Origin of the sequence: Novilysobacter longmucuonensis, assembly GCF_046600735.1 — a bacterium.
In the GTDB taxonomy this organism is placed as follows: Bacteria; Pseudomonadota; Gammaproteobacteria; order Xanthomonadales; family Xanthomonadaceae; genus Novilysobacter_A; species Novilysobacter_A longmucuonensis.
Window position 1 is genome coordinate 1 of the sequence record NZ_JBJMAW010000012.1, and the last position, 57532, is coordinate 57532.

Annotated in this window: 48 protein-coding genes; 35 read left to right on the plus strand and 13 right to left on the minus strand. The window is 69.5% G+C overall.

Annotated elements, in window-relative coordinates; genetic code table 11:
• Positions 1-61 precede the first annotated feature (61 nt).
• A complete protein-coding gene (gene tatC / locus ACJQWM_RS11120; RefSeq protein ID WP_332707802.1) occupies positions 62-838 on the plus strand; it encodes a twin-arginine translocase subunit TatC in 777 nt (258 codons plus the stop codon).
• Positions 839-963: 125 nt separating this feature from the next.
• Here tatC and ACJQWM_RS11125 read toward each other — a convergent pair whose 3' ends face one another.
• Complete coding sequence (locus ACJQWM_RS11125) at positions 964-1800, minus strand: BPSS1780 family membrane protein (protein WP_332707799.1); 837 nt, start codon at positions 1798-1800, stop codon at positions 964-966.
• 100 nt (positions 1801-1900) lie between these two features.
• The gene (locus tag ACJQWM_RS11130) at positions 1901-2638 is read right to left on the minus strand and encodes a glutamine amidotransferase (RefSeq protein ID WP_332707796.1); all 738 of its coding nucleotides are present in this window, start codon (positions 2636-2638) and stop codon (positions 1901-1903) included.
• Between the two features lie 169 nt (positions 2639-2807).
• Here ACJQWM_RS11130 and glyQ point away from each other — a divergent pair, with 169 nt between their 5' ends.
• The 7 genes from glyQ to ACJQWM_RS11165 all read left to right on the plus strand — a co-directional run bounded on the left by glyQ (position 2808) and on the right by ACJQWM_RS11165 (position 13537).
• Entirely contained in the window at positions 2808-3746 is a 939-nt protein-coding gene (glyQ, locus tag ACJQWM_RS11135; protein WP_332707793.1) for a glycine--tRNA ligase subunit alpha, read from the plus strand.
• A 200-nt stretch (positions 3747-3946) separates the two neighbouring features.
• Positions 3947-6112, plus strand: coding sequence for a glycine--tRNA ligase subunit beta (glyS, locus tag ACJQWM_RS11140; RefSeq protein WP_411306825.1), 2166 nt, complete (start codon positions 3947-3949; stop codon positions 6110-6112).
• A 213-nt stretch (positions 6113-6325) separates the two neighbouring features.
• The gene (locus ACJQWM_RS11145; protein WP_332707786.1) at positions 6326-8116 is read left to right on the plus strand and encodes an autotransporter assembly complex protein TamA; all 1791 of its coding nucleotides are present in this window, start codon (positions 6326-6328) and stop codon (positions 8114-8116) included.
• A 37-nt stretch (positions 8117-8153) separates the two neighbouring features.
• Positions 8154-12080: a translocation/assembly module TamB domain-containing protein gene (locus ACJQWM_RS11150; RefSeq protein ID WP_411306826.1), complete on the plus strand. Its 3927-nt coding sequence runs from the start codon at positions 8154-8156 to the stop codon at positions 12078-12080.
• A gap of 76 nt (positions 12081-12156) precedes the next feature.
• Positions 12157-12474 (plus strand): I78 family peptidase inhibitor, encoded by a 318-nt coding sequence (locus ACJQWM_RS11155; RefSeq protein WP_332707019.1) that lies wholly within the window; start codon positions 12157-12159, stop codon positions 12472-12474.
• Positions 12475-12611: 137 nt separating this feature from the next.
• Positions 12612-13064 carry a guanyl-specific ribonuclease gene (locus ACJQWM_RS11160; RefSeq protein WP_332707022.1) on the plus strand — a complete coding sequence of 151 codons (453 nt, stop codon included), beginning with the start codon at positions 12612-12614 and terminating at the stop codon, positions 13062-13064.
• Positions 13061-13537, plus strand: coding sequence for a barstar family protein (locus ACJQWM_RS11165; protein WP_332707025.1), 477 nt, complete (start codon positions 13061-13063; stop codon positions 13535-13537). Before ACJQWM_RS11160 ends, ACJQWM_RS11165 begins: the two co-directional genes overlap by 4 nt.
• Positions 13538-13546: 9 nt before the next feature.
• Here ACJQWM_RS11165 and ACJQWM_RS11170 read toward each other — a convergent pair whose 3' ends face one another.
• From ACJQWM_RS11170 to ACJQWM_RS11190, 5 genes are all read right to left on the minus strand, one after another.
• A complete protein-coding gene (locus ACJQWM_RS11170; RefSeq protein ID WP_332707028.1) occupies positions 13547-13780 on the minus strand; it encodes a metallothionein in 234 nt (77 codons plus the stop codon).
• Positions 13781-14030: 250 nt separating this feature from the next.
• Positions 14031-15236 carry a DNA topoisomerase IB gene (locus ACJQWM_RS11175; protein WP_332707031.1) on the minus strand — a complete coding sequence of 402 codons (1206 nt, stop codon included), beginning with the start codon at positions 15234-15236 and terminating at the stop codon, positions 14031-14033.
• Positions 15237-15395: 159 nt separating this feature from the next.
• Positions 15396-15698, minus strand: a complete 303-nt coding sequence (locus ACJQWM_RS11180; protein ID WP_332707034.1) for an I78 family peptidase inhibitor — start codon at positions 15696-15698, stop codon at positions 15396-15398.
• A gap of 174 nt (positions 15699-15872) precedes the next feature.
• Positions 15873-16925, minus strand: coding sequence for a ribonuclease H-like domain-containing protein (locus tag ACJQWM_RS11185; RefSeq protein ID WP_441004840.1), 1053 nt, complete (start codon positions 16923-16925; stop codon positions 15873-15875).
• Between the two features lie 67 nt (positions 16926-16992).
• Positions 16993-19482, minus strand: a complete 2490-nt coding sequence (locus ACJQWM_RS11190; protein ID WP_332707040.1) for a DEAD/DEAH box helicase — start codon at positions 19480-19482, stop codon at positions 16993-16995.
• A gap of 177 nt (positions 19483-19659) precedes the next feature.
• On the opposite strand from ACJQWM_RS11190, the gene ACJQWM_RS11195 reads away from it, so the two are divergent.
• The 6 genes from ACJQWM_RS11195 (at position 19660) to ACJQWM_RS11220 (ending at position 26666) form a co-directional block, all read left to right on the plus strand.
• On the plus strand, positions 19660-20718 hold the full coding sequence (locus tag ACJQWM_RS11195) for an STAS-like domain-containing protein (RefSeq protein ID WP_332707043.1): 1059 nt from the start codon (positions 19660-19662) through the stop codon (positions 20716-20718).
• A 280-nt stretch (positions 20719-20998) separates the two neighbouring features.
• Positions 20999-21232, plus strand: a complete 234-nt coding sequence (locus ACJQWM_RS11200; protein ID WP_411306827.1) for a Fic/DOC family N-terminal domain-containing protein — start codon at positions 20999-21001, stop codon at positions 21230-21232.
• Positions 21204-22112, plus strand: coding sequence for a Fic family protein (locus ACJQWM_RS11205; RefSeq protein ID WP_411306828.1), 909 nt, complete (start codon positions 21204-21206; stop codon positions 22110-22112). The genes ACJQWM_RS11200 and ACJQWM_RS11205 overlap by 29 nt, the downstream gene beginning before the upstream one ends.
• Before the next feature lie 40 nt (positions 22113-22152).
• Complete coding sequence (locus tag ACJQWM_RS11210) at positions 22153-23793, plus strand: NAD(P)/FAD-dependent oxidoreductase (protein WP_332707052.1); 1641 nt, start codon at positions 22153-22155, stop codon at positions 23791-23793.
• A gap of 116 nt (positions 23794-23909) precedes the next feature.
• Positions 23910-24554 carry a DUF938 domain-containing protein gene (locus ACJQWM_RS11215; protein ID WP_332707055.1) on the plus strand — a complete coding sequence of 215 codons (645 nt, stop codon included), beginning with the start codon at positions 23910-23912 and terminating at the stop codon, positions 24552-24554.
• 198 nt (positions 24555-24752) lie between these two features.
• Complete coding sequence (locus ACJQWM_RS11220; RefSeq protein WP_332707058.1) at positions 24753-26666, plus strand: M61 family metallopeptidase; 1914 nt, start codon at positions 24753-24755, stop codon at positions 26664-26666.
• A 185-nt stretch (positions 26667-26851) separates the two neighbouring features.
• Here ACJQWM_RS11220 and ACJQWM_RS11225 read toward each other — a convergent pair whose 3' ends face one another.
• Positions 26852-27460, minus strand: coding sequence for a hypothetical protein (locus ACJQWM_RS11225; protein WP_411306829.1), 609 nt, complete (start codon positions 27458-27460; stop codon positions 26852-26854).
• Between the two features lie 337 nt (positions 27461-27797).
• Here ACJQWM_RS11225 and ACJQWM_RS11230 point away from each other — a divergent pair, with 337 nt between their 5' ends.
• Entirely contained in the window at positions 27798-28628 is an 831-nt protein-coding gene (locus ACJQWM_RS11230) for a hypothetical protein (RefSeq protein WP_332706458.1), read from the plus strand.
• A 213-nt stretch (positions 28629-28841) separates the two neighbouring features.
• On the opposite strand, the gene ACJQWM_RS11235 is transcribed toward ACJQWM_RS11230, so the two are convergent.
• On the minus strand, positions 28842-32612 hold the full coding sequence (locus ACJQWM_RS11235) for an indolepyruvate ferredoxin oxidoreductase family protein (protein WP_332706444.1): 3771 nt from the start codon (positions 32610-32612) through the stop codon (positions 28842-28844).
• A 192-nt stretch (positions 32613-32804) separates the two neighbouring features.
• On the opposite strand from ACJQWM_RS11235, the gene ACJQWM_RS11240 reads away from it, so the two are divergent.
• Positions 32805-33431 carry a tetratricopeptide repeat protein gene (locus tag ACJQWM_RS11240; RefSeq protein WP_332706440.1) on the plus strand — a complete coding sequence of 209 codons (627 nt, stop codon included), beginning with the start codon at positions 32805-32807 and terminating at the stop codon, positions 33429-33431.
• Positions 33432-33723: 292 nt separating this feature from the next.
• On the opposite strand, the gene ACJQWM_RS11245 is transcribed toward ACJQWM_RS11240, so the two are convergent.
• A complete protein-coding gene (locus ACJQWM_RS11245) occupies positions 33724-33966 on the minus strand; it encodes a hypothetical protein (protein ID WP_411306830.1) in 243 nt (80 codons plus the stop codon).
• A gap of 24 nt (positions 33967-33990) precedes the next feature.
• Here ACJQWM_RS11245 and ACJQWM_RS11250 point away from each other — a divergent pair, with 24 nt between their 5' ends.
• The 13 genes from ACJQWM_RS11250 (at position 33991) to ACJQWM_RS11310 (ending at position 47343) form a co-directional block, all read left to right on the plus strand.
• Positions 33991-34899 carry an AEC family transporter gene (locus ACJQWM_RS11250; protein WP_332706436.1) on the plus strand — a complete coding sequence of 303 codons (909 nt, stop codon included), beginning with the start codon at positions 33991-33993 and terminating at the stop codon, positions 34897-34899.
• Positions 34900-34957: 58 nt separating this feature from the next.
• Positions 34958-36190 carry a hypothetical protein gene (locus ACJQWM_RS11255; protein WP_332706433.1) on the plus strand — a complete coding sequence of 411 codons (1233 nt, stop codon included), beginning with the start codon at positions 34958-34960 and terminating at the stop codon, positions 36188-36190.
• An 80-nt stretch (positions 36191-36270) separates the two neighbouring features.
• A complete protein-coding gene (locus tag ACJQWM_RS11260; protein ID WP_332706430.1) occupies positions 36271-36900 on the plus strand; it encodes a ParA family protein in 630 nt (209 codons plus the stop codon).
• A gap of 218 nt (positions 36901-37118) precedes the next feature.
• Positions 37119-37595, plus strand: a complete 477-nt coding sequence (locus ACJQWM_RS11265; RefSeq protein ID WP_332706427.1) for a SixA phosphatase family protein — start codon at positions 37119-37121, stop codon at positions 37593-37595.
• 38 nt (positions 37596-37633) lie between these two features.
• A complete protein-coding gene (locus tag ACJQWM_RS11270; RefSeq protein ID WP_332706424.1) occupies positions 37634-38176 on the plus strand; it encodes a YceI family protein in 543 nt (180 codons plus the stop codon).
• An 88-nt stretch (positions 38177-38264) separates the two neighbouring features.
• Positions 38265-40223, plus strand: a complete 1959-nt coding sequence (locus ACJQWM_RS11275) for a phospholipase D family protein (RefSeq protein ID WP_332706421.1) — start codon at positions 38265-38267, stop codon at positions 40221-40223.
• Positions 40224-40680: 457 nt separating this feature from the next.
• Entirely contained in the window at positions 40681-40863 is a 183-nt protein-coding gene (locus ACJQWM_RS11280; protein WP_330970086.1) for a hypothetical protein, read from the plus strand.
• 53 nt (positions 40864-40916) lie between these two features.
• Entirely contained in the window at positions 40917-41090 is a 174-nt protein-coding gene (locus ACJQWM_RS11285; RefSeq protein WP_330970085.1) for a hypothetical protein, read from the plus strand.
• Between the two features lie 161 nt (positions 41091-41251).
• Entirely contained in the window at positions 41252-41701 is a 450-nt protein-coding gene (locus ACJQWM_RS11290) for a hotdog fold thioesterase (RefSeq protein WP_411306831.1), read from the plus strand.
• A gap of 714 nt (positions 41702-42415) precedes the next feature.
• Positions 42416-43222: a lysophospholipid acyltransferase family protein gene (locus tag ACJQWM_RS11295; RefSeq protein ID WP_411306832.1), complete on the plus strand. Its 807-nt coding sequence runs from the start codon at positions 42416-42418 to the stop codon at positions 43220-43222.
• A gap of 104 nt (positions 43223-43326) precedes the next feature.
• Positions 43327-44355 (plus strand): YheT family hydrolase, encoded by a 1029-nt coding sequence (locus tag ACJQWM_RS11300; protein WP_332706416.1) that lies wholly within the window; start codon positions 43327-43329, stop codon positions 44353-44355.
• 7 nt (positions 44356-44362) lie between these two features.
• Positions 44363-46456 carry a tetratricopeptide repeat protein gene (locus ACJQWM_RS11305; RefSeq protein ID WP_411306833.1) on the plus strand — a complete coding sequence of 698 codons (2094 nt, stop codon included), beginning with the start codon at positions 44363-44365 and terminating at the stop codon, positions 46454-46456.
• Positions 46457-46722: 266 nt separating this feature from the next.
• The gene (locus tag ACJQWM_RS11310; protein WP_332706412.1) at positions 46723-47343 is read left to right on the plus strand and encodes a YbhB/YbcL family Raf kinase inhibitor-like protein; all 621 of its coding nucleotides are present in this window, start codon (positions 46723-46725) and stop codon (positions 47341-47343) included.
• Between the two features lie 144 nt (positions 47344-47487).
• On the opposite strand, the gene ACJQWM_RS11315 is transcribed toward ACJQWM_RS11310, so the two are convergent.
• A complete protein-coding gene (locus tag ACJQWM_RS11315; protein ID WP_332706409.1) occupies positions 47488-48282 on the minus strand; it encodes an undecaprenyl-diphosphate phosphatase in 795 nt (264 codons plus the stop codon).
• Positions 48283-48664: 382 nt separating this feature from the next.
• On the opposite strand from ACJQWM_RS11315, the gene glnA reads away from it, so the two are divergent.
• From glnA to ACJQWM_RS11345, 6 genes are all read left to right on the plus strand, one after another.
• Positions 48665-50074: a type I glutamate--ammonia ligase gene (gene glnA / locus ACJQWM_RS11320; RefSeq protein WP_332706406.1), complete on the plus strand. Its 1410-nt coding sequence runs from the start codon at positions 48665-48667 to the stop codon at positions 50072-50074.
• 287 nt (positions 50075-50361) lie between these two features.
• A complete protein-coding gene (locus tag ACJQWM_RS11325) occupies positions 50362-50850 on the plus strand; it encodes an RNA polymerase sigma factor (protein WP_411306840.1) in 489 nt (162 codons plus the stop codon).
• Positions 50847-51452, plus strand: a complete 606-nt coding sequence (locus ACJQWM_RS11330; protein ID WP_332706403.1) for a hypothetical protein — start codon at positions 50847-50849, stop codon at positions 51450-51452. Before ACJQWM_RS11325 ends, ACJQWM_RS11330 begins: the two co-directional genes overlap by 4 nt.
• Before the next feature lie 78 nt (positions 51453-51530).
• The gene (locus tag ACJQWM_RS11335; protein WP_332706400.1) at positions 51531-52466 is read left to right on the plus strand and encodes a DUF4097 family beta strand repeat-containing protein; all 936 of its coding nucleotides are present in this window, start codon (positions 51531-51533) and stop codon (positions 52464-52466) included.
• A gap of 154 nt (positions 52467-52620) precedes the next feature.
• Positions 52621-53958, plus strand: coding sequence for an inositol-3-phosphate synthase (locus ACJQWM_RS11340; RefSeq protein WP_332706397.1), 1338 nt, complete (start codon positions 52621-52623; stop codon positions 53956-53958).
• Positions 53959-54049: 91 nt separating this feature from the next.
• Positions 54050-54934 carry a glycoside hydrolase 5 family protein gene (locus tag ACJQWM_RS11345; protein WP_332706394.1) on the plus strand — a complete coding sequence of 295 codons (885 nt, stop codon included), beginning with the start codon at positions 54050-54052 and terminating at the stop codon, positions 54932-54934.
• Between the two features lie 32 nt (positions 54935-54966).
• On the opposite strand, the gene ACJQWM_RS11350 is transcribed toward ACJQWM_RS11345, so the two are convergent.
• Together ACJQWM_RS11350 and ACJQWM_RS11355 are read right to left on the minus strand one after the other, a co-directional pair.
• The gene (locus ACJQWM_RS11350; protein ID WP_411306834.1) at positions 54967-56346 is read right to left on the minus strand and encodes a Coenzyme F420 hydrogenase/dehydrogenase, beta subunit C-terminal domain; all 1380 of its coding nucleotides are present in this window, start codon (positions 56344-56346) and stop codon (positions 54967-54969) included.
• A complete protein-coding gene (locus ACJQWM_RS11355; RefSeq protein WP_332707933.1) occupies positions 56343-57461 on the minus strand; it encodes a polysaccharide pyruvyl transferase family protein in 1119 nt (372 codons plus the stop codon). The genes ACJQWM_RS11350 and ACJQWM_RS11355 overlap by 4 nt, the downstream gene beginning before the upstream one ends.
• Positions 57462-57532: the final 71 nt, after the last annotated feature.

The window sequence follows — 57532 nt, forward strand, 5'->3', positions numbered from 1 at the left end:
CGCAACGCGAGCCCGACCCGCGACCGCCGGCGACCGGCACCGGCACCGGCACCGGCGCTCGATGACCACGCCGCGCAACACCGACCGGCCGGCTGCCGGACCGGGCGCCGACGCCCCCGGCGCCGAACCGCGCCTGCTCGATCACCTGATCGAGCTGCGTTCGCGCCTGCTGCGCTCGGTGGTCGGGCTGCTGGTCGTGTTCGCCGCGCTGCTGCCGTTCGCCAACGGCCTGTACGCCTGGCTGGCCGAACCGCTGATCGCCAAGCTGCCCAGCGGCGCGCAGCTGATCGCGGTCGAAGTGGCCTCGCCGTTTTTCGCGCCGATCAAGCTGGCGCTGTTCGCCGCACTGATGATCGTGATGCCCTGGCTGCTGTACCAGGCCTGGGCGTTCGTCGCCCCGGGCCTGTACCAGCGCGAGAAGCGCCTGGCGCTGCCGCTGCTGGGCTCGGCGGTGGCGCTGTTCTACGGCGGCTGCGCGTTCGCGTTCTACCTGGTGCTGCCGACCGTGTTCGGTTTCCTGACCAGCACGACCCCGGAAGGGGTGGCGATGATGACCGACATCAGCGCCTACCTGGACTTCGTGCTGGTGATCTTCCTCGCGTTCGGGCTGAGCTTCGAGCTGCCGGTCGCGCTGGTGATCCTGTCGCTGCTGGGCTGGGTGACGCCGGCGCAACTGAGCGAATCGCGCGGCTACGCGGTGGTCGGCGTGTTCGTGGTCGCCGCCATCATCACCCCGCCCGACGTGATCTCGCAGCTGATGCTGGCCGTGCCGATGATCGCGTTGTACGAGATCGGCATCATCGCGGCGCGATGGCTGGCGCCGAAGCCGGAGCGATAGCGCCGGGCTTCTTCCGGGCGTGCCCCATAGAGCCGAGCTTGCTCGGCTGCGCCACCTCGATTTGCGCGCCGCCCGGTTTTCCGCGAGCGCTGCCGAGCAAGCTCGGCACTACCTCGCCCCTGCGATCAGGCCTCGAATCCTTCATTGACCACCGGCGCCGCCGGCGCGTCGCCGAGCAGTTGCCGCCAGGCAAAGTAGATCGTGCCGGCCATCACCGGCATCAGCACCGCCATGGTCAGCAACTGGCCAATGAACAAGGCCGGCTGCGGCCCGATCGCCCAACCCAGCAGCATCACCACGATGTTGATCGCGATGCTGATCGCCAGCACCGCGATGAACATCAGCACGATCATCACGATCAGCGCCGCGAGGTTGCGCAGGCAGGCGCGGAAGCTGATCGCCATCGCGTCGAACGCACCGCGCTGGGTGAACATCACCTCGGGGATCGCGACAAAGGTGAAGAAGCCCGCGACGATGCCGACCAGCACCGCCAGCAGCATCCACAACAACAGGCGCGCGGCCGGCAGCGCGCTCGCCAGCGCCGGGTCGGGGTTGGTCTGCATTTGCTGGAGTACCTGCGTGACCTGCTGCAGCTGATCGCTGCCGATCAGCGCGAGCAGCAACAGGACCAGCAGCACCAGCGCGGCGATCTGCGGCAGCAGCATCGCCAGCAGGCGCGGCAGCTTGCCCTCGCGCGGGCCCTGCAGCAGGTGCATCGGCAGGGCCGCGCGGCCCTGGTCGACCTCGCGCGCGGCGTAGATGATGCCGCCAAACAAGACCGGGCCGAGCACCGCTACGATCAGGCTCAACCAGACCTGCCCGGTCGCTGACGCCAGCGCCGACAGGCCACCCCAGATCAGCCCGAGCAGGCCCAGCGACAGCGGCGCCCGACGCAGGATGCGGAAGCCGCCGAGCAGCCACTCCGCGCCGGCACTGAACGGTACCTTGTGAATCTGTGTCATCGCTCAATTCCCCAGGTGATGAATGTCTTCGGCCTCATTGTCCGCCACTTGTGGCGACGTTCGACCTTGGTAGAGCCGCTTGGCGCGTGAGCAAAGCGCGTCAGCGCGCCAGCCCGCGCGCATGGTGCACGAAGCGCCGCAGCAGCCGCCGCGCATGCGGCGTCGCGCGCACGTCGTGGACCAGCGTCCTGGGGCAGCGGCCCTCGCGCTGCAGCACCACCCGGCGTGCGTCGATGTAGCCGCGCATGTGGGTGGTGCTGAACTCGGGATGGAACTGCACGCCCCAGGCGCATTCGCCCCAGCGGAATGCCTGGCACGCGTCGTGGTCGGACTTTGCCAGCACCTGCGCGCCCTGCGGCGCGCGCAATACCGTCTGCATGTGGGTGGCCTGCGCGGCGAAGGTGCCGGGCAGGGCCGCGAACAGCGGGTCGTCGCCGGCGGCCGGGTGCAGCGTGATGTCGACCGTGCCCATCTCGCGCCCGCCGGGGTGATCGCCGACCTCGCCGCCCAGGGCATGCGCGAGCAGCTGGTGGCCGTAGCAGATCGCCAGCAGCGGCTGCCCGGCCTGCGCGGCCTCGCGCAGCCACGCCGCACTGGTCTCGCTCCAGTCGGCGCGGTCGGTGACCATCGCGGCCGAACCGGTGACGATCACGCCGGCGTACGCGCCGTCGGCCAGTTGCTCGTGCGGCGGCAACGACTCGCCGGCCTCAACGTTCACCGCCACCGCGTCGCCGGCGTGCAGCCCGGCCGCGACCCGGATCCAGTGCGGAAAGCCGCGGTGTCGGCGCAGGGAAGCGAGCGGCTGGCCGGCTTCGACGATCAGGAAGGGGCGACTCATGGGGGCGCGCGGGCATCGAATGCGAAGGCGCCGATTGTAGTCAAACCCGGCGCGGCGCGAATCGCGCCGCGTAAATGCCGCGGTCCGCATCGGCCGGCCGCGGCTGGTAAAAAAGCCTGCGCACGGGCGCTCGCTATACTAGCGCGCCCTCGTGCACGGCCCTTACGGCATGACCGCTCCCCGGCCCACCGCGGCATCGCAGTCGCCTGTGACCTTCCAGGATCTGATCCAGCGCCTCAACGCGTTCTGGGCGCAGCACGGCTGCGTGCTGATCCAGCCGCTCGACCTGGAAGTCGGCGCGGGCACGTTCCATCCGGCCACGTTCCTGCGTTCGGTCGGCCCGGAGCCGTGGAATGCCGCCTACGTGCAGCCCTGCCGGCGCCCGACCGACGGCCGTTATGGCGACAACCCCAACCGCCTGCAGCGTTACTACCAGTTCCAGGTAGCGATGAAGCCCTCGCCCGACAACATCGTCGAGCTGTACTTCGATTCGCTGAAGTCGCTGGGCGTGGACCCGCTGGTGCACGACCTGCGGCTGGTCGAGGACAACTGGGAGTCGCCGACGCTCGGCGCCTGGGGCCTGGGCTGGGAGGTCTGGCTCAATGGCATGGAGGTCACCCAGTTCACCTACTTCCAGCAGGCCGGCGGGATCGAATGCCGGCCGGTGCTGGGCGAGATCACCTACGGCCTGGAGCGGCTGTGCATGTACCTGCAGGACGTCGACAACGTGTTCGACCTGGTCTGGACGTACGGCCCGGACGGCACCGCGGTGACCTACCGCGATGTCTACCACCAGAACGAGGTCGAGCAGAGCACCTACAACTTCGAGCATGCCGACGTCGCGGTGCTGTCGGGACGCTTTGACGAATGTGAGGCGGAGGCCGCCAAGCTGACCGGCCTGGACCTGCCGCTGCCGGCCTACGAGCAGGTCTGCAAGGCCAGCCACTGCTTCAACATGCTCGACGCGCGCCGCGCGATCGGGGTGACCGAGCGCCAGCGCTACATCCTGCGCGTTCGCAGGCTTTCGCAGGCGGTGGCCGCGGCCTACCTGGCGCAGCGCGAGAAGCTCGGGTTCCCGGGGTTGAAAGGCCAATCGCAAGCCGCGTAGCACGGTTTTTTGCCCCCCCCTCGGGAGAGGTTGGGGTGAGGGGCCGGCGAAGCTGCGATGGCGAACGACGGTCGTACTCCAGCAGCTGACTATCACCTTCGGCGTTTCACTTCGTCACTCCGCCACCCCTCATCCGCCTTCGGGCACCTTCTCCCGCAGTGAGAAGGGAAGAATACGCAGAGACATCGAGCATGACCGACATGAAGCCCCTCCTGATTGAACTCGGCACCGAAGAGCTGCCCGTCAAAGCCCTGCCGGGCCTGGCGCAGGCGTTCTTCGATGGAATCCTCGAGGGGCTGGGCAAGCGCGGCATCGCGTTCGATCACGGCGAGGCGAAGCCGCTGTACACCCCGCGCCGGCTCGCGGTGCTGCTGCCGGGCGTCGCCGGCGAGCAGCCTGAGCAGCGCTCCGAAGTGCTTGGCCCCTACCTCAACATCGCGCTCGACGGCGACGGCCAGCCGACCCGCGCGCTGCAGGGCTTCGCTGCCAAGGCCGGGGTCGAGTGGAGCGCGCTGGAGCGGACGACCGACAACAAGGGCGAGCGTTTCGTCCACCGCGCGGTGAAGCCCGGCGCGAGCACCGCGCAGTTGCTGCCGGAGATCATCGGCGAGGCGATCGCGGCGATGCCGATCCCCAAGCCGATGCGCTGGGGCGACCACGGCTACGGCTTCGCGCGGCCGGTGCACTGGCTGGTGCTGCTGCTGGGCGCCGATGTGGTCGACACCGAACTGATGGGCGTGCGCAGCGGCCGCACGAGCCGTGGCCACCGCTTCATGCACGACCAGCCGGTGCCGATCGCCTCCCCCGGCGACTACGTCGAATTGCTGCGTGCGGCCAAGGTGCTGGCCGATCCTGACGAGCGTCGCGCGCGCATCGTCGAGGAAGTCGAAGCGGCCGCCACCTCGTGCGGCGGCATCGCGCGCATCGATGCCGGCATCCTGGAGGAGGTCAATGGCCTGACCGAGTGGCCGCGGGCCATCGGATGCAGCTTCGATCGCGAGTTCCTGGCGGTGCCGGCCGAGGCGCTGATCGCGACGATGGAAACCAACCAGAAGTTCTTTCCGGTGCTCGATGGGGATGGCCGGCTCGGCGAGCACTTCATCGGCATCGCCAACATCGAGAGCCGCGATCAGGCCGAGGTGCGCAGGGGCTACGAGCGCGTGATCCGCCCGCGCTTCAGCGATGCGCAGTTCTTCTTCGCCGAGGACCTGAAGCAGGGCCTGGCCTCGATGGCCGCCGGACTGGCCAGCGTCACCTACCAGGCCAAGCTCGGCACGGTCGCCGACAAGGTCGCGCGGGTCGCGGCACTGGCCGAGGCGATCGCGGGCGAGGTCGGGGTCGACCCGCGGCACGCGCGGCGCGCGGCCGAGCTCAGCAAGGCCGACCTGCAGTCGCGCCTGGTCGGCGAGTTCCCCGAACTGCAGGGCATCGCCGGGCGCTACTACGCGACCGCGCAGGACGAGCCCGGCGAGGTCGCCGCGGCGATCGACGAGGCCTACATGCCGCGGTTCGCTGGCGATGCCATCGCCCCATCACCGCTCGGCCAGGTGCTGGCGATCGCCGAGCGCCTCGACACGCTGGCCGGCGGGTTTGCCGCCGGGTTGAAGCCGACCGGCAACAAGGACCCGTTCGCGTTGCGGCGCAATGCACTGGGGCTGGCGCGGACGCTGATCGAAAGCGGGCTCGATCTCGCCATCGCGCCGCTGCTGCAGCGGGCGCTCGAGCAGCAGACGGTCAAGACCAATGCCGCCGGTACGCGGGAGTCGCTGACGGACCTGCACGGCTTCGTGTTCGACCGCCTGCGCGGCTACTACGCCGATCAGGGCGTGAGCGCGCAGCAGTTCGAGTCCGTCGCGAGTCTGGTGGGACCGATCGCGGCTGAAGCCGCTCCTACAGGAGTGGGTGCGGACCGCGCGGGTGTTGCAGGAGCGGCTTCAGCCGCGAGCTCTTCGGCCGGCTCGCTGCTCGACTTCGACCGCCGCCTCAAAGCCATCGTCGAATTCGCCAAACTGCCGGAGGCCGCGGCGCTGGCCGCGGCCAACAAGCGCAGCCGCAACATCCTGCGCAAGGTTGAAGGCGAACTGCCCAGCGCGATCGATGCGGCACTGCTGGTCGAGGACGCCGAACGCGAACTCGCCGCCGCGGTCGATGCCGCGATCGCCGATACCGATCCGCTGCTGGCCGCGCGTGATTACGTCGCGGTGCTGGCGCGCCTCGCGCGGCTGCGTCCGCAGGTCGACGCGTTCTTCGACGGCGTGATGGTCAACGCCGACGATGCCGCGGTGCGCAACAACCGGCTCGCGCTGCTGAAACGCCTGAGCGATCGGCTCGGCAGCGTGGCGGCGATCGAGCATCTGTCGATCTAGCCCGATCGTAGGCAAGTGCTTCGCGGCAGCGACAGCCGAAGCAGGAGTAAATCTCCCCCAGCCCCTCTTTTCCAAAGAGGGGAGCTAATCGACACGGCCTCGCTTTGGCCCCCTCCTTTGGACAAGGAGGGTTGGGGAGGATTTGCTCCCGCCGCGCTCGCAAATTAGCCAACCGTTATCGGCCTTTGACACCTCCACCGGTATCCTGCGTGGATGCGCTTCCCCCGCCGCACCCTCGCCGCCGCTGCGCTGTGCCTGCTGGCCCACGGCGCGGCGCATGCGGCGCAGGTCGGCAGCGTGGAGGTCGTAGGGCTCGACGAGGCCATGACCGAGAACGTGCGGCTGTCGCTGTCGCTGGTCGAGGCGATCGGCACCGAGGTCTCCGGCCGGCGCCTGGCCTATCTGATCCGCGAGGCCGACGACGAGGCGCGCGAGGCGCTGCAGCCGTTCGGCTACTACGACCCGCAGATCTCGGTCGAACGCACGCGCGACGGGGCCGCCACCGGCGTCACCATCACAGTGGTTCCCGGCCAGCCGGTCACCGTGCGCCGCGCCGATATCGCGATCATCGGCGAGGGCAACCGCGACCGCTACCTGCGCGAGGACCTGGCCGAATTCGAGCCGCGACCCGGCGAGGTCCTCGAGCATCGCCAGTACGAGGCGAGCAAGATCGCGATCACCCGCAGGCTGGCCGAGCGCGGTTATTTCGACGCGGGCTTTGCAAGCCACCGGGTCGAGGTGACGCGCGCCGAGCACGCCGCCGACATCGACCTGGTGTGGGAGAGCGGGCAGCGCTACGACATCGGCCCGATCAGCTTCCAGCAGGCGCCCGAGCAGGTCGTGCGCGAGGACCTGCTGGGGGAACTGGTGTACTGGGACACCGGCAGCTACTACCACCAGGGCAAGCTGGACCGCCTGCGCGAATCGCTGACCGGGCTGGACTACTTCGCCGTGATCGATATCGAGCCACGGCCGGAGGCGGCGCGCGGCAACGACGTGCCGATCACGGTCACCCTGACCCCGGCCAAGCGCGACATCTACACCGCCGGCTTGAGCTACGGCACCGACAGCGGCGCCGGCATCCGGCTCGGCGCCGAGCGGCGCTACGTCAACCAGCGCGGGCACAAGGCGCTGGTGCAGCTCGATTACGCGGAACGGCGCCGCACCCTGACCCTGCAGTACCGCATCCCGGCGTTCGCCTGGCTCGATGGCTGGTACACCTTCAGCACCCAGGCCGCCGAGGAGCAGAGCGAGTACATCGACACGCGCCGGCTGGAGACGGTCGCCAGCCGCAGCGGCGAGATTGACCGGCACTGGACCGTCATCGCCTCGCTGCATGCGTTGCGCGAGCGCTGGGACTACGTGGTCGCCGACGACGACGGCACCCTGGTCGCGCCCGACTATCGCTACGCCACCTTCACCTACCCCTCGCTGCGCGGCGAATACGTCGAGGCCGACAACCTGGTGTTCCCGCGCAACGGCCGTGCCGCCACGATCCTGCTGCGCGGCGGGCTGGAAGGAGCCGGCTCGGACGCCGATTTCGGCCAGGTCCATCTCAGCGCGCGCTGGTATCGCGGGCTCGGTGATAACAGCCGGCTGATCACCCGCGGCGAATTAGGCCGCACCTTCACCGACAACCTGGTGGACATCCCGCCGAGCCTGCGCTTCTTCGCCGGCGGCGACCGCAGCATCCGCGGCTACGCCTGGCGCGAGGTCGGCCCGCGCGTCACCGGCCTGGACGGTGAGCAGTACGCGCTGGGCGCGGAAAACGTGGTCACCGCCAGCGTCGAGTTCGAGCACTATTTCAGCGACCTGTGGGGCGCGGCGGTGTTCGTCGACAGCGGCAGCGCGTTCAACGACGACGACCCGGACTGGCGTACCGGTGTCGGCGTCGGGCTGCGCTGGCGCTCGCCGGTCGGGCCATTGCGCCTGGACATCGCACGCGGGCTGGACCGGCCCGATTCCGGTTTCCAGCTGTATCTCGCGATCGGCGCGGACCTCTGAGGTGCCGCCATGAATATTCCGCCATGAACACACCGCAATGAACCAGCCCGCACCGCATCCGCGCCAGACGCCCCGGGCCGGGCCGCCCCGGCACGAGCACCCGCGCCTGCGCCGGTTCGCGTGGCGCGGCGGTGTGGCGGCCGGCGTCCTGCTGGTGGTCGCGGCCGGCTTGCTGTACTGGCTGCTGGGCACCGGCGGCGGCCGCGATGCACTGCTCGCCCAGGTCGTCGCGCGGCTGCCGCCCGGCGCCAGCCTGACCTGGCGGCAGGCCGAGGGCCCGGCGTCGGGACCGCTGACGCTGCGCGGGGTGCGCTTCAGCCATGACGGCATCGAATTCACAGCGCAGCGGGTGACCCTGGACCCGGCGCTGTGGCCGCTGCTCGGGCGCACGCTGCGGCTGGACGCGCTGCGCATCGAGCAGGCGACGCTCGCGCTGCCCGAACGCGACGAACCATTCGAGCTGCCGCGCTGGCCCGAGGTGCTGCCCGACATCGCGCCGCCGCTGGCCCTGCGCGCCGACGACATTCGCATCGACGGCTTCCGCGTGTTCGATGCGGCCGGCGAAACCACCATCGATGTGCGCACCCTGCGCGGCGGCGTGCACGCGCAGCCGGGCCGGCTCGACATCGAGCAGCTCAGGGTCGACAGCGACCGCGGCCGGTTCGGCGTGCATGGGACCTACCGGCCGGACGAGGACTACCGCACCGACCTGACCGTGACCGCGTTGCTGCCGGCGGCAGGCGGACGGTCGCCCGCGCGGCTGGGCCTGGTCGCGCGCGGCGACTTGGCGCGCATGGACGTGGCCGTCGCCGGAGCCGCGCCCGGTCCGCTGCGCGGCTCGCTGGTCCTGCGTGGGCGCGCCGAGCCGCGCTGGCGACTGGACCTGGACGCCGACGCGCTCGATCCGGGGCTGCTCACCGGCGCCGGCGGCGCCCCCAGCCCCACTCCGCTGGCGCTGCAGTTGCAGGCCGAAGGCGTCGGCGGCGATGCACGGGTGCAGGGCGAGTTCACCCAGGGCGAGTTCAGCGCGACGGTGCGGCCCTCGCGGCTGCGCATCGAGGACCAGGTGCTGGAGGTGCAGCCGCTAGCGCTGGAGCTGCTGGGCGGCCAGGCGACGCTGCGCGGCCGCGCCGATCTCAGCGATCCCGACGCGCGCCGGTTCCGCTTCGCGGTCAACGCGCGCGGGCTGACCTGGGGCGGCGCGCAAACCGCCGCCGGCACCGCCACGGCGGCGGCCGGCGAGCGGCCGGTCATCGTCGCCGATGCCGCATTCGGCCTGGCCGGTACGCTGGCGCAGTGGGCGGTGATCGGCGATGCCACGCTCGCCCGCGCAGGTGAAGTGGCGCAGTTGCGCGTCGATGGCCGCGGCGATGCCGAGCGCCTGGTCTTGCGGACATTCGAGGCGACGATGCCGACCGGCACGCTGGACGTCGGCGGCGCGGTGGCGTGGGCGCCGGCGCTGGGCTGGGAGCTGCAGGCGCGCCTGGCCGGCTTCGACCCGGGCTATTTCGCCGCCGGCTGGGACGGCGCGATCAACGGCGAGCTCCGCTCCGAAGGCCGCACGCGCGATGACGGCGGGCTCGATGTGCGGCTCGATGCGCCGCAACTGCAGGGCCGCCTGCGCGGGCGCCCGCTCGAGGGCCGCGTGCGGTTCGGCATGCGCGGGCCGGCCAGCGCCCAATCCCTGAGCACCTACGAGGGCGAGATCGCGCTGTCGCTCGGCGACAGCCGCATCGAGGCACGTGGCACGGTCGCCGATCGGCTCGACATCGACGCGCGGCTGACGCCGCTGCGACTGGACGACCTGCTGCCGGACGCGACCGGCAGCGTGCGCGGCGCGCTCGGTCTGACCGGCACGCGCAGCGCCCCGACGCTGGCGGTGGACTTGGCCGGCAGCGACCTGCGTTACGCCGCCTACGCGGCCGAAACCTTCAGCCTGGATGGCCGGCTGCCGTGGCGCGGCGACGGCGGTGCACTGGCGCTGCGCGCCACTGGCCTGCAACTGGGGGTGGCACTGGACGTGCTCAGCGTGGAGGCGCGCGGCGCGGTCGAATCGCTGCAACTTGAGGCCGACGCGCGCGGCGAGGTCGGCGCGCTGTCGCTGTCCGGGGATTTGGTCAAGCGTGACCTGGCCGGGCGCGGCCAGGCCTGGCAGGGCACGCTCGCATCGTTGCAGCTGGCGCCCGCACGCGGCGCGGCCTGGACGCTGCAGGACCCGGCACGATTCAGCTGGAGCCCCGCAACCGCCCCCGGGGGGGCCTTCAGCGGCACCCTGAGCGAAACCTGCCTGGCGCCCGGCGCCGGCGCCAGTGGTGCGCTCTGCCTCAGCGCCGACTGGCCGCAGCGCGGGTTCGATATCGAAGGCACCGGACTGCCGCTGTCGCTGGCGCAGGCCTACCTGCCCGCGCGTGGCGACGGCCAGCCGTGGCTGCTGAGCGGCGAGGTGGCGATCCAGGCGCAACTGCGGCCGCTGGGCGATGCCTGGCGCGGCGAACTGGCGCTGAGCTCGGCCGCCGGCGGATTGAAGTTCAGCGAGCGCGCGCGGGGCGAACTGCTGCGGTACTCGGACCTGTCGCTGAGCGCGAGCTTCGATCCGCAGCGCCTGCAGGCCGAGCTGAGCGCCGCGCTGTTCGACGACGGCCGGATCGAGGCCCGCCTCGCCACCGGCTGGGAACCCTACGCGCCGCTGATCGGCGAGTTCGCGCTGGACGCCGACGAACTGACCTGGATGGAGCTGCTGTCGCCGGACATCGTCGAGCCGCAGGGCCGCCTGCAGGCGCGCCTCGGTCTGTCCGGCACGCGCGCGCAGCCGCTGCTCGATGGCAATGCGCAGCTGAGCGGGTTCACCGCCGAGCTGCCGGCGCTGGCGATCGTGCTGCGCGACGGCAACCTCACCCTGGACGCGCGGCCAGACGGCACCGCCAGTCTCGATGGCAGCGTCGGCACCGGCGGAGAGGGCACCCTGCGCGTCGATGGCGTGCTCGGCTGGCAGGGCGGCGACGCTTCCGGCCAACGTGCGCCGCTGGTGCTGAACGTGCGCGGCGAAGACGTGCTGGTATCCAACACCCGTGACCTGCGCGCCGTCATCAGCCCCGACCTGCAGGTGCGCTACGCCGCTGGGCAGCCGCTGAGCGTGATCGGCACCGTGGGCGTGCCGTCGGCACGGATCGACCTGGAACGGCTAGACCGCGGCGTCGCGCCGTCGCCGGACGTGGTGGTGCTTGATCCGGCCGACCCGGAGGACGCCGCCGCGACCGCCACCCCGCTGCGGCTCGACCTGTTGCTGGTGCTCGGCGAGGCGGTCGAGCTCAGCGGCTTCGGGCTGGAGGGCGGCCTGGACGGGCGGCTGCGGGTGCGCACCGCGCCGGGACGCGAGATGACCGCCAGCGGCCGGCTCGAGGTCGAGGGCGAATATTCGGCCTACGGCCAGGAACTGCAGATCACCCGCGGCCAGCTGAGCTGGTCCAACAGCCCGATCGCCGACCCGGTGCTCGATGTCCGGGCCCAGCGCTCGGTCGGCGAGGTCGTCGCCGGGGTCGAGATCAGCGGCCGCGCCAGCGCGCCGGAGGCCGAGGTCTGGTCGAACCCGGCGACCTCGCAGTCGGAGGCGCTGGCCTATCTCGCGCTGGGCCGGCCGCTGTCGCGCGTGAGCGGCGACGAGGGCCGCCAGCTCAATGCCGCCAGCGCCGCGCTGACCGCCGGCGGCGGCCTGCTGGCCGCGCAGATCGGCGCACGCATCGGCCTGGACGACGCCGGGGTGATGCAGAGCCGCGCGCTCGGCGGCAACGTGTTCGGCATCGGCAAGTTCCTGTCGCCGCGGCTGTACATCGGCTATGGCGTATCGCTGCTCGGCACCGGCCAGGTGCTGACGTTGAAGTACCTGCTGCGCCGTGGGTTCGACATCGAGATCGAATCGAGCTCAATCGAGAACCGCGCGTCCTTGAACTGGCGGATCGAGAAGTGACCGGGCGCGGTGTTAACGTCATCCACACCCGCCGCGGCGCACCCTGACCGTTGCCGTGTCGTCCAGGAGCCAGTGCATGACCCGTCTGTCGCTGCTCGCCACACCGCTGTTGCTGATCCTCTCCGCCTGCGCCACCTCCATTTCCGCCGCCGCGCCGCCGATGTCCGACCCGATGCCACCCGCCGTCCAGACCTGCAACGCCGAACTCGCCAAGCCCGGCGCCATGGGCCGGCGCGCCACTGCCGAAGTGATCGAGCAGGCGCGCATCGATGCCGGTGCGCGCACCGCACGCGTGCTCAAGCCCGGCCAGATGGTGACGATGGAGTACCTCGAGGGCCGGCTCAACATCGATGTCGACGATGACAACGTGATCGTCAACCTGCGTTGCGGTTGATGGATCCGGTTGCCCGGCTTCTTCGTTGGGAACTGGAGGGTTGGGCAGGATTTGCTGCTGTTGCCAAAGCCAGGACCAGAAGCAAATCCCCCCTGCCCCCTTTTTTCAAAGGGGGGGAATCGGTGGAGGCTGATTGAATGCGCCGCATCGCCTGGCTGATCCTCGCGCTGGTGCTTGCCGGGCTGTGGTTCTGGATGCAGCCGCTGGAGGTCGAACACGTCGCACCGCCACCGGACGCGGCCGCCGCGCGCACTTTGAGCGGCTCGCCCGGCCCGCCGCCGTGGCGCGACCACGACGACTACCCCGCGTTCCTGCCGCGCGAGGCGCGCGCGGTGCTCGACGATATCCTGCGCGGCGGGCCCTTCAAGTACCCGCGCGACGGCAGCACCTTCCACAATCGCGAAGGTCGGCTGCCGGCGCGACCGCGTGGCTATTACCGCGAGTTCACCGTGCCGACGCCGGGCGCGCGCGACCGCGGTGAACGCCGCATCGTCAGTGGCGGCGACCCGCCGCGCGAGTACTGGTACAGCGACGACCATTACCGCAGCTTCCGCGCGTTCAAACTCGCGCGGTCCGAGGCCCGCCCATGAACCCGACCAGCCCCCCTCCCGGCCACCAGACTGCGGCCGTGGTCGACCTCGGCGCGCTGCTCGCCGATCCGGTGCAGGCCCGCGCCTACTACGTCGATGCGCGCGACACCGAGGCGATGGCCGCGGCGGGTGCCACGCTCGAGTACGCGGTGGCGCGCATCGACCTGGCCGGCTGCACCGACAAGGCCGCCGCACTGGACCGCGTTTCGCGGGCGTTGCGGTTTCCGGCCTGGTTCGGCGGCAACTGGGACGCGCTCGCCGACTGCCTCGGCGACCTGGGCTGGTGGCCGGCGGAGGGCTACCTGCTGCTGATCGAACACGCCGGCGACTGGCGCGCGCAGGATCGCGCGGAGTTCGACACGCTGCTGGCGATCCTCACCGAGGCGGCGATGGAATGGGCCGGGCGCGGCAAGGCCTTCTGGGTGCTGTTTCCGCTGCCGGCCGATCAACTGGCCGCGCTCGAACCCGACTGAGCACGGCGCTCAGACGCGATCTTCGACGCCGCGGACGCCGGCCGTGCGGGCGCACTGCGCGCAGCAGTAGAACGTGCCGTCGTGCTCGGTGCCGTGGCCGATGATCCTGCACTGGCAGTGTGCGCAGGTCGGCGCGAGCGCGTAGATGGCGCACTCGAAGGAGTCGAACGTGCCGCTGGCGTCGGCCATGGTCACGGTGAAAGCCTTGTCGTAGTCGTTGCCGCAGACATCGCAGGTGGCCATTGGGGACCTCGGGGATTGGACGGGCCCGCAGTGTCGCCGCGGCCACGCCGACAGGCCGTGAACCCGCAGACCCGCGCAGTGCTGGCTGCCATCGGCATACGACCGTGCCGGGCCGGGCACCTTGCTGGTGGCGGGCTTGCTGGTGGCGGGCTTGCCGGTGGGGGGCTTGCCGGTGTCGGGCTGGCTGGTGGCGGGCTGGCTGCTGGCGGACCCGCTGCCGGCCGGCGGGTTGCGGCCGGTGCCAGCGCTCTTACCCGCGACCGACGGAGGTGCCGTTGGCAGTCGCGCGCTTGCGAGCCGGCTGCTTGCCACGAGCCTGCTTGCGCGCAGCCTTGGCCGCGGCGCGGCGCGCGCGCTTGAGGAACTTCAAGGCCGCCTGCTCCCACTGCCGCGCGCCGCGTGCACCGCCTTCGCCGAAGCACGCGGCAGCGCGCTGGACACTGCCTTCGCGCCAGCCGGCGAACACCGCCGGGTCGATGTAGGCCTTGCGGCAGACCGCCGGCGTATTGCCCAGCGTCGTGGCGACCTGCCGGATCACTTCGTTCTGCGCCGCGACCAAGGCCCTTTCACTCGGCGCGCCGTCCTGCGCCGGCTCCGGCAGCGGCGTGCACGCCAGTTGCTGGAATGCCGCCAACGTGCCGCCCCAGGTGCGGAAATCCTTGGCGGTAAAACTCTCGCCCATCGCCTCGCGCAGGTAGTCGTTGACCTCGCCGGAATCCACCGGCTGCAGCTCGCCGTCGTCGTCGCGGTACTGGAACAGCGCCTGCCCCGGCAGCTGCTGGCAGCGCCGGATCAACCGGGTCAGCTTGACGTCGTCCAGTGCGATGTCCTGCGCCAGCCCGCCCTTGCCACGGAATTTGAAGCGTGCGCGACCGCCGCGCACGAACGCCACGTGCCGATTGCGCAGCGTGGTCAGCCCGAACGATTTGTTGCTGCGCACGTAGCTGTCGTTGCCGACCCGCAGCAGGGTCTCGGCCATCACCGCCACCACCATCGCCAGCACCTTGCGGCGCGGGAATCCCGGCACGGCGAGATCGCGGCGCAGGTGCCGGCGCAGCCGCGGCAGGGCTTCACCGAAGGCGATGACCCGGTCGAACTTGCCGACCCCGCGCGCCTGCTGCCACTGGGCGTGGTAGCGGTACTGCTTGCGCCCGCGCGCGTCGCGCCCGGTCGCCTGCAGGTGGCCCTTCGGGCTCAGGCAGATCCAGACGTCGCGGTAGGCCGGCGGGATCGCCAGCGCGCGGATCCGTGCAAGCGTCGCCTCCTCGCGCACCGCTTCGCCGCGCGGATCGTGATAGCTGAAGGTGTCGCCGACCCGGCGCCGGGTGATGCCCGGGTCTAGGTCGCTGACGTAGCGCAGACCCGCTTCCGCAGCCGTCTGCTCGGCCTCGCCGTCTCGACCGGGTGCACGATCGGGTTTGCGGGCCTGGTTCGATGCAGCGGCGTGGGTCGGCATCGCGCGAGCATCCGGGCCGCTGCGTCAAGGTCACGCATACGCTTTCGGAATCCGAGCCGCGCGCCGTAGAGCCGAGCTTGCTCAGCTGCCCGATAAATTTCTCCGGGCACGCCTCCGCGGCCACGCCGTAACCACGTCGCTGCCATCGCGACGCGCGGCTTAGCCGCAGCGCACCCCGGTGATCGCGCCGCGCTCGTTGACGTCGATGTTCACCCGGTCGCCGCGGAAGTCCATGGTCGCCATGTCGCCGGGCCCGAGCACCCGCGCATCGCGGCTGCGGGTCTCGCGCAGCACGCGGTTGACCAGCTCGTCGGTGACCGGCTGGCCTATCGCCCAGCGCGCGGCTTCGGCATTGCAGGGCCCACCGGAGGCGGCCGGAGCGCTGCCCGGCGGCGGTGGCATGGTCGCGCAGGCGACGACCGAGGCAAGCAGGACGATGGCAGGCAGGGCGATCCGCGGCATGGTGTGCTCCGGACAGGTGGATTCGCGGCAGCCTGCCCCCGCCGGTGTGTGCAAGGGATGAAGTTGCGCCGGCATGTCAGGCCAGGGACATCGGCGCCGCGGTCCGGCGCGACCTCCGCTACTGCGTGTCGACCTGGCTGCGCACGGCTGCCGCAGATCGGGCGCTGCGAGGGCTCAACCGGCCGCCGCTTCTGCACTGGCGGCGGCGTGCACCGCGACCAGCCGGGTCATCAGCCGCGCCAGCGTCACCACGTCCTGGTGGTTGTGCGCGGCCACCCGGCGCAGGTTGCGCGCCGGGCCGCCGCGCAGCCAGCCCAGCCACGCCGCGGGCGCCTCCGAGCCCGGCAGGTCATCCTCGCGCACGATCTTCAGCAACTCGCGCTCGATGGTGGCCAGCCGGCAGTTCTCCCAAACGCCGCGATAGCGGCGGCGGGTCGGATGCAGCAGGTCGACGTGGTCCAGCGGGGTGATCGGATCGGGCAGGCGCGCCAGCCGGTAACGCGTCTTCAGCAGCGGCGAGTCGTAGCAGCGGCCGTTGTAGCTCGACAGCACCGTGGCCGGTGTCAGCCAACCGGCGAATGCACGCAACATCGCCGGCTCGGCCGCAAGCGTGGTGATCAGTAACTGGCGCACGCGCAGGCCGCCTTCAAACCAGTCGGCCGCGCCGATCATGAACGCACGCGTGCCGGTGCCGCCGGCCAGGCCGGTGGTTTCGGTGTCGAAGAACAGCAAGGCGCGCGGGTCGACCTCGTCGTCGCGCCTGGCGAACGCGAGCGCCAGCGTTTGCACAGGCGCAGGGAACGGCACGTGCGTTTCGATCAGGCGCAGGCCGGGCGCGATCTCCTCGCCGGGCAGGGCGCGGTCGATCGGGCCGCGTGGCGACAGCGGCACGAGCTTGCGCTCGCGCACGCCGAGCAGCCGGCGCAGCGATTCGATGGACGCCTGCGAACTGGCCCGCTCGCGCGCCTGCGGCAGAGGGCCGGGGTGAGGGCGCGCACAGTCGCCGGCTGCACCGCAACTTGCGTTCGAGCTGCCATGGGGCACTGCATGTGAGCGCGGCCAATCCGCAGCGCCGGGCGGCCTCATCGGCCGGCCGGGCACCTGCTCCTGCGAGCGGGAGAAGGGTGCATCGCCCGCACCGGCCTGCCGTTTCAACACCCGCAGTCTTTCCAGACTGACGCTCACACCCGCGCCCGCCGTTGTAGGAGCGGCTTCAGCCGCGAACACCCTGGATTGCCGACGAGCGGCCGGCTGGCTTCGCGGCTGAAGCCGCTCCTACACAAGGCCAGGCGCGTCATGCTTCGGGCTCGCGCGACAACAGGCCCAGCACCCGCCGCGCAAGCGCCTTCGGCGAGGCGCCGTCGCCGCCCTCGTCGGCCGCCAGCACCGGCCCCACGCACGCCGGGCAGCCGGCCTTGCAATCGCAGCGCTCGACCAGCTCGATCGCGCGCTGCACCAGCTCGGCCTGACGCGTCCACAGCGGCTCGCTCAGGCCCACGCCGCCCGGGAAGTTGTCGTACAGGTAAATCGTCGGCACGAACTGGCGGCTCTGATCCAGCTCGACGTCCATCACCGACAGATCCTGGCCGTCGGTGCCGCGCACCTGGCCGCGCCCTTTTCCATCGGCCGACGCGAACCACGCGCCATCGCCGTTGCCGACCGCCTTCCGCAGGTCGCGTGCATCGGCCATCACCGCGACCGTGGCGACCACGTGCAGCGCGTAGCCGGCGCCGAGAAAGCCGTCCAGCGCATCGTGCCTGGATGCGAACCACGCCAGCAGCACCGCCTGCGGCAGCTGCCACCACACCGCGGTGGTATGCAGCTCCTGGTCGGGCAGGTTGACCGGGCCGTAGCCGATGTTCTCGTGGGTGTAGTAGCGGATCTTCTTGTAGCCGGCGACGCGGCGGACCACGTGCACCTCGCCGTGATGGCTGTCGCCGCGCCCGGCCGCGCCGCCGTCGAAACGCTCCAGCACCTTGAGCCGGGTGTAGTCGATCGAGTCGGTGTAGTAGTCGACACGGGTGCGCGTCACGAACGCCTTGCGCCCCTCCCAGTCGAGTCTCTCGACCTGGTACGGCGTGCTCTGCACCATGTGGATCGCGCCCTCGTACAGGGTCAGCGCCGCGGCGGAATAATCGACCTCGGCGATGATCACCTGCTTGCCGCCGCTGCGGTCGACCACGACGAAGTTGCCGTCGGCGACCGACCGCAGCGACACCGTGTTGGCCGGGTAGCTGTCGGCGATCCACTCCCAGCGCTCGCCTTCGCGGTGCACCACCTCGGTCTCGGCCAGCGCTTCCAGGTACAGCTCCGGCTCGATCGGCCCGAATGGCTCGCCGACCACGAACGGCAGCTCGAACGCGGCGCAGCGGATGTGATCGAACAGGATCAGCGGCTGGTCCGGCGCGGTGCGCGCGTGCTCGGGCGGCGCGTCGGCGAAGAAGTCAGGATGCCGCACGACGTACTGGTCCAGCGGCTGCGAGTTGGCCACCAGCACGCCGAGCGATGGCTGCTGGCGGCGGCCGGCACGCCCGAAACGCTGCCAGGTGGCCGCCACCGTGCCCGGATAGCCGTTGAGCACCACCACGTCGAGCGAGCCGATGTCGACCCCGAGCTCCAGCGCCGAGGTCGAGATGATCCCGTCGATGCGCCCATCGCGCATGTCGCGCTCCGCCGCGCGTCGCTCGGTCGGCAGGTAGCCGCCGCGGTAGGCGCGGATGCGCGCGGGCTTGCGCGGATCACTGTCGAACACGTCCTTGAGGTACTTGGTCAGCACTTCAACCATCAGCCGGGTTTGCGCGAACACCAGCGTCTTCAGCCCCGACTTGATCGCGATGCGCGCGATGCGGTTGCTCTGCGAGCGTGCCGAGGCACGCAGTCCCAGGTCGGCATTGATCACCGGCGGATTCCACAGCAGCACGTGCTTGTCGCCGCTCGGCGCGCCGGACTCGGTGATCGCGTGCACCGGCGCTTCGATCAGCGCGCGGGCATGCTCGCGCGGGTTGCCGATCGTCGCCGAGCACAGGATGAACTGCGGGGTCACCCCGTAGAACGCACAGATCCGCTTGAGCCGCCGCAGCACGTTGGTCACGTGCGAGCCGAACACGCCGCGATAGGTGTGGATCTCGTCGATCACCACGAAGCGCAGGTTTTCGAAGAACTGCGCCCACTTGGTGTGATGCGGCAGGATCGCCTGGTGCAGCATGTCGGGGTTGGACACCACGATGTCGCCGTGCAGCCGGATCGCCTGGCGCGCATCGCCCGGCGTGTCGCCGTCGAAGGTGAAGGCCTTGAGCCCGAGCCCGCCCGCGCGGTTGAGCTCCAGCAGTTCGGCGACCTGGTCCTGGGCCAGCGCCTTGGTCGGGAACAGGAACAGTGCCTTCGAGGCCGGCGCCTTCGTGCTCGAGGCGCCCATCGCCGCCGCCACCACCGGCAGCGTGTAGCACAGCGACTTGCCCGATGCGGTCGGCGTGACGATGGCGATATTTTCGCCACGTTGTGCCGCGTCCCACGCTTCGGCCTGGTGGCTGTAGAGCCGCTCGACCCCGCGCGCGCGCAGCGCATCGGCGAGCGCCGCCGGCACGTCGGCCGGGATCGGCGCATAGGCCCCGTCGCGCGCCGGCATCATGAAACTGCCGGTGATGCGCTCGGCGTAGCGTTTCGACAGCGCCCGGCTCAGCGCCGCGCCATCGCCGCTGCGCTTTCCACCGCCCGGCAGCGCCACCCCGGTGCCGGCGACCAACGCATCCTCGGCCGCGAGCCGTCGCGCAATTTCCCGTCCCATCCGCCATCCCCGCCAAATGCCGGCAGTGGGCCACGACGCCGTCGCAGCGCGTGAGACGAAGTGCCCCCGCAGGCTCGCGTGCTGATCTCGCGGCTATCTCATATAAGTTCGCGACTGGGCTTTACACTTTCGGATAGTAGCTTTCCAATGGGGCAGTAATCACTTTACAATCCCCCCATGGCCCGTGATCGCTCCGCGGAAATCGATGCAGCGCTGCTCGCTGAGGTGACCGCCCATCCCAACGATCTGACCCGGGTGGTCGCCTCGGCCATCGGAGTGAGTCGCCAAGCCGTTGCCAGCCGGGTACGTCACCTGCTGAAGCATGGGCTCCTGGCCAAATCCGGTACTACGCGTCCCACCTACCAGCTCGGCCTCAGCCGTCGTGCCCATTTCGTCTATCCGCTGGAAGGTCTGGCCGAGGATCGCGTCTGGACCCAGGACGTCGCGCCGGTGCTGCAGGGCGTGCCGCGCGAGATCATCGACATCTGCCATTTTGGCCTGACTGAGATGGTCAACAACGCAATAGATCATTCCGAGGGGACCGAGGTGGCAGTGCAGGTGCTACGCGATCCCAGGCAGGTCTTCCTGGGCATCAGCGATGACGGCGTCGGCATCTTCGGCAAGATCGCGCGCGCGCTCGACCTTGCCGATCAGCGTCTGGCGTTGCTGGAGTTATCGAAGGGCAAGCTGACCACCGACCCGCGCCGGCACTCTGGCGAGGGCGTGTTCTTCACTTCGCGGATGTTCGACCGTTATCAGATCATGTCGGGTGAGTTGCTGTTCGACCACGACGACAACGAACCGGAAGACTGGCTGTTCCACCTTGATGACACTGCCGGTGGCACCGATGTGTTCATGCAGATCGCCGTCGACTCCGCGCGCAACATGGCGGAGATCTATGCCCAGTACTCCAGTGGGCCTGACGACTACACCTTCGCCAGGACCGTGGTGCCGGTCAGGCTGGCTAAGGTCGGCGATGAAAACCTGGTTTCACGATCGCAGGCCAAGCGGCTGATGCGACGGGTCGATGGGTTCCGCGTCGTGGTGTTGGATTTCGCTGAGGTCGAGCGTATCGGTCAGGCCTTCGCCGACGAGGTGTTTCGGGTTTTCGCCAACGAGCACCCGGATATAGAGCTGCAGTCGATCCACGCAACGCCCGGAGTCCAGCAGATGGTCCGGCGAGCCGAAGTAGCGCGGGACGAGGACGTTAACCAAATGCCGCTGTTTGGCACGTGAGCAGAGCGGCCTCCACGAGCGGTTTCGCCCCATTCTGGCCTGCCCGCCAGCGCCTCTAACTCGACCGGCCGGACGAGCTTGCCGTTCCCCGTTTCCGCCACCAGCACCGGATCGGGAACCGCCTCGCCCTCGGCGACGCCCTCACTGTTGTCGTGTGCCCATCGACCGAACTCTTGCCCGCGCCACTACTAGCTCAAAAAACATAGAAAACGGAGCAAAACTGGACAGGTGCCTCGCAAGTGCATATGAAAATAGAATTTCTATACATGTAGGGCCAGTCGTGACAACGATCCAGCCATTGCACGAGCTCGATTCTCGCCGTTTCGAAACCGCCGCAATCTTGAAGCGACTAGCGTCCGCCAGCCGGAGCCTGGCGGAACTGAAAGGCGTGGCAGCCAGCATTCCCAGCCAGAACATCTTGATAAATTCCCTGTCGCTGCAGGAGGCCAAGGACAGCTCGGCTATCGAAAATATCGTCACGACCCATGACGAGCTGTACCGCGACAGTCCATGACGAGCTGTACCGCGACAGTGATGCCGGCGACACCGCCAGCCTGGCTACAAAGGAAGTGCTGCGGTATCGGCAGGCGTTGCGAGCCGGCTTCGATCGCGTACGCGACAGTGGGCTGCTCACCCTCAACACCATCCTGGACATCCAGGCCCAGCTCGAGTGCAACCACGCCGGACTGCGCAAGCTGCCCGGCACTGCGCTCAAAGACGGTGCCGGCCGGATCGTCTACACCCCGCCGCAGGAGTCGTATGCAGTACGCGAACTGATGGGGGATCTGGAGCAATTCATCCACGACCAGCCCGCCTTCGATGCCGACCCGCTGATCCGCATGGCGCTGATCCACCACCAATTCGAAAGTATCCATCCGTTCTACGACGGCAACGGCCGCACCGGACGCATCATCAATGTGCTGTATCTGGTGAAAGAAGGCCTGCTGGATATTCCGGTGCTGTATCTGAGCCGCCACATCGTCCGCACCAAGCCCGACTACTACCGTCTTCTGCAACCCGTGCGAGAGCACGACGCCTGGGAGGACTGGGTGCTGTACATGCTGACGGCGGTCGATCGCACCGCGCGAGAAACGGTCGCCACCATCCAGGGCATCAAGATCCTGCTGCAGGACTACAAGCAGCGCATTCGTGCCAATCACAAGTTCTACAGTCAGGACCTGATCAACAACCTTTTCAGCCGCCCTTACACCAAGATCGAATTCATCCAGCGCAACCTGGGCGTATCACGTATCACCGCCACCAAGTATCTGGATGCGTTGGTGGCAGGCGACTTCCTGCACAAGCGCAAGATTGGCCGCAGCAACTACTACATCAACCAGCCGCTCTATACGCTGATGACACGCGCGGAAGATGCGGATATTGCCGCGCCATAAGCCAGCTTCCTTTTCAAAGACACAGACCTAGATCCTGTCCATGCTCCGACTCACCGACATCAAGCTGCCGCTGGATCACGCCGAATCGGCGCTCAGCGAGGCGATCCTGGCGCGGCTCGGCATCCGCGCCGGTGAGCTGAGCGGCTACACCATCGCCAAGCGCAGCTACGACGCGCGCCGACGCGGGGCGATCGTGCTGATCTACTCGGTCGATGTGGAGACGCCGCGCGAGGCGGAGATCCTGCGGCGGCCGTCACTGGATGCGAGAGCAGGCGGCAGGGTCGTGCCCACGCCCGACACGACCTACAAGTTCGTCGCACGCGCGCCCGACAACCTGCCGCTGCGGCCGCTGGTGATCGGCATGGGTCCGTGCGGGCTCTTCGCCGGGCTGGTGCTGGCGCAGATGGGCTTCAACCCGATCATCCTGGAGCGCGGCAAGGCGGTGCGCGAGCGCACGGTGGACACCTTCGGGCTGTGGCGCAAGAAGGTGCTGAACCCGGAGTCGAACGTGCAGTTCGGCGAGGGCGGTGCGGGAACGTTTTCGGACGGCAAGCTGTACAGCCAGATCTCCGACCGCCTGCACCACGGGCGCAAGGTGCTGGCCGAGTTCATCAAGGCCGGCGCGCCGGAGGAGATCGCGTTCGTCAGCAAGCCGCACATCGGCACCTTCCGGCTGGTGTCGATGGTCGAGCACATGCGCGCGACGATCGAGTCGCTCGGCGGCGAAATCCGTTTTTCCAGCCGCGTCGACGACGTGCTGGTCGAAACCACCGCTGATGGCAGCCGCCACGTGCGCGGGGTGACGCTGGCCGATGGCACGCAGCTGCGCGCCGACCAGGTGGTGATGGCGCTCGGCCACAGCGCGCGCGATACCTTTGCGATGCTGCATGAGCGCGGGGTGTTCGTGGAGGCGAAACCTTTTTCGATTGGTTTTCGCATCGAGCATCCGCAGTCGCTGATCGACCAGGCGCGATTCGGGCCGCAAGCCGGGCATCCGCTGCTCGGCGCGGCCGACTACAAGCTGGTGCACCACTGCCGCAACGGGCGCTCGGTGTACAGCTTCTGCATGTGTCCGGGCGGCACCGTGGTCGCGGCAGCCAGCGAGCCGGGGCGCGTGGTCACCAACGGCATGAGCCAGTATTCGCGCAACGAGCGCAACGCCAATGCGGCGATCGTGTGCGGGATCACGCCGGCCGATTACGCCGCCTACGGTGAAGGTCCCTTGGCGGGCATCGCGCTGCAGCGGCACTGGGAATCGCTGGCGTTCGAGCTCGGCGGCGGCGAGTACGAGGCGCCGGGGCAACTGGTGGGGGATTTCCTGCGTGACCGACCGTCGCAAGGATTCGGCGCGGTGCTGCCCTCGTACACGCCCGGCGTGCGGCTGGGCAGTCTCGCCCACTCACTGCCGGATTACGCGATCAGCGCGATTCACGAGGCGCTGCCGGCATTCGACCGGCAACTCAAGGGCTTCGCGATGGACGATGCGGTACTGACCGGGGTGGAGACGCGCACCTCCTCGCCGGTGCGCATCACCCGCGGCGGCGACGGCGAGAGTCTCAATACGCGCGGGTTGTTTCCGGCCGGCGAGGGCGCGGGCTACGCCGGCGGAATCCTGTCGGCCGGCGTCGATGGCATCAAGGCGGCCGAGGCGGTGGCGTTGAGCATCGTGGCGGGGCGGTAGGTGCCTTGTAGGAGCGGCCTATCGCCGCGACGCAACGGCCACACACCACGCCGCCGCGAACGGACCGAAGAGCTCGCGGCCATGGGCCGCTCCTACAAAGGCACTGCGGAGGCTTCATGACTGACAAACCGTTCTCGCCCGCGTGCGAGCGCAACCGCGAACCGATCCTGCCGGTGCTGCTCCAGCAGTTCGCCGAGTGCCGCCGCGTGCTGGAGATCGGCAGCGGCACCGGCCAGCACGCGGTGTGGTTCGCCGCGGCGATGCCGTGGCTGACGTGGCAGTGCTCGGATCGCGCGGAGCATCTGCCAGGGATACAGGCGTGGCTGGACGAGGCGGCACTGGCCAATACGCCGGCGCCGGTGGAGCTCGATGTGGCGGTGACGCCCTGGCTTCTGCCCGCTCTCAAGCCGGCACAACCCTCCGGCGGCACCGCGGGAGAAGCAAGCCCGACATTCGACGCGGTCTTCAGCGCCAACACGCTGCATATCATGGGCTGGCCCGAGGTCGAGGCGTTCTTTGCCGGCGTGGACACTGTGCTGGGCGAGAGCGCGACGCTCGTGGTGTATGGACCGTTCAACTACGGCGGTGCGTACAGCAGCCCCAGCAACCGTGAATTCGATGACTGGTTGCAGGCCCGCGATCCGGCTTCGGGCATCCGTGACTTCGAGGCGGTGGACCGGCTGGCGCAAGGCATCGGGCTGCGCCTGGTCGAGGACGCGGAGATGCCGGCCAACAACCGCTGCCTGGTCTGGCGGCGCTGACCATCACCCCTGTACCTGGGCGTTTGTAGGAGCGGCTTCAGCCGCGAGCTTTTCGTGCAGGTCGCGCCGCATGACCGGCCGCGACGTCGGCGGACGGTTCTGGGTCGCGGCTGAAGCCGCTCCTACACGGGTCGGGGCGGATCTTCGTGCAAAGGGTACCGGTAGGATGGGGTCATTCCTGTTCGCGTGGAGTTGCCGATGTCGTTGTTGCGCTTGTCATCCGTGGTGCTGCCGGTGCTGCTTGCCGGACTGTGGCCGTGCTCGGCCGTGCTGGCGCAGGCGCCGGCAGCAGCCGCCGCGCCGGCCGACGTCGCCTATCCGGGCACGCTGTCGCTGACGGTCGATGCGACCGATCTGGCGCGGCGGGTGTTCCATGTACGCCAGCAGATCCCGGTGCAGGCCGGCCCGCTGACCTTGCTGTTTCCCAAGTGGATCCCCGGCAAGCATCGCCCGGACGGTCCGATCCACAAGCTTGCCGGGCTCAGGGTCAGCGGCAACGGAGAGCGCATCGCCTGGACCCGTGACCCGGGCGATGTCTACGCGTTCACCATCGACGTGCCGGCGGGGGTGGGCTCGCTGGATGTCGAGTTCGACATGCTGACCTCGACCGCCGGCAACCAGGGCCGGGTGGTGATGACGCGTGACATGCTCAACCTGGAGTGGGGCACGGTGGCGCTGTATCCGGCCGGGCATTACGTCAGCCGGATCCAGGTCACGCCGAGCCTGGTGCTGCCGGCCGGCTGGCAGGCCGGCACCGCGCTGGAACTGCAGGCACGCGAGGGCGACACGCTGCGCTACGGCACGGTCAGCTTCGAGACGCTGCAGGACTCGCCGGTCTACGCCGGGCGCTACTTCAGCCAGGTCGATCTCGACCCGGGCGCGGCGGTGCCGGTGAGGCTCGACATCGTCGCCGACGCGCCGAAGTACCTGGAGTACAGCCAGGCGCAGATCGCCAGCCACCGGGCGATGGTCGAGCAGGCCTACAAGCTGTTCGACTCGAAACATTTCGACCACTATGACTTCCTGCTGTCGCTGTCGGACCAGATGAGCGGCAACGGCCTGGAGCATCACCGCTCCAGCGAGAATGGCGTGGCGCCGGGGTTCTTCACCGATTGGGACGCCAACATCGCCCGTCGCGAACTGCTGCCGCACGAATTCGTGCACTCGTGGAACGGCAAGTTCCGCCGCCCGGCCGGGCTGTCCACGCCGAGCTTCCACGTGCCAATGCGCGACAGCCTGCTGTGGGTCTACGAGGGCCAGACCCAGTACTGGGGCAAGGTGCTGACGGCGCGCTCGGGGCTGTGGGACAAGCAGACCGCGCTCGATGCACTGGCGGTGGTGGCCGCGACTTACGACAGCGACCGCCCCGGCCTGGCATGGCGCAGCGTGCAGGACACCACCCATGACCCGATCATCGCGATGCGCCGGCCGCAGCCGTACCGCAGCTACCAGCTGAGCGAGGAGTACTACAACGCCGGCGCGCTGATCTGGCTGGCGGTGGATGCCAGGCTGCGCGAGCTCAGCGGCGGAAGACGCTCGCTGGACGATTTCGCCAGCGCGTTCTTCGGCATCAATGACGCGAGCTGGGAGGTGGTGCCGTACACGTTCGAGGACGTGGTCGCGGTGCTCGATGGCATCGCCGAACACGACTGGCGCGGCTTCCTGCGCAGCCGGCTCGACGCGCATGGCGCACCGCTGGACGGCCTGGCCGCGAGCGGCTGGCGGCTGGTCTACACCGACACCCCGAGCGCGTACCACAAGGCCGCGCTGACGGCGCGCAAGACCGCCGACTACACCGCCTCGCTCGGGCTGACGGTGTCCACCGGCGAGGGCCGCGTCACCGCGGTGCGCTGGGACGGCCCGGCGTTCGACGCCGGCATCGCCTCGGGCAGCACGCTGCTGGCGGTCAACGGCTACGCGTTCGAGACCGGGCTGCTGGACGATGCGATCGAAGCCGCGCAGGCCGATGGCAGCGCGGTCGAGCTGGTGGTCCAGCACGGCGAGGTCGTGCGCACCGTGTCGATCGATTACCGCGGCGGCTTGCGCTATCCGCACCTGGAGCGCATCGACGGCACGCCGGATCGCTTGAGCCGGATCCTGGCGCCGCGCTGAGGTCCGCCCGCGCGGAGCTTTTGTAGGAGCAGGAGCGGCTTCTGTAGGAGCGGCTTCAGCCGCGAGCTTCTGGCGGAAGGCCGCGCAGAAGGCAAACCCTGCGGCGGTGGAGTTGATGGCGACCGGGTTTCGGCATCGGCGATCGACTGCGGTTCGCGGCTGAAGCCGCTCCTACCGCGCGCGGCTCATGCGCGTGCGTCGGCGCCGCCGTGCAGGTCGCGGCGCGAGCGGCTGCGGCCGCTCGGGGCGTCGGCCGGCACCGAGGCGGTCGCCACTTCGACGGTGCTCAGCTCTCGCTGGCTGAGCCGTCGCAGGGTGGCGGCGTCGGGCACGCCGATGCCCTTGGCGCGGCCGGCGGTGTACAGGGTCACGTGCGCCGGCGGCACCGGCACCTCGCGGCCGAGCAGCTCGCCGATGGTCCGGTAGAACACCGCCAGCGCCGGCATCTCGATCAGTTCGACGATCGAGCCGATGCAGCGTCCCGCGCCATGTCCCATCTGCTCGCGCTTCTGCAGGCGGTGCAGTCCGTGGGTGCGGGTGAAGCGCCAGTCCAGCGCACAGAACGCCTCGCGCACGGCCTTGCTGCGGACGCGGCGTTCGCCCAGACCGGCGTGCAACGCCTGGCCGATGCGCCGGCCCACCAGGGTCACGTGCAGTTCGCGCTTGGGCGCGAAGTGGAGGCCATCGATCTCCACCGCGTCGGTTGGCGGCGCCCACCGGTCTGGCGACAGCGGCAGCAGCAGCGTCTTCTGGCTCGACCAGCCCGGCCATGGGGTTTGGCTTTCGGGGTTCATGTCTGTGGTTCCTGCAGCGGCGTATGGCGCGATCGTCGCTGCTGCGGCGGCAAGACCGCGTCATGACGCTGCACCTGAATGCACGCGCGACCGATAACGCGCGCACCCCCGACCGCCGCGCCGCCGAGCGGGATTGCAGGACATCGCCGGCGGGATTCCCGTCATCCGGAAATCACGTCCTGGCGACGGGTCGTTAACCGCCGATGCGCGAGGCTTGCCCGATCCCGCCGGAGCGCAACCGGCCTTCGCAACGGAGCACTTCGAGATGAACAACCAGGACATGGGCCGCCACGGCCACACTCCAAAAAGCCAGACCGACCAGAACCCTTCACGGCAGATGCATTCCCAGCAGAACCAATCGGAGCAGAAGCCATCCGGCCAGCACCAGGACCGCGACATGAACCGCGACCCGATCAGCGGCGCGGCCGGTTCGCACCCGGTCGGCGTGGGGGTCGGCGGCGTCACCGGCGCAGCGGCCGGCGGCGCGCTGGCAGGTACCGCGTTCGGTCCGATCGGCACCCTCGTCGGCGCCGGGCTCGGCGTCGTGGCCGGTGCGGCGGCGGGCAAGGGCGTGGCCGAGCGCATCGACCCGACCGGTGAAACGGAGTACTGGCGCAACGAGCACCAGAACCGTCCGCATGCAAAATCCGGCGACGACTTCGACCGCGACTTCGCCGCCGCCTACGGTTTCGGCCTGCAGGCGCGCGAGCAGCACGGCCCCAGCGCTTTCGAGCGGTCGGAGAACGATCTGCGCGCAGATTGGGAGCGCGCCCGTGGCGAGTCACGCCTGAGCTGGGATGAGGCCAAGTCCGCGGCGCGCGACTCCTACGAGCGCGCCGATCGCACCTACGACACCTACGAGGCCAGCGACAAACACTTCCAGTCGCAATTCGAGGCGGCCGGCGAGGACGGCGACCGCAACTTCGACGAGCACCGCCCGGCGTACCGCTTCGGCGTGCATGCACGCACGCGCTATGGCGACCGCCCATGGGACCAGTCGCTGCAGGACGAGCTCAGGCAGGACTGGGAGCGTGGCGGCGCCGAGGCGCGGATGGACTGGGAGCAGGCGCTCCCGAGCATCCAGGAGGCCTATGGGTCGCCCTACATCCAGACCCGCGAGACCGACGACCGCGACAACCCGGGCGCGGGGTTGTTCCGGGTGCGCTGAGATCGCAACAGCGCCTTTGCAGGAACGCCCACGCTTGATGAGGGCCATGCTTGACGAGAGCATGGGGCGCGACCCGAAATCGGTACAAGGCGCGGCAAGCCGAGCGCCGTCGCGCCCCATGCCTTCGTCAAGCATGGGGCGCTCCTACGGAAGGCGCGGTGTCGACCAGCGACGCGATGCCGGGGTAGAGCCGAGCTTGCTCGGCTGCCGCAATCAGGCCACCTGCACCAGCCGCAGCGGATTGCTCCATTGCGCCAGCAATTCGGCCTCGCGCGCCTGGGCACGCTCCAGGTGCGCGTGCTTGACGTGCCCGAAGCCGCGGATGTGTTCGGGCACGCTGGCGATCTGCACGGCGAGGTCCACGTTGCCGCGGTCCAGCGTGCCGAGCAGCCCGTCGATCGTGCCGAAGTACGCCTCGATCAGCCGCCGCTCGCTCCGGCGTTCGTCGGTGTAGCCGAACACGTCCAGCGGCCCGCCGCGCAGGAACTTCAGCTTCGCCACCAGCCTGAACGCGGTGAACAGCCACGGTCCGAACTCACGCTTGACCAGCCGCCCCTGCGCATCCTTTTTGGCCAGCAGCGGCGGGGCGAGGTGGAACCTGAGCTTGTAGTCGCCCTCGAACTGCTGCTCCAGCTGTCGCCGGAACTCGCCACTGGTGTACAGCCGCGCGACCTCGTACTCGTCCTTGTAGGCCATCAGCTTGAATGCGTAGCGCGCGACCGCTTCGGTCAGGTCGGTGTTGCCGGGCGCGCGCCGGGCTTCGGCATCGCGCACTTTCGACACCAGGCCGGCGTAACGCGCGGCGTAGGCGGCGTTCTGGTAATCGGTGAGGAATGCCACCCGGCGCTCGATGAGTTCGTCGAGCGAGCGCGACAGGCGCGCGTCGTCCAGCGGCAGGAACGCGACGGTGCCGCCGCCGTGCCCGGCCCTGCCATCGACGGCATGCTCGGGCACGTGGCGCAGCTCGTCGCCGGTGCGGCTGGCGCGCGGCGCCGAGGCGCTGCCCGACTCGTGGCCCTCCCACTCGCCGGGCGAGAGCATCGGCAGCGCGTGCGGGGTGGCTTCGGCCGGTGTCGGCACGTTGCGCACCAGGCCGGCGGCGTCGGCCACGGCATCGGGGTCGATGACCGCCAGACGGCCCCAGGCGAACGCGGTCTTGTTCATCTCGACCGCGGCACCGTTGAGTTCGACCGCGCGCATGATCGCCTCCAGCGACAAGGGCACCAAGCCCTGCTGCCAGGCGTAGCCGAGTATGAACAGGTTCGACATGATCGCGTCGCCGAGCAGCGCGGTCGCCAGCTGGGTCGCGTCGACCACCATCAAATCCGATGCCTGAGCCGCCTCGCCGCCGAGCGCAACCTTGACCGCGTCGATGATGTCGGCCGCCGGAAACTGCATGTCCGGGCGCGTGGTGAACGTGCCGGGCATCGCCTCGTAGCTGTTGAGCACCACGCGCGAGCGCCCGCCGCGGATCTTCGACAGCGCCCAGTAGTCGTTGACCACCACCATGTCGCAGCCGAGCACCAGGTCCGCCTCGCCCGCGGCGATGCGCACCGCGAAGATGTCGGCCGGTGAAGGCGCGATGCGGATGTGGGTGGTGACCGCGCCGCCCTTCTGCGCCAGGCCGGTCTGGTCCAGCACGCTGGCGCCCTTGCCTTCCAGGTGCCCGGCCATGCCGAGCAGCGCACCGATGGTGACCACGCCGGTGCCGCCGACGCCGGTGATCAGGATGTTCCATGGCCGCTCGAGCGCGGGCAGGGTCGGCATCGGCAGGTCGCTCAGGCGGTCTTTGGCCGACGCGGCCTTCTTCTTGCGCAGCCCGCCGCCCTCGACGGTGACGAAGCTGGGGCAGAAGCCGCTCACACAGGAGTAGTCCTTGTTGCAGTTGGACTGGTCGATCTCGCGCTTGCGGCCGAACTCGGTCTCCTTGGGCAGCACCGCGACGCAGAAGGACTTCTGGCCGCAGTCGCCACAGCCTTCGCAGACCAGGCTGTTGACCATGACGCGCTTGGCCGGATCTTTGAGCTTGCCGCGCTTGCGGCGGCGGCGCTTCTCGGTCGCGCAGGTCTGGTCGAAGATCAGCACCGACGTGCCCTTGACCTGGCGCAGGCGCTTTTGCGCGTCGTCCAGGTGCTTGCGGTCGAGGAACTCGACCCCGTCCGGGAAGATGCTGCGGTCACTCCACTTGTCGATGTCGTCCGACAGCAGCACGATGGTCTGCACGCCTTCGCTGCGCACCTGTTGCGCGATCTGCGGCACCGACAGCGTGCCGTCGACCGGCTGGCCGCCGGTCATCGCGACCGCGTCGTTGTAGAGGATCTTGTAGGTGATGTTGACCCCGGCGGCGATCGACTGGCGGATCGCCAGCGAGCCGGAGTGGAAGTAGGTGCCGTCGCCGAGGTTCTGGAATACGTGCTCGGTGGCGGTGAACGCCGCCTGCCCGGCCCAGGTGACGCCTTCGCCGCCCATGTGGGTGTAGGTCTCGGTGCTGCGGTCCATCCAGGTGACCATGTAGTGGCAACCGATGCCGCCGAGCGCGCGCGAGCCTTCCGGCACCGCGGTGGAGGTGTTGTGCGGACAGCCCGCGCAGTAGTGCGGCACTCGCGGAAAACTGGCTCGCGGCAATGCCAGCTCGCCTTCCTTGTCGGCCATCCAGCGCAGCACGGTTTCCATGTGCTCGCTGTGGCCGCCGTCGACCAGCTTGAGCCGCTGGATGCGGCGCGCGATCACCCGCGCGATCCGGGCCGGGGTCAGCTCGCCGGTGCTGGGCAGGATCCACTCGCCCGATTCGTCGTACTTGCCGACGATGCTCGGACGGGCGCCGCCGTCGAAGTTGTACATCGACTCCTTCATCTGGCTCTCGATGAAGGCGTGTTTCTCCTCGACCACCAGGATGTCCTGCAGGCCACGTGCGAAATCCCGCAGCCCGACCGGCTCCAACGGCCAGGTCATGCCGACCTTGTACACCCGGATCCCGAGCTCGGAACACGTGCGCGCGTCCAGCCCGAGGTACTCCAGCGCCTGCAGCACGTCGAGGTACGACTTGCCGGTGGTGATGATGCCCAGCCGCGCCTGCGGCGAATCGAGCACGATGCGGTCGATGCCGTTGGCCCGTGCGAACGCCTGCGCGGCTTTCACCGCGTACTGGTGCAGGCGCATCTCCTGGTCCAGCGGCGGGTCGGGCCAGCGGATGTTGAGCCCGCCGGGCGGCATCTCGAAGTCCTCTGGCAGCACGATGGTGCGCGCCAGCGGGTTGACGTCGACCGAGGCGGAGGACTCGACCGTCTCGGCGATCGTCTTGAAGCCGACCCAGCGGCCGGTGTAGCGACTCATCGCCCAGCCCAGCAGACCCATGTCGAGGATGTCCTGCACCCCGGCCGGGTTGAGGATCGGCATCATCGCGCTGCTGAACTCGCCTTCCGAGCCGTGCGGCAGGGTCGAACTGCGGCAGGCGTGGTCGTCGGCGGCCAGCGCCAGCACGCCGCCGAGCCTGCTGGTGCCGGCGGCATTGGCGTGCTTGAACACGTCGCCGCTGCGGTCCACCCCCGGGCCCTTGCCGTACCACATGCCGAACACGCCTTCGACCTTGGCGCCCTCGAACAGGTTGGTCTGCTGGGTGCCCCAGACCATGGTCGCGCCGAGATCCTCGTTCAGGCCCGGGGTGAACCTGACCCCGGCGCCTTCCAGATGCTTCTTAGCGCGCCACAGCTCCAGGTCGAACCCGCCCAGCGGGCTGCCGCGATACCCGGAGATAAAGCCGGCGGTGTCGAGCCCGGCGGCCTGGTCGCGCAAGCGCTGCATCAGCGGCAGACGGACCAGCGCCTGCACCCCGGACAGATAGATGCGCCCGTCCTGCCGGCTGTATTTGTGCTCGAGCGTGTAGCCCTCGTCCAGCAGCGGGCAGGCAGCCGCCGCGCCTGCCGGCGTGGCGGTGCAGGAAAGCCCCGCCGGGGAGGGCGAGTTCAGTTCGGCGGTGCGGGACATGGGCATGGCTCCGGCGCGGCACGGCCGCGGAGGTGGCAGGTCGTCAGGGGCGTGCGCGCGTCGGAAGGATCTTCAGACGAGGCCCGCGCGGCCGTTAACAAAACGGCGGGCAAAGCCCCGGAATTGTAACAGCCGCCCGGCCGCCGAGCCTCGTACCGGTAGCATGCGCGGGCACTACAGGGGACTATTTTCATGCAGATACGTTGTTTTCTACTTGCGGTCGCGCTGGCCGCTTGCGGCACCGCCTCGGCGCAGAGCCTGCCACGGCCCGCCGAGTTCTATTTCGATGAGGACGCCAGCGCGACGCGCGCGGTGGTCGCGGTCTCGGCGACCGGCGACGCCGCGGTCGAGCAACTCCTCAAGGCGATCGAGCGCGACCCGCGCGCCGCTGCCGAGACCGCGCAGCTGGCCCACATCGCGATGGCCGGCGGCCGGCCCGAGCTCGGCCGCGAGCTGTACGCACGCGCGCTGCGACTGCTGGGCACCAGCGACGGGCTGTACCGGCCGGTGATGTGGAACTACGGCTGGGACCTGTACCGCACCGGCGACCACGCTGCGGCACTCGACAGCTGGCGCACCCTGCTGCTGTCGCGCAACGTCACCGCGCAGTGGATGCCGCAGACCCTGGCCCTGGTGTTGTGGACGCTGGATCGCCAGGACGAGGCGGTGCAGTGGTACGCCGCCGCGGTCCGCACCGAACCGCGGCAGTGGCGCAGCAGCGAGGCCTTCGCAAGCCTGCTGCCGACCTGGACCGCCGAAGAGCGCGCGACCCTCGCCGAAGTGCAGGCGGCCTGGGCGGAGAATCCGCCCAGCTGGTAGAGGTGCTGCGGAGAATCCGCCCAGCTGGTGAGGGTGCCGCGGAAAATCCAACTGGTAAGGGTGCCGCGGAGAGTCCGCTGAACTGTAGGAGCGCCCCATGGGCGCGATGCTTTTCGGCCGGGCGGAGCAAAGGCATCGCGCCCATGGAGCGCTCCTGCAGGATGCCGGTCGCCGGTGGGTTGGTGCGGCGGCGGGAGCTAGGTATCGCTGACGCTCGACCCGTCCTACGGACTATGGACTACGGACTATTTCCCCCTTTGAAAAAACGGACCAAGGGGGATTTGCTTCCTGCTCAGAACCGGTAACGCAGACTCAACCGCAGCGAGCGCGGTTCGAACACGTGGTAGTGGATGTCCTCGATGCCGTCGACCGGCTCGCCACGCAGTCGCGACGCGTAGAAGTAGTCGATATCGTGGTCATCTAATTCAAGCAGATTGAGCACGTCCAGGTAGACACCCCATCCACCCGCGCCCGCCCGCTGCCAGTCCTTGCCCACGCGCAGCCTCCAGCGCCGCCTGAAAAACCGGTGCACCATCCACCTTCGCCCCAAGGAGCCACAATGGCTTTCGACGCCTTCGCCCTGGTGCTGGCGATGCTGGCGCTGGGTTACCTGTTGCAGCGCCTGCGCGTGCTGCCGGCTGATGCCGCGCAGGTGCTGAACCTGGTCGTGCTGTACGTGTGCCTGCCGGCGGCGGTGCTGCGCTACGCGCCGCGACTGGAACTGGCGCCGGAGCTGCTGGGGATCGTCGCGGTGCCGTGGTTGCTGCTGGTCGCCACCGTGCTGCTGGTCGGCACGCTGACACGTTGGCTGGGATTGCGCCGGGACGAGCACGCGGTGCTGCTGCTGACCGTCGCGCTGGGCAATACCAGCTTCCTCGGCTATCCGCTGACGCGCGCGCTGATCGGTGAGGACGCACTGCCTTACGCGGTGGTCTACGACCAGTTCGGCGCGTTCCTGATCATGTCGAGTTTCGGCCTGTGGGTGCTGGCGCGCTACAGCGGCGACACCGCGCCCGGCGCGCGCGAGATGCTGCTGCGCGCGGCGCGGTTCCCGCCGCTGTGGGCGCTGCTGATCGCCCTGACCGTGATGCCGGCCGCGCCGCCGTCGTGGATCGCCGGCGCGCTGCAGCGGCTGTCGGACGCGCTGCTGCCGCTGGCAATGCTGACGATTGGGTTATCGGTGAAACTGGCGCTGCCGCGCGATGAGCTCAAGCCGCTCGCCGCCGGGCTGCTGCTCAAGCTTGCGGTGATGCCGGCGCTGGCCTGGTTGCTGGTGCCGCTGCTGGGCCTGCACGGCGACATGGCGCGCACCACCGTGCTGGAAGCGGCGATGCCCTCGATGATCACCGCCGCCGCACTGGCGATCGCGCACAATCTCGCGCCGCGCCTGGCCGCGGCGATGGTCGGCTATGGCGTGCTGTTGTCCTTGCTGACCCTGCCGCTGTGGGCGCGGGTGGCGGTCGGCTGATCCGCCGTCGATGCTAGATTGGGCCGGCGGCATTGGCGCCGCATGCAAGGAGAGCGGGATGCGTCTGCGTTTCCATGGATGGATGGTGCTGGCAGGCATCTGCGGTGGCAGCGCCTGGGCAGGCGACGCGAGCAGCGACCCGGGGCAGGCGTTCGCAGGCGTCACCACTTGCGCCGAAGCCCGGCAGGCATTGGCGAGGCATCCGGGCGTGACCGGGGGCGGGGCGCGTGTCGAGGCGATCTGCGCGGCCGAGGCGGCCCGGCCGCGGCACGAGCCCGACGCCCAGGCCGAGATCAGGCAGTGGCACCGCGACAACGTCGCCGCCATCGGCCAGCAGGTGCGCGGGCTGATGATCTCGCAGGACCCGCGCGACCAGCTGGCGGCGGCCCTGCTCGCGCCGACGTACCAGCTCGAGGGCGGCGAAGCGGCTGGGGAATGGACCACCGACGCTGCGACGACGGCATTCGCCGCGGCCCGGCGGCTCGGCCCGGACGATCCCCTGGTGGCGTGGATGGAAGCGCTCGACTGTCCCGGCGCGAAGGCCGCCGCCGGCTGCGATCCGCACGCGGCCATGCAGCGCTTGCAGCGGCTCGCACCCGACAACACGGCGGTATGGCTGCAGCAGCTGCGGGACGCGCTCGACGAGCCTGAAGTCGAGCGGATCCTGTCGCGGGCGGCGGCGGCAAGGCGTTACCAACTGCCCTTGGGCGAGCTCGGCCTGCTGCTCTATGACGCACTCGACCAGGCCGATGCTCCGCCGATGTCGCCCCGCCTGGCCACGGCCATGGCATCGGACATGGGCCTGGCGCGCCCGGTCGGCCGGCGCGACATGACCGCGATGCATGCCATGGCGCTCACCACCGCAGTGGTGCTGCCCACCTACGCGCGGCTGCGCCATGCCTGCATCGCCGAAGACGATGTGCCGGCCCCCGCACGGCGGCACCCGGACTGCATCGGGATCTACACCCGGATGGCTCAGAGCGAGTTGCTGATCTCGCGTGCCTTGGCGCTTGCCAGCCTGGTGCGCCTGACCGCGGATGCACCCGAAGGTGCGCACTGGCGCGAACGGCTGCGAGAGCTGCACTGGCTGTGGCACAGCGGGCTGGAACCGGTGAATGCGCAAGCGCCCGCGGACTACATCCTCACGTCATGGCGCAAGGGCGAGATGGCCGCGCTCGAGGGCGTGCTCGCCGCGGCCGGCAGCCCGCTGGCGCCGCCGGACGGCTGGCTGCCCGAGAACGAGCGCCTGCGCAGCCTGATCACCACCGGGCGCCCCCCCGCCCGCGACTGATCCAGGCCGCGATGGCCGCCCCCACGGCCCGCGGTGTACGCTGCAGGTCCCGTCCGGGAGCAGCAGCCAAAGGGGGTTGGATGAAGACCGTGCTGGTGGCCAGTTCCAAGGGGGGCGTCGGCAAGACCACGATCGCCACCCACCTTGCCGCGCAAGCGGCGCTCGATGGATGCAACACCGTCCTGCTGGACGCCGACCCGCAGGGCTCCTCGACGCGCTGGGCGCAGCGGCGGGCCGATCTGGACAGCGCGGTGCTGCCGCTCGACGGCACCCGCCGCAAGGGCTGGCAGAAGCATCTGCCCGATGACACCCAGCGGCTGTTCATCGACGCGCGCGCCGGCGCGATGGCCGGCGACCTCGACACCTTCCTGGACACCGCCGATGCCGTGGTGGTGCCGGTGCAGCCTTCGATGCTCGACATCGAGGCGACGGTGCCGTTCCTGGACACGCTGGCCCAGCACCCGCGCGTGCGCCGCGGCGAGCTGCGGGTCGGACTGGTCGGCAACAAGCTCAAGCCGTGGACCAACGCCTCTCAGCAGGCGATCGAGCTGTTGCGCGCGTGGCCGTATCCGGTGGTGGCGCAACTGCGCGACAGCCAGGCCTACGTCCTCATGTGCGGCCTCGGCAAGAGCCTGTTCGACTACCACTCCGCGCAGGTCCGCGAGCACCAGGCCGACTGGCAGCCGCTGTTGCGCTGGCTCAGGAAGTAGCGGGAAACAGAAAAGGCGGGGGCCGGAAACGGGGAACGGACGTGGCGCGCTTTGTCCGCGACTCGTCGTCACGGCGTGTTTCTGCAGTACCTTCGATTCTCGAACCTCAAATCCGGCGCCACCCCGCTGCCGAGTGCGATGCTCCTGTTCCATGTTGCATGTTCCATGCTCCATGTTCCATGTTTTCCGTTCCCCTCATTCCCGGCCTCAAAAAACCTATGCGCGAACTGATCCTGCTGCGCCACGCCCATGCCGAACCGGCCATCAGCGGCCAGGCCGATCTCGACCGCGCACTCTCGGCCGAGGGACTGACCGAGGCCGAGGCCGCCGGACGCTGGCTGGCCGAGAACCGGCTGGTGCCCGACTGCGTGCTGTGCTCGCCGGCGCGGCGCGCGCGCGAGACGCTGGAGGCGGTGCTCGGGGTGATCGGCTATGTCGACCAGCGCATCGAGCCGTCGATCTTCGAAGCCACGCCGGGCACGCTGATCGCGCTGGCCGACAGCCACCTCGAAGTCGGCCGGCTGATGCTGGTCGGCCACAACCCCGGCTTCGAGCGCCTCGCCGCGCTGCTGCACAGCGGCCAGTCCGGCGACTACCGTGGCATGCCGCCGGGCGGCATCGCGGTGTTGGCGCTGCCCGACGACACCGCGCTGGAGCCGGGCATCGCCCAGCTCAGCGCGTTCTGGTGGCCGTGACGCCGAGCCTGAGGCTGGGATGCCTGGCACTTTTGTGTGTGTTGCCGTGGACCACGCCGGCGCGGGATGCGGCGCAGCACCCGGCCATAGGGTTCGATCCGGGACATACGCGCTTCGGCTTCGAGTTGCGCACGCGCTGGGGCCAGCGGGTGCAGGGCGCCTTTCCGCAGTACGACGGTGAGCTGCGCGTGCTGCCCGACGGCCGACACCAGGTGCACATCCGCCTGGCGACCGACGCGGTGGAGGTCGGCGAATCCGAGCGCTACACCGCAATCGCGCGCGGCGACGGGTTCTTCGATGCGCAGCGGCACCCGCTGATCGAGTTCGTGTCCGAGCCGCACCATGCCGCGCTCGCACACCACGGCGGTGAGCTGCGCGGGCTCCTGTCGATGCACGGGACCAGCCGGCTCGAGAGCTTCACGCTCACACCGGCGAGCTGCGCGCGCCCCGGCATCGACTGCGACGTGGTCGCCGAGGGCAGCGTCAGCCGCGGCGACTATGGACTGGACGGCTGGAAGCTGGTGCTCGGCGATCGCGTGCGGTTCAGCCTGCGCGTGCGGCTAGACGATGCGGAGCGATAAGCTGCGCGCCCCAACCCCCGTGGACCCTGGTGTGACCGGCTCCGATTCGCTCCGCCCCGCATTCGCACCCGCCGACAGTCGCGTCCGCTTGCGCCACGCGCTGCGGGCCCTCGTGCTGCTGCTGGTGCTGCTGTCCCCGGCCTGCGCCACCCTGTCGCAGGGCGAGCGCGAGCGGGCCGCGTCGATCGCCGTCGCGGCCCGCTCGCAGCAGGTCGACTGCCAGGCCATTGACGCCTGCGCCCAGCCCTCGCCGCTGCGTGCGCTGGCCGGGCGCGCGTTCGCCGAGTCCACGCCCGACGCCCCGCGCCACTATGCGCTGATCCTGGATCAGGGCCCGCAGGCGCTGCTCGTGCGGATCAACCTGATCCGCAGCGCGACCACCACCATCGACCTGCAGACCTACATCTTCGCCGAGGACGATGCCGGCCGGCTGGTACTCAACGAGCTGCTCGCCGCCGCGCGCCGCGGCGTTCGCGTGCGTCTGCTGATGGACCAGCTGTCCGGCCTGGAACACGTCGACACGCTCGCGGCGCTGGCCGGCGCGCACGCCAACTTCCGACTCAAGCTGTACAACCCGCTGCTGCAGCGCGCGCGCATCAGCAATCCACAGTACGTGCTGGCGGCGGCATGTTGCTGGCGGCGGCTCAACCAGCGCATGCACAACAAGCTGCTGCTGATCGACGGCGCGATCGGCATCACCGGCGGGCGCAACTACCAGGACGACTACTACGACTGGGATGAGCGGTTCAATTTCCGCGACCGCGACCTGCTGGTCGCTGGACCGACCGCGCGGTTGATGCGCAGCGGGTTCGAACTGTTCTGGGACGACCACCGCAGCATCGCGGTCGAGCGGCTCTACGACGTCGGCCGGCACCTGCTCGCCCACGGCGCGCCGGCACTGCCGCCGACGCAGTACCAGCGCCCCGCGCGTGCCGCCGCGATGCGGCGCGACGCCGACGACAGCGCCATGGTGGAGAGCGAGCTGGTCGACCGCGCGATCGCGGTCGGCGAGGTGCGCTACATCTCCGATTCGCCCGACAAGCACCACGATGGCACCCTCGGCAACGGCGCTGCCAGCGATTCACTGCGCGAGCTGATCGCCTCCGCGCAGGAGGAGGTGTTGCTGCAAACGCCGTACCTGGTGCTGTCGAAGTCGGCGCAGGATCTGTTCCGCGAGCTGCAGGCGCGTCCGCATCCGCCGCGGATGGTCGTATCGACCAACAGCCTGGCCGCGACCGATGCGTTCATCGTCTACGCGCTGTCGCACAAGTACAAACGTCGCTACCTGCGCGACTTCGATTTCGACATCTACGAGTACAAGCCGTTTCCGATGGATGCGCCGATCGACATCGCCGCCACCGGCGCGGCTTTGCCATCGCTGGCGCCGCCCGACGCCGGCGGCACCGGCACGGATACCGACGCAAGCGGCATCGACCGGCGGTCGATGCGCCAGCGCTACGACCGCCGCAGCGCGATCGGGCGCAATCACTACCGCCGCGCCCTGTCGCGCGAGTACGCTGCGCTGCGTTATGCCTCGCGCCGCGCCAACGAGCCGGTACCGCTCAAGCGTGCCGGCGTGCGCATCGGCCTGCATGCGAAGTCGCTGGTGATCGACGAGCGCGTCGGCGTGATCGGCACCCACAACTTCGACCCGCGCGGGGACCACTACAACACCGAGAGCGCGGTGGTGATCGAGGACGTCGCGTTTGCACGTGCGCTGGCGACCAGCATCCGCCGCGATATCGCCCCGGCCAACTCCTGGACCATCGCGCGGCGCGACAAGCTGCCGGTGCTGTCCGGGCTGGAGTATTCGCTGGCCAAGGTCTCCGAGTACCTGCCGATCTTCGATCTGTGGCCGGTGCGCTACGCCACCAGCTACGAGTTCGTGCCCGGCCCGGACTGCCCGATGCCGCTGTATCGCGACGAGCCGGGCTTCCGCGACTGCTACCGGCCGGTCGGCGACTTCCCCGAGGTCGACCTGGGCTTCAAGGGCTTGAGTACGCGGATCTTCACCGCGTTCGGGGCGGGGCTCGCGCCGATTCTGTAGTGCGTGGGTCTGGGTCTGGGTCTGGGTCTGGGTCGGCGGAACTCGGGACTCGGGACTCGGGACTCGGCACTCGGGACTCGGGACTCGGGACTCGGGACTCGGGACTCGGGACTCGGGACTCGGGACTCGGGACTCGGGACTCGGGACATCAAAAGCGTACCTTCCCGGAGAGCGCGCGAGGGGTGTTCGTGGCTGCAGTGCCTGTCGGCAGGCCGCTACGGATGAGGCGGATCGCTTCGCTTCCTGCTACTCCTTGCAGGCACGGCCCCTGCCGTCGGTCATGCCCGTGCGACTGCAACCTTTCCCTGCCGGAACCCATCCGTATAGGGGATCCCGTCGTGCGCGTCCCGCCGATTGCAGTAGGTCTTCGGTGGGGTGACTTCCGGCCCATGGCGGGATTGGTTAGGTGTTGTACTTTACCAGCACACCAACCCACACCTCTTCGCAGGAACCCGCCATGAACCCGTCCCGCAGCTTCCAACGCAACGTCTCCGCCCCGGTCTTCGGCCGCTCCGCCGCCCGCGCTCCCGCCAGCCACGGCACCCGTGAATTCGGCATCGGCTACGGCCGCAGCAGCGGTTACGGCCGCAGCAGCCAGTACGCCGCTCCGGCCGCTCCGCGTCTGTTCCGCCTGGTCTGACACCCCGCCGCCGATCGCTCCGCCCACTCGCCCCTTTTTCGCAGGAAACCCCGATGAACGCTCCGCGCACCTTCGCTCGCCACTCCATGACCCCGGTTGCCACCGCTCAGCCCCGCGCCAATCATCGCCAGCGCGATTTCGGCATCGGTTACGGCAGCAGCAGCGGCTACGGCTGCAGCCGCCGTTACGCCCGTCTTTCCAACCAGCGCCTGTTTCGCTGTGCGTAAGGCATGGCGCCCGGTGCACGGCCGCGCCGTCGCCACCTGGTTGATCCACGGCCCCTTGTGTTTTGCCGGCGTCCCAGGCGGGCGTGCTGCGCCCCTCTCCCCGTAGCCCGTCCGCCGGCCGCTCATCGGCTGGCCTGCCCCTGCTGCGATATCGTGGTTCGATGACCGATCACACTGCCGCTGCCGCCCCGAGCCCGTTCCTCCACCGCGTCAGCCTCGAGCAGCTCAATGCGCTCTCGCGCGACACCGCGATGGAGCCGTTGGGCATCGTTTTCACCGAGATCGGCCCGGATTTCCTGCGCGCGACCATGCCGGTCGACGCGCGAACCCGCCAGCCCTACGGCCTGCTGCACGGCGGTGCCTCGGTGCTGCTGGCCGAAACGCTGGGCAGCACCGGCGGCAATCTGTGCGTGCCCGAGGGCCGCGCCTGCGTCGGTGTCGAGATCAACGCCAACCACCTGCGCGCGGTGCGCGAGGGCATCGTCACCGGCACCGCGCGGCCGCTGCACGTGGGCGGGCGCACCCAGGTCTGGGAGATCCGGATAGAGGACGCCGCCGACCGGCTGGTCTGCATCTCGCGCCTGACCCTGGCGGTGATAGCCACCGTGTGATCCGCGCCGTCCGCGCTTCGCGCTTGCCCATCTCTCGGCGATCCCAGCGACAGCCGGATTTTGCCTTCGCTTTCTTGCCGTGGCTGTAGCTGTGGCTGTGGCTGTGGCTGCAACGCCAATGAACCTGCGTCGTATCTCCACAGACCCCGAAGGGGCGGCGCACATGGATGTGCGGCGTTTTCCGACCGAGGCAGGATGCCGAGTCGGAAAATCCCCGCTTCGCCCGCACGGCAAGGTGTTTGAAGTGTCGGGGAAGGGCCTTTCTTTGGTTACTTTCTTTGGCCCTTGCAAAGAAAGTGACTCGCCTTCAGGCGAAAGCATTTGATCGTTGCCTGTCTACCGCCTACGGATGTTTTTAAGGTTGCGGCACGCTCAAGATCAACTTCAAGATCAAGATCAAGAGCTTCCGCCTGAAGGCGGGTCACTTTCTTTGATGAGCCCAAAGAACGTAACCAAAGAAAGGGCTCTCCTCGACACACCTCCCGTGCGGGCGTGGAGCAGCGCGGGGATTTTCCGACTCGCCATCCATGGCTCGGTCGGAAAACGGCGCACATCCATGTGCGCCGCCCCTTCGGGGTCTGTGGGTGCGGCGAGGGCGATTCATTTGCGTTGGACAAAGCAACGGCAAAGGCAAAGGCACAGCAGGGCAAGGGCCGGGGCTGGCCAGGTCGAAGTCGCTGGTCGCGCCTGTCCCCCTTCGGTATCGTTCCGCCAATGAATTCACCACCCCCATACGCCGGCGCGACCACGCCCGAGAGTGCACCGGCCGCGCGGGTGCTTCGTTACCTGGTGCGGGTGCCGATGCTGCTGTGGCATCTGCTGGTGCACCTGCCCTTGACCCTGCTGCTGATCACGCCAGTGACCGCCAATCTGCGCCTGGGGTCGGAGAGCCTGGAGCATCGCGTGATCCGGGCGTGGTCGGCGGGGCTGATGCGGGTGTTCGGCTTCCGCCTGCGCCGGGTCGGCACGCCGCTGCCGGGTGCGGCGATGTTCGTCGCCAACCATGTCAGCTGGGTCGACATTTCGGTGCTGCACAGCCAGCGCATGATGGGCTTCGTGGCCAAGCACGAGATCTCCAACTGGCCGCTGGTCGGCTGGCTCGCGGTGCGCGGCGAGACCATCTTCCATCTGCGCGGCAGCACCGAATCGCTCGGCGGGGTGCTGCACGAAATGCTGGCGCGGTTGCGCGGGAGCCGCTCGGTGGGCGTTTTTCCCGAGGGCGGCGCGCGCGGTGGGGGCGAAATCGGCCCGTTCCATGCGCGTATCTTCATGGCCGCAGTCGAAGCCGGCGTGCCGGTGCAACCCATCGCCCTGCGCTACGGCGAACGCGGCGCGGCGCAGCGGCTGGTCGCGTTCGGGCGCGGCGAAAGCTTCGTCGCCAACATCATCCGCCTGCTCGGCGAACCGGCGCGCCTGGCAGAGGTGCATTTCTTGGCGCCGATCGGCCCAGGCGAGGCCGAAGGCCGGCGCCGCATCGCCGACCTTGCGCGGCAGCGGATCGTGGACGCGATGCAGTCGTGAGGCCGGAAATCGGAAATAGCGAATCTGGGATCGTAGAAGCGGGCTCTGCTCCTGCTCTTGCCAATCCCAATCCCAATCCACCATTCCCGGTTCCCGGCTTCACATTGACCGCCGCCGACTACCGACCGCCGCGCTGGCTGCGCAATGCGCACCTGCAATCGGCGCTCGGCTCCAGTGCGCTGCGGCGGCGCCAGGGCGAGCGCAGCCTGGCCGCGAGCGGCGCGGTCACCACCGAACACCTGATCGACGGCGGCGAGGGCGTGCGCCTGCAGGGTCTGCACAGTGCCGTGCCCGGGGTCGCGCCGCAGGGACTGGTGTTGCTGCTGCACGGCTGGGAGGGCAGCGTCGATTCGAGCTACATGCGGCTGACCGCGGCCCAGCTGCTGGCCTGCGGGTTCGAGGTGTTCCGGCTCAACTTCCGCGACCACGGCAACACCCACCACCTCAACGAAGGGTTGTTTCACTCCAACCGGATCGACGAGGTGGTGCACGCCGCGCGCGAGGTCGCCCGACGCTTCCCGCTGCGGCCGCTGTCGGTCGCGGGATATTCGCTGGGCGGCAACTTCGCGCTGCGGCTGGCACTGCATGCACCGCGCGCGGGGCTGGCGCTGACCCACGTCGCCGCAGTGTGCCCGGTGCTCGACCCGGCGCTGACCATGGACGCAATGGAGCGTGGCTTCCCGCCGTACCTGTGGCACTTCGAGCGCAAGTGGCGCGAGTCGCTCGCCCGCAAGCGCAAGCTGTTCCCGCAGCAGTTGGGTGTCGACGACCGCACGCTCGGCCTGCGCATGCGTGCGCTGACCCAGTGGATGGTCGAGCGCCACACCGACTTCGGCACGCTCGAGCGCTATTTCGACGGCTATTCGATCGCCGGCGCGCGGCTGGCCGCGCTGGAGGTGCCGGTCAGCATCCTGATGGCGGCCGACGATCCGGTGATCCCGGTCGAGGGCTTCCATGCGCTGCCGCTGCCGGACACCGCCACGCTGGAGATCGCACGCTGGGGCGGCCATTGCGGCTTTCTCGAGAATGCGCGGCTGGACGGTTTCGCCGAGCGCTGGATCGCCTTGCGCATGGCCGCCGCGGCGGCCGCGCCGGTGCCTGCGGCTACAATGGCGGCTTCGTCTCACGCCTGAGTTGTCCATGTCCGAGCCGGTGTACCAGTCCATCATCGACGCCCTCCGCCGCAACGCCGCGGCCGAGGCCCTGCCGGCCGCGCGCGAGGCAGTGGCGCAACAGCCCGATGACCCGATGGCGCACCGCCTGCTCGCCGCCGCGCTGCGGCTGGAGGGCGACCGCGACGGCGCGATCGCCGCCATTGACCAGGCGATCGGGCTGGCGCCCGACGACGCCAACCTGCACCTGGAGCGCGCCGGCCTGCTGCTGGCCGAACGCCAACTCGACGAGGCCCAGGCCGCGCTCGCGCGCAGCGTCGGACTCGACCCCAACCAGTTCCGCGCCTACATCGCGCAGGCCCAGCTTGCACTCGACCGCGGCGACCTCGACGAGGCCGAGCGCCTGGCCCGCACCGCCGCGCGCATCGCGCCCGAGCATCCGCACCTGGCCGCAATCGAAGGCACGCTGGCGCTACGCCGCGGCGATGCCGACCGCGCGCTGGCGGTGCTGTCCGGCGCGATCGAGCGCTGGCCGGAAGAGCCGCAGCTGCGGCACGCACTGGGCGTCGCCTACCTCGCCAAGGGCCACTTCGCGTTCGCCGAACAGGTCTTCCGCCAGTTGCTCGACAAGAGCCCCGACAACGCCCCGCTGCGCGCGCTGGTCGCCGACGTGGTCGCCCGCCAGGGCCGCCCCAGCGATGCCGCCGACCTCCTCGCACCGCTGCTCGAGGACCCGCGCGCACCGGCCGCGACGCGGCGCCTGATCGGCGAGATCGAACTGCGCGCCGGCCGCAACGAGCGCGCACTGGAACTGCTGCGCGAAGCGATGGCCGCGCAGCCGCAGGACCGCCGCGCGATCGCCGGCGCGGTCGAGGCCTGGCGCCGGCTCGACCGTGCCGACGATGCACGCGCGACGCTGGACGCCACGCTGGCAACCCATCCGCAGGTGGTCGACCTGTGGCGCGCGCGACTGGCGTTCGAGGGGTTCGCCGACGACGCCGCGCGTGCGGTGGTGCAGCGCTGGCTGGTGGCCATGCCCGACGCGGTGCCGGCGCTTGAATCCATGTCCACGATCGAGGAACAGGCCGGCAACCACGAGGCGGCCGAGGCGCTGGCACGGCGCATCGTCGAGCTCGAGCCCGGCCATTTGCGCGCCGAGTTGCGCCTGATCGACGGGCTGGTCCAGCGCGGCGACAACGATGCGGCGCTGGCGCGGGTCGATGACCTGCTCGGCACCGCGGCCACTGACGACGCGCAGCGCAACCTGCGTCATCTGCGTGCGCGCACGCTCGATGTTATCGGCCGCCCTGCCGAAGCGGTGACCGGCTGGGCCGCGCTGCACGCCGAGGTGGTCGAGCGGCAACTGCCGCTGCCGCAGCCGCAGCCGGCCCCGGATACCTGGCCGCCGCTGGCGCCGATGCCCGAGCCGGCACGTGGCGTGCTGCTGTTGTGGGGCGCGCCGGGTTCGCTGGTGGAGCGCATCGCGGCGACCCTGCATGCCAGCCGCGCGCCGCTGTGCGTCGACCGCTACGGGCCGAACCCGCCGCACGATTTTTTCCAGCGTTACGACGCCGCGCCGCAGCTGCGCGACGGCAGCCTCGATCCGCAGTCGGCGGTCGAGCAATGGCGCGCCGCGCTGCCGGCGCGCCGCCCGCAGGTCAAGGCCGAGGCGCCGGTGTTCGACTGGTTGCTGTGGTGGGACAACGCGCTGCTGCTGGCGCTGCGCCCGCAGCTGCCCGAGGCGCTGCTGATGATCGCGCTGCGCGATCCCCGCGACATGCTGCTGGACTGGCTGGCGTTCGGGGCGCCGGCGCCGTTCGCGCTGGCTTCGCCGGAGGCCGGTGCGCGGTGGCTGGCGGCGGTGCTGGAGCAGGTCGCCGAGTTGCACGAGCAGGACCTGCTCCCGCACCGGCTGATCCGGCTGGACGACATCGCCAACGATCCGAACGCACTCGGCCAGGCAGTCGCCAATGCGCTGGGAGCGCGTACCGCGCCGACACCGGCGCAGGCACTGCCGCCGCGCTTCGCGCCGGGCCACTGGCGCGACTATGCCGAGCCGCTGGCCGACGCGTTCGCCACCCTCGCCCCGGTCGCGCAGCGACTCGGCTATCCGGAAAACTAGTCCGCGCAATACGCTCTTGTAGGAGCGGCCCATGGCCGCGAGCTTTTCGCCAAGCCTGCGGAAGACTCCCGGTTTCTTGGCGTGCGGGAAAGGCCGGGCGACTGGGAAATCCTTGACGCGGCGCGGCGGGAAGGTAGAGCTCGCGGCCATGGGCCGCTCCTACAACACCAATGCGGCCGGGGTGGATGCGGCCGGCGAGCGGCAGGTGGCCCGCTCCCGCACAAGCGTTCTGGCAGACTGGGCCCGTCCCCATGCGGAGCCCACCGATGCGCATCCACAGCGACAGTTTCCAGCACCGCCAGCGGTTGCCGCGCGAATTCGCCGCCGGTCAGCGCGATGGCGATGACGTCGGCTTCGGCGCTAACCGCAACCCGCACCTGGCCTGGGATGCGGTGCCCGAAGGCACCCGCTCGTTCGCGCTGCTGTGCATCGACCCGGACGTGCCGACCGTGGCCGAGATGGTCGGCAAGGCCGGCGTGGAGATCCCGGTGGAGCAGCCGCGCACCGAGTTCATCCACTGGGCGATGATCGATATCCGCGCCGACGTGCGCGAGATCGCCGCCGGCAGTTGCAGCGACGGCGTGGTGCCGCACGGCAAGCGCCATCCGTCCGGGCCACCCGGCGCGCGCCAGGGCCTCAACAGCTACACCGGCTGGTTTGCCGGTGACGCCGAGCTGGCCGGCGACTGGTTCGGCTACGACGGCCCGTTCCCGCCGCCCAACGACCTGCGCGAGCACCGTTATTTCTTCCGCCTGTTCGCGCTGGACCTCGCCACGCTCGAGCTGCCCGACAGGTTCACCGCCGCCGACGTACTGCGCGCGATGCACGGGCACGTATTGGCCGAAGCGCTGACCTACGCGACCTATTCGCTGCATCCGGACGTGTAGCCCCTCCCCCTAGCGGGGCAAGGTTCCGCAGGGCGGATGAGGGCGCGCACGCGATCGCAGCACCCGAGGCAAGCGCGTTCCGCACGCCCTCACCCCGTCCCTCTCCCGTTAACGGGAGAGGGGGCCAATCACGCCCGCCGCCGCTCAACCGCCGGCCGGCAGCCACAGCAGCAAGCCCACGCCGAGCACGATCCGGTAGATCGCGAACGGGGTGTAGCGATGGCGCTTGATGTAGCCCAGCAGCCAGCGCACCGCGATGAAGCCGGTCGCGGTCGCGGCGGCGAACGCCAGCGCCATCTCGCCCCAGGCCTCCTGGCTGGCGCCTGCGTCGAGGAAGTGCTCCAGCAGCGCATAGCCGCTGGCGGCGAACATCGTCGGGATGCCGACCAGGAACACGAACTCGGTCGCCGCCGAGCGCTTGCCGGTGCCGGCCAGCATCGCCATGAAGATTGCCGCGGCCGAGCGCGAAGTGCCGGGGAACACGCCCGCCACGACCTGTGCCAAACCCACCAGGACCGCGACCTTCCAGGTGATCAGTGCCGATTCGGGCCGGCGCGCGGCCAAGCGTTCGGCCACCAGCATCCAGATGCCGCCAAGGATCAGCGCGATTGCGATCGGCGAGACGGTGTCCGGCAGCTGCCAGCCGGCCAGCCGCACCGGCAGCCCGACCGCGGCGGTGACCGCGAACGCCGCGGCGATCTTCAGTGCGTAGTCGCGGTGCTCGCGCTCGCGCAGGCCGGTGGCCAGCGCCCAGATGCGCTGCCGGAACACCAGCGTGATCGCCAGGATCGCGCCGGCCTGGATGATGATGTTGAACAGGTCCGAGCGGCTGCCGAGCCAGTGCTGGGCGATCAGCAGGTGGCCGGTGCTGGAGATCGGCAGGAATTCGGTCAGGCCTTCGATGATGCCGAGCAGGAGGGCGGCGAGCAGGTCGGTCATTCAGGAGCCGGGGATTGAGAATTGAGGGGTTGGGAACGCGGACTCGGGCGTGATCGGGACTCGGGACTCGGGACTCGGGACTCGGGACTCGGGACTCGGGACTCGGGACTCGGGAACAGCGTGGCAGCATAGCGGAACCCATGCCGCACCGATTTGGTGCGAGCTGTCGACAGGCCGCTCCGGATCAGTGCAGTCGCAGCCGTCCGCGACCCCGCCCACTCATGATTTCAATGGCCTACAGCTTCCGAATCATTGGCACGGTCGTTGCGTGACAGTACCCAGTGCCCCGGCTCCTGCTTTTCGAGTCCCGAGTCCCGAGTCCCGACGAGTCCCGAGCCGTACCCCGAGTCCCATCTTCCATCCAGCCCCCGGAGATCCACCAATGTCCCTTGAACACGTCGAGAAGCTCATAAAGGACCACAAGGTCGAATTCGTCGACCTGCGCTTCGCCGACATGCGCGGCGTGCAGCACCACATCAGCTTTCCCAAGTCGATCGTCGAGCCGGGTCTGTTCGAGGACGGCAAGATGTTCGACGGCTCCTCGATCAGCGGCTGGAAGGGCATCCACCAGTCCGACATGGTGCTGCTGCCGGACGCCTCGACCGCGTTCCTGGACCCGTTCACCGCCGACCCGACGCTGGTGCTGACCTGCGACATCCTCGATCCGGCCACCATGCAGGCCTATTCGCGCGATCCGCGCGGCATCGCCAAGCGCGCCGAGGCCTACCTCAAGTCCAGCGGCATCGCCGAGCAGGCGTTCTTCGGGCCGGAACCGGAGTTCTTCATCTTCGATTCGGTGCGCTACGCCAACGACATGGGCCACACCTTCTTCCATGTCGACTCCGAGGAGGCGGCCTGGAACTCCGGACGCGACTACGAAGGCGGCAATACCGGCTACCGGCCCGGGGTGAAGGGCGGGTATTTCCCGGTCGCACCGCTGGACACGCTGCACGACATCCGCGCCGAGATGTGCAAGACCCTCGAATCGGTCGGCATCGAGGTCGAGGTGCACCACCACGAGGTGGCCAACGCCGGCCAGTGCGAGATCGGCACCAAGTTCAACTCGCTGGTGAAGAAGGCCGACGAGTTGCTGACGATGAAGTACATCGTCAAGAACGTCGCCCACCGCAACGGCAAGACCGCCACCTTCATGCCCAAGCCCATCGTCGGCGACAACGGCAGCGGCATGCACGTGCACCAGAGCCTGGCCAAGGGCGGCAACAACCTGTTCTCCGGCGACGGCTACGGCGGCCTGAGCCAGATGGCGCTGTGGTACATCGGCGGCATCTTCAAGCACGCCCGCGCGATCAACGCGTTCGCCAATTCCACCACCAACTCGTACAAGCGCCTGGTGCCGGGCTTCGAGGCGCCGGTAATGCTGGCGTATTCGGCCAGCAACCGCTCGGCGAGCTGCCGCATCCCGTACGTCGCCAACCCCAAGGCGCGCCGCATCGAGATGCGCTTCCCCGACCCGATGAACTCCGGCTACCTGATCTTCGCCGCGCTGATGATGGCCGGCCTGGACGGCATCAAGCACCAGATCGACCCGGGCGAGCCCAGCGACAAGGACCTCTACGACCTGCCGCCCGAAGAGGCCAAGGACATCCCGACCGTCTGCCACAGCCTCGACCAGGCGCTTGACTGCCTCGACAAGGACCGCGACTTCCTCAAGGCCGGCGGGGTGTTCACCGACGACTTCATCGACGCCTACATCGGTCTGAAGATGAAGGAGGTCACCGCATTCCGCGGCGCGACCCACCCGCTCGAGTACCAGATGTACTACGCGATCTAGACGCGGGCGCCGGTAACCGCCGGCGTCCTCATCGCAACGCGGGCCGCGCAGCTTCTGTAGGAGCGGCTTCAGCCGCGATCGGCTGCGACGTGGGCATCCGATTGTGGTTGGCGGCTGAAGCCGCTCCTACAGGGCGGGGTCGCCTCTGCTTAAACCCCGTGCCGCCGTGGCGCATCCGAGTGACTATGCTCAGCGCCGTGACCGAAACCCTGCCCCTGACCGCCGCCGCGGTGCGCACCGATGCGTCGGGCGAGCGCACGCTGGTCAACGCGGCCGCGCGCGGCGACATGGGCGCGTTCGAGGCGCTGTACCGCCACCACGTCGGTCGCGTGCACGGGGTGATCGTGCGGCTGGTCGGCGGCCGTGGCGCGCGCGCCGAGGACCTGACCCAGGAGGCGTTCGTGCGGGCCTGGCAGGCGTTGCCGGCGTTCCGCTTCGAGTCGGCGTTCTCGACCTGGCTGCACCGGCTGGCGGTCAACACCGCGCTGATGGAGCTGCGCAGCCGCCGCGCGCGCCCGATCGAGGAGGACGACGAGATCTTCGACACCCTCGGCAGCGCCGATTCCGCCGGTCAGGGCACCGCGTTGTCGCTGGACCTGGAGCGTGCGGTGGCGACGCTGCCGCCGCGGGCCCGCGCGGTGCTGGTGCTGTTCGATGTGGAAGGCTGGAAACACGAGGAGATCGCCGCCGAACTCGGCATGGCGATCGGCAGTTCCAAGGCGCAACTGCATCGCGCGCGCGGCTTGCTGCGCGCGCGGCTGGGAGACAACGCATGAATAGCTCCGGACACGAACCCGGCGGCCGCACACCGGACGATTTGCCGCCGCCGCTGAACTGGCAGCTGCGCGCATTGCGCACCGACGCGACGCCGGAACACGACCTGTGGGACGGCATCGGCGCACGCCTGCCGCCGCGTTCGCCCCGATCGATGCTGGAGCGGTCGCAGCGCCGCCGCTGGCCGGCGCCGGTCGCGCTGGTCGCAACGCTGCTGCTGGCACTGGGCTTCAGTGGCTGGTGGCAGCGCCCGCCCGCGCCGGAACCGATCGCGGTGGATCCCTCGGCAGCGCAGCCGGCACCCGAACAACCGGCAGTGGAGCAGGCGACCATGGCACAGACCACCCCCGCTACCGCGGTCGAACCGACGCCGGTGCAACGCGAAGTCGACGGCATGACCCGGCAATACCGGGCCGCGCTGGTCGAACTCGAGGGCGCCCCGACCGCGCCGCTGCTGGACGCGACCTTCGAGGAGCTCGACCGCAACGCCGGGCTCATCCTCGACGCGCTGGCGCTGGATCCAAACTCGCGGCTGCTGCTGGGACAGCTGCGCCGCACCTATGCACACCGCCTCGCGTTGAGCCAGCGCGTGGTCCGTACCTGACCGACTACCCGCTCGATTACCCGATCGACACTGATTGCCCATAAGCACCTGATCAACCACCCAAGCCGGAGAACCCCCATGTCACCTGCCACCCAATATCGCGGCGCCGTCCTGGGCTCTGCCGCACTGGTGCTTGCCGTGCTGGCCAGCGCCCCGGCGTTCGCCGCCACCCCGATCAACGAAACCCGCCCGCTCGATGCCGACGGTACGCTGGAGATCGCCAACCTCAAGGGCAGCATCGAGGTCCGCGCCTGGGACCGGCCTGAAGTCCGCATCCAGGGCAGCCTCGGCGAAGGCGTCGAGAAGCTCGAGATCGACGGCGACCGCCAGCGCCTGGTGGTGCGGGTGAAGTATCCCAACGGCGGCGGCATCGGCCTGTTCGGCCGCGGCGACCGCAGCGAGCCGACCGAGCTGCGCCTGATGGTGCCGGTGCGTGCGGACCTGAACATCGACTCGGTCTCGGCCGATATCGACGTCAGCGGCGTGGCCCCGCGGGGGCTGTCGATCGACAGCGTCAGCGGCGACATTACCGTTGCCGGTGCGCCGCGCGAGGTCGACATCGACAGCGTCAGCGGCGATCTGCGACTGACGCTCAACAGCGGCGACGTCTCCATCGAGAGCGTCAGCGGTGACGTCGAGCTACGCGGCCGCCTGGACGGCCAGATCGAGGTCGAGACGGTGTCGGGGCGCATCGCGATCGACGTGCTCGAGGTCCGCGTGCGCGAGATTTCCGCTGCCTCGGTGTCGGGCAACATGCGCATCGCCACCGCGTTGGCGGCGCAGGGCGAGATTTCGCTGGAGAGTGTCAGCGGCGACCTGGAGCTGAACCTGCCGCGCGACCTTTCCGCGACGGTGCGCGGCGAAAGCTTCAGTGGCACCCTGCGCGCGCCGGACGCGCGCATCAACACCGCCCGCCACGGCCCCGGCTCGGATTTCGAGCACCGCTACGGCAGCGGCGACGGCAGGATCTCGATCGAGACCTTCTCCGGCAACGCCGCGTTGCGCATGGATTGATCGGCCAGCCGCTGCAGCGTCCTCCAGACACGGCCGCAGGGTGGGCACGCATCGCGTGCCCACCGCCGTCACATACCTTTCAGGCTCGCCTCTTCACCTGCGCAACACCCCGGTTGGCCACATGCTTCGCCCACGGCGCCATGAGGCGAGGCACATGCAGACCATCATCGAACCGGCGGAAGGGAAGCTGGGCATATTGATGCCGGGGCTGGGCGCCGTGGCAACCACGTTCATCGCCGGGGTCGAAGCGGTACGCAAGCACCTCGCCGAGCCGATCGGCTCGCTGACCCAGATGGGCAACATTCCCGTCGAACAATCCAGCGGCCCCGCCACCGGCCAGCGTCATCCCCGGATCAAGGACTTCGTGCCGCTGGCCGACCTGGACGACATCGTGTTCGGCGGCTGGGACGTCTACAGCGACAACGTGTTCGAGGCCGCCAGCCACGCCAAGGTGCTCGAACCGTCGCTGTTGGCAGCGGTCAGGACCGAGCTGGAGGCCATCCGGCCGATGAGGGCGGTGTTCGACCGGGCCTACGTGTCCAACCTGGACGGCGACCACGTCAAGCAGGCCGCCAGCAAGGCCGACCTGGCCCAGGCGGTGATGGACGACATCGAGCGCTTCGGCCGCGCCAACGACTGCTCGCGCCTGGTGATGGTCTGGTGCGCGTCGACCGAGAAATACATCGAGGCGTCGGTCGTGCATGCAACCCTGGAGAACTTCGAGCAGGGCCTGCAGGACAGCGACCCGGCGATATCGCCGTCGATGATCTATGCCTATGCCGCGATCCGGCTCGGCATCCCGTTCGTCAACGGCGCACCCAACCTGAGTTGCGATGTCCCGGCGTTGATCGAGCTGGCCGCGCGCACCGCGACACCGATCGGCGGCAAGGACTTCAAGACCGGCCAGACGCTGATGAAGACCGTTCTTGCCCCGGGCCTGCAGGCGCGGGCACTGGGAATCAGGGGCTGGTTCTCTTCCAACATTCTGGGCAACCGCGACGGCTACGTGCTGGACCACCCGGACAACTTCAGGACCAAGGAAGTCTCCAAGCTCGGCGTGCTCGACGACATCCTGCGGCCCGACCTCAATCCCGAGCTCTACGGCGGGATCCACCACCAGGTGCGGATCAACTACTACCCGCCGCACGGCGACAACAAGGAAAGCTGGGACAACATCGACATCTTCGGTTGGCTCGGCTACCCGATGCAGATCAAGATCAACTTCCTGTGCCGCGACTCGATCTTGGCCGCGCCGATCGTGCTGGACCTGGCGCTGTTCAGCGACCTGGCCAAGCGCGCCGGCCGCTCGGGCATCCAGGATTGGCTGTCGTTCTATTTCAAGTCGCCGCAAACCGCGCCGGGGCTGCGGCCGGAGCACGACATCTTCAAGCAGCTGGCCCACCTGCACGAGACCCTGCGGCAGATGATGGCAGAGGCACCGGTCGCGCCGCCGGGGCTGGCCAGTCGCCCTGAACTGGTCGAGACCCTGTGAGGCCGACCATCGAAAACTGCATGCCCGGGCGCGGCGCCGCGGTGCGTCGCGTCGCCGCGATCTGCACCGCCAGGCCCGGCCCTCCGACGACATGATCGAAGCCGTCACCTTCTGGAACGAGGCCAACAACAAGTCGCACTGGGACGTGCAGGTCGACCCGGAATGGCGGATGTACGCCGACATGGTCAGGACCGCGGCGCAGGCGCTCAAGGCCGAATGCCCGCAGGTGTTGCGGGTGCTCGGCGGCATCTCGCCGATCGATCCGTTATTTATCCAGCGCATGCAGGGCTTCGGTGCGATCGACGACCTCGATGCGGTCGCGGTGCACGGCTTCCCGCTGGACTGGAACCTCTGGCCACTGGACCAATGGGGCGCGAAGATCGCCGAGATCGAGGCGGTGACCCATCTGCCGGTCTGGGTGACCGAGGTCGGGGTCTCCAGCTTCGGCGCCGAGGAGGTCCAGGAGTTCGGCCTGCGCCGGACCGCCGAATTGCTGCTGGACCGGGTCCAGCGCGTCCACTGGTACAGCCTCTACGACCTGCCGCAGGCGTGGGAGGCGACCACCCGCCACCGCGAGGCCGAGGGCTCGTCGTATTTCCGGCATTTCCACATGGGGCTGCTGCGCGAGGACGGCTCGCCGAAACTCGCCCTGGCGCAGTTCGCCGACTACACACCGCGGATGGGCATCTGCCAGTGGTTCCACTTCGAGGACCACCGCCTCGACGACGCGGTCGACTGGCTGCGCCGGCTCGGCGTGCGCCGCGTGCGCACGGGGCTGAGCTGGGCCGACCACCTGCGGCCCGATGCCGAGCAATGGTTCGACCGGATGATGGCCGCGCTCGAGGAGTTTGAGCTCACCGTGACGTTCTGCTTCACGCCCGAATCCAGGGGCATCCAGCCGCACCACACCAGCCCGCCACGCGAGAACGCGGAGTTCACCGAGTTCTGCGTGGCGATGATGCGGCGCTACGCCTGAGCACACACGATCGCTTGGGCGATCGCCGCCGCTCAGCGCAGGCCCAGGCGCCGGACGATCTGCCCCAGAGGGCCGCGGTGGTAGGTCAGCGCGTGGTACAGCAGCGTCGCCACGCGCGCCCAGCGCAGGTACAACGCGGTGCTGCCGGTCGCGCGGCTGAGCCGGAACATCCGGTGGCTCCAGGTCGAGATCGCCCGGCGCGTGAGGTAGATCAGCTTGCGCCGCGCCGCCGGCGAGCGCGCGTCGGGCGCGACGCGCTTGCGTGGCGGCACGCCGCTGCTGCGGCGCGCGAGCCGGTAGGCCAGGCCCTCGCGGCGCTGGCGCAGGCCGGCGGCCTGGGTCTGCGCGACGAAGCCGTCGTCGACCACCTCCAGCCGCAGCCGGCCCGCCGCGAGGGCGTCGTCGATCAGCTGCGCCACCGCCGGCGAGCGCACCATCACCACGTTGGTGCCCTGCCAGTCCGAGCTATACGGCTCGACCCAGGCATCGCCGAAGGACACGTCGGCGGTCTCGGCCACCACGTCGTCGCAGAAGTTGCACGCCGGGGCCATGAAGAACCCGGCGCCCCAGTCGCCGTCGGCCAGGTGCCACCAGTCCTGGCTGACGGTGCGGCCATCGCGCAGCGTGAACCTGGCGTTGTACCAGTTGGCCGGACGCTCCGGCGCCTTGTGCCGGAACTCCACGCCCGCCACCTCATGCAGCTCGACCTCCATCTGCCGCGCCAAGCTCTCCACGAACCGGGCGCTTTTCATGTGCCCGCAAAACAGCCCCAGCGTGTAGCGTATGCGCTCCCGGAACAGCGGGTCCTTGCGCCGCAGCAGCTGCACCGCCTTGATGAAGCACGGGATACCGACCACGGCGTAGCGGCCCGGTTCGGCCGCGATTGCCTCGAGCACCTCCGACATCTCGACCGGGTAGTACCGGGACTGCGCGCCGGCGCGGACATCGCGTGCACTGCGCGAGATCCGGTAGCGGAAGAACCGCCCCTCCCGATCGGGCTGCTCGGCCGCGACGACGTGGGCGACCGCGTCGATCATGCCCTTACGCAGCAACTCGGTCGCCACCCAGCTGACCATGCCCCCGGAGCTGCCGCGCAGCCGGAAGTCCTGCTCGGCGACATGGCCGACATACGCCGCCTCGAAACGCCCGACCCCGGCGCTGCGCTGCGGCGCTTGGGGAAACAGCTCGGCGGCGAGCCGGTCCTCGTCGAGGGCTGCCGGTGAGAACGGACAGGTACTGGCGAAGTCCTCCGGTCCATGGCGCAGCCATTCGCTCGGTCCGGCCGGGCGGAGCAGTCCGTGGGCATCGAACTGCATCGACGCCGCGGCTGCGCCGGACCTGCCGGCGCAACTGCCGCAGCCGATGCACAGGCCGGAGCGAACGATGTCGGCAGGACCGGGTGCGGCGTTCATCCGGCCTGCGGCGGGGCGGCCAGTGCGCGGTCGAGGTAACGGGCCGAGCTGCTGCGGAAGTGCTCGATCCGCTGGAGCATCGCGGCGCCGGGCGGCGCGTCCAGCAGGCGGCCGCATCCGCCTGCCGGTGCGCCTTCGGCCAACAGGTGGTGCTGCCCGCCGACGGTGGCCATCAGGCCCCGCAGCTTGTTGCTGCGGTAACGCGACTCCTCGCAGGCGAAAGGCTTGGCGTTGCGCAGCGCGAACACGCAACCATGGAAGAAATTGGTCACCACCGCTTCGGCCCCGGCGATGAACGGCGCGAACTCGTGCGGCCCGGCGCCGATCCACTGACGGTCGGCCCAATCGTTGCGGTAGCCGATGCTGATCACCGGCAGCTTCTTGCGCCGCGCCCACTGCCGGACCTGCTCCACGAAAGATTTGGAAAAGCTGTGGCCGTACAGGGCGAGATAACGCGCCGGCAGTGGTTGGCCCTCGGGCTCGAGACCCTCGCTCGCGAGCGGCCCTCCAAGTGGAAACTGCAGGCACGGATCGAGCACCACCTCCGGCTGCACCCCCAGCGCCTGCTCGACGATGGCGCGGGACGACTGATCGCGCACCGAAATGGACTCGAAGTTGCGCAGCTTCTCGGCCCAGGCCGGCTCCAGTCCGCACCAACCGTCGTAGTTGCCGAAGCTGGCCGCATACGACACCAGGCGCTGCCCGCCCACGCCGTCGCCGTAGAACAACGCGCAGCGCCCATACCACGGGTGCAGCAGGTTCCACACCTCGTCACTGCCGACCACCACCACGTCGCAGCGCTCCATCCGGGCAGGTGCATCCAGCGGTGCATCCAGTGGAAACCGCGTCGACAGCGGCAGCGCGGCAATGGCGCGGAAGAACCGCAGAATCTTCTCGCGGTAACGCGGGTAGTCCGCCTTCGGCGTCGCCTCCGGCAGGGTCGGGCGGAACGCGCACTTCCATTCGGCCAGGTCGATCCGACGCGAGGCGTGATCCAGGATGACCACGTCGTGGCCGCGCGCGCGCAGTCCTTCGGCCAGGCAGCGTGCCTGCCAGTAGCTCCCGTAGTTGATGCAGCGATGGAAGGTGAGGATCCCGATTTTCACCACGCTCATCCCGGAAATGGTGTGATCGCTTTACCGTGCGTGCTCTGGCGCGTGCGGCTTCACCCGTACGGCATCGCCCC

Excerpts from the sequence above, each read along its gene's own strand:
- tatC (WP_332707802.1), top strand. The coding sequence starts at position 62 with ATGACCACGCCGCGCAACACCGACCGGCCGGCTGCCGGACCGGGCGCC.
- ACJQWM_RS11125 (WP_332707799.1), bottom strand. The coding sequence starts at position 1,800 with ATGACACAGATTCACAAGGTACCGTTCAGTGCCGGCGCGGAGTGGCTG.
- ACJQWM_RS11130 (WP_332707796.1), bottom strand. The coding sequence starts at position 2,638 with ATGAGTCGCCCCTTCCTGATCGTCGAAGCCGGCCAGCCGCTCGCTTCC.
- glyQ (WP_332707793.1), top strand. The coding sequence starts at position 2,808 with ATGACCGCTCCCCGGCCCACCGCGGCATCGCAGTCGCCTGTGACCTTC.
- glyS (WP_411306825.1), top strand. The coding sequence starts at position 3,947 with ATGAAGCCCCTCCTGATTGAACTCGGCACCGAAGAGCTGCCCGTCAAA.
- ACJQWM_RS11145 (WP_332707786.1), top strand. The coding sequence starts at position 6,326 with ATGCGCTTCCCCCGCCGCACCCTCGCCGCCGCTGCGCTGTGCCTGCTG.
- ACJQWM_RS11150 (WP_411306826.1), top strand. The coding sequence starts at position 8,154 with ATGAACCAGCCCGCACCGCATCCGCGCCAGACGCCCCGGGCCGGGCCG.
- ACJQWM_RS11155 (WP_332707019.1), top strand. The coding sequence starts at position 12,157 with ATGACCCGTCTGTCGCTGCTCGCCACACCGCTGTTGCTGATCCTCTCC.
- ACJQWM_RS11160 (WP_332707022.1), top strand. The coding sequence starts at position 12,612 with ATGCGCCGCATCGCCTGGCTGATCCTCGCGCTGGTGCTTGCCGGGCTG.
- ACJQWM_RS11165 (WP_332707025.1), top strand. The coding sequence starts at position 13,061 with ATGAACCCGACCAGCCCCCCTCCCGGCCACCAGACTGCGGCCGTGGTC.
- ACJQWM_RS11170 (WP_332707028.1), bottom strand. The coding sequence starts at position 13,780 with ATGGCCACCTGCGATGTCTGCGGCAACGACTACGACAAGGCTTTCACC.
- ACJQWM_RS11175 (WP_332707031.1), bottom strand. The coding sequence starts at position 15,236 with ATGCCGACCCACGCCGCTGCATCGAACCAGGCCCGCAAACCCGATCGT.
- ACJQWM_RS11180 (WP_332707034.1), bottom strand. The coding sequence starts at position 15,698 with ATGCCGCGGATCGCCCTGCCTGCCATCGTCCTGCTTGCCTCGGTCGTC.
- ACJQWM_RS11190 (WP_332707040.1), bottom strand. The coding sequence starts at position 19,482 with ATGGGACGGGAAATTGCGCGACGGCTCGCGGCCGAGGATGCGTTGGTC.
- ACJQWM_RS11195 (WP_332707043.1), top strand. The coding sequence starts at position 19,660 with ATGGCCCGTGATCGCTCCGCGGAAATCGATGCAGCGCTGCTCGCTGAG.
- ACJQWM_RS11205 (WP_411306828.1), top strand. The coding sequence starts at position 21,204 with ATGACGAGCTGTACCGCGACAGTCCATGACGAGCTGTACCGCGACAGT.
- ACJQWM_RS11210 (WP_332707052.1), top strand. The coding sequence starts at position 22,153 with ATGCTCCGACTCACCGACATCAAGCTGCCGCTGGATCACGCCGAATCG.
- ACJQWM_RS11215 (WP_332707055.1), top strand. The coding sequence starts at position 23,910 with ATGACTGACAAACCGTTCTCGCCCGCGTGCGAGCGCAACCGCGAACCG.
- ACJQWM_RS11220 (WP_332707058.1), top strand. The coding sequence starts at position 24,753 with ATGTCGTTGTTGCGCTTGTCATCCGTGGTGCTGCCGGTGCTGCTTGCC.
- ACJQWM_RS11225 (WP_411306829.1), bottom strand. The coding sequence starts at position 27,460 with ATGAACCCCGAAAGCCAAACCCCATGGCCGGGCTGGTCGAGCCAGAAG.
- ACJQWM_RS11230 (WP_332706458.1), top strand. The coding sequence starts at position 27,798 with ATGCATTCCCAGCAGAACCAATCGGAGCAGAAGCCATCCGGCCAGCAC.
- ACJQWM_RS11235 (WP_332706444.1), bottom strand. The coding sequence starts at position 32,612 with ATGTCCCGCACCGCCGAACTGAACTCGCCCTCCCCGGCGGGGCTTTCC.
- ACJQWM_RS11240 (WP_332706440.1), top strand. The coding sequence starts at position 32,805 with ATGCAGATACGTTGTTTTCTACTTGCGGTCGCGCTGGCCGCTTGCGGC.
- ACJQWM_RS11245 (WP_411306830.1), bottom strand. The coding sequence starts at position 33,966 with ATGGTGCACCGGTTTTTCAGGCGGCGCTGGAGGCTGCGCGTGGGCAAG.
- ACJQWM_RS11250 (WP_332706436.1), top strand. The coding sequence starts at position 33,991 with ATGGCTTTCGACGCCTTCGCCCTGGTGCTGGCGATGCTGGCGCTGGGT.
- ACJQWM_RS11255 (WP_332706433.1), top strand. The coding sequence starts at position 34,958 with ATGCGTCTGCGTTTCCATGGATGGATGGTGCTGGCAGGCATCTGCGGT.
- ACJQWM_RS11260 (WP_332706430.1), top strand. The coding sequence starts at position 36,271 with ATGAAGACCGTGCTGGTGGCCAGTTCCAAGGGGGGCGTCGGCAAGACC.
- ACJQWM_RS11265 (WP_332706427.1), top strand. The coding sequence starts at position 37,119 with ATGCGCGAACTGATCCTGCTGCGCCACGCCCATGCCGAACCGGCCATC.
- ACJQWM_RS11280 (WP_330970086.1), top strand. The coding sequence starts at position 40,681 with ATGAACCCGTCCCGCAGCTTCCAACGCAACGTCTCCGCCCCGGTCTTC.
- ACJQWM_RS11285 (WP_330970085.1), top strand. The coding sequence starts at position 40,917 with ATGAACGCTCCGCGCACCTTCGCTCGCCACTCCATGACCCCGGTTGCC.
- ACJQWM_RS11290 (WP_411306831.1), top strand. The coding sequence starts at position 41,252 with ATGACCGATCACACTGCCGCTGCCGCCCCGAGCCCGTTCCTCCACCGC.
- ACJQWM_RS11295 (WP_411306832.1), top strand. The coding sequence starts at position 42,416 with ATGAATTCACCACCCCCATACGCCGGCGCGACCACGCCCGAGAGTGCA.
- ACJQWM_RS11305 (WP_411306833.1), top strand. The coding sequence starts at position 44,363 with ATGTCCGAGCCGGTGTACCAGTCCATCATCGACGCCCTCCGCCGCAAC.
- ACJQWM_RS11310 (WP_332706412.1), top strand. The coding sequence starts at position 46,723 with ATGCGCATCCACAGCGACAGTTTCCAGCACCGCCAGCGGTTGCCGCGC.
- ACJQWM_RS11315 (WP_332706409.1), bottom strand. The coding sequence starts at position 48,282 with ATGACCGACCTGCTCGCCGCCCTCCTGCTCGGCATCATCGAAGGCCTG.
- glnA (WP_332706406.1), top strand. The coding sequence starts at position 48,665 with ATGTCCCTTGAACACGTCGAGAAGCTCATAAAGGACCACAAGGTCGAA.
- ACJQWM_RS11325 (WP_411306840.1), top strand. The coding sequence starts at position 50,362 with ATGGGCGCGTTCGAGGCGCTGTACCGCCACCACGTCGGTCGCGTGCAC.
- ACJQWM_RS11330 (WP_332706403.1), top strand. The coding sequence starts at position 50,847 with ATGAATAGCTCCGGACACGAACCCGGCGGCCGCACACCGGACGATTTG.
- ACJQWM_RS11335 (WP_332706400.1), top strand. The coding sequence starts at position 51,531 with ATGTCACCTGCCACCCAATATCGCGGCGCCGTCCTGGGCTCTGCCGCA.
- ACJQWM_RS11340 (WP_332706397.1), top strand. The coding sequence starts at position 52,621 with ATGCAGACCATCATCGAACCGGCGGAAGGGAAGCTGGGCATATTGATG.
- ACJQWM_RS11345 (WP_332706394.1), top strand. The coding sequence starts at position 54,050 with ATGATCGAAGCCGTCACCTTCTGGAACGAGGCCAACAACAAGTCGCAC.
- ACJQWM_RS11350 (WP_411306834.1), bottom strand. The coding sequence starts at position 56,346 with ATGAACGCCGCACCCGGTCCTGCCGACATCGTTCGCTCCGGCCTGTGC.
- ACJQWM_RS11355 (WP_332707933.1), bottom strand. The coding sequence starts at position 57,461 with ATGAGCGTGGTGAAAATCGGGATCCTCACCTTCCATCGCTGCATCAAC.